At 67.9% G+C, this 42,470-nt stretch carries 40 protein-coding genes and 5 tRNA genes; 27 read left to right on the top strand and 18 right to left on the bottom strand.

The genetic code is table 11. The features are described 5' to 3' along the window. Positions 1-89: 89 nt before the first annotated feature. Complete coding sequence (locus tag ACWGCN_RS31915) at positions 90-1,385, bottom strand: salicylate synthase (protein ID WP_378990535.1); 1,296 nt, start codon at positions 1,383-1,385, stop codon at positions 90-92. Between the two features lie 249 nt (positions 1,386-1,634). On the opposite strand from ACWGCN_RS31915, the gene ACWGCN_RS31910 reads away from it, so the two are divergent. Both ACWGCN_RS31910 and ACWGCN_RS31905 read left to right on the top strand, forming a co-directional pair. Further along, positions 1,635-4,052, top strand: coding sequence for a glycerol-3-phosphate 1-O-acyltransferase (locus tag ACWGCN_RS31910; RefSeq protein ID WP_387446373.1), 2,418 nt, complete (start codon positions 1,635-1,637; stop codon positions 4,050-4,052). Further along, entirely contained in the window at positions 4,052-5,464 is a 1,413-nt protein-coding gene (locus ACWGCN_RS31905) for an HAD-IB family hydrolase (RefSeq protein WP_452450037.1), read from the top strand. Before ACWGCN_RS31910 ends, ACWGCN_RS31905 begins: the two co-directional genes overlap by 1 nt. Positions 5,465-5,503: 39 nt before the next feature. Here ACWGCN_RS31905 and ACWGCN_RS31900 read toward each other — a convergent pair whose 3' ends face one another. The 3 genes from ACWGCN_RS31900 to ACWGCN_RS31890 all read right to left on the bottom strand — a co-directional run bounded on the left by ACWGCN_RS31900 (position 5,504) and on the right by ACWGCN_RS31890 (position 7,905). Further along, positions 5,504-6,709, bottom strand: coding sequence for a Dyp-type peroxidase (locus ACWGCN_RS31900; protein WP_452529158.1), 1,206 nt, complete (start codon positions 6,707-6,709; stop codon positions 5,504-5,506). Beyond that, the gene (locus ACWGCN_RS31895; protein WP_452460485.1) at positions 6,702-7,262 is read right to left on the bottom strand and encodes a copper chaperone PCu(A)C; all 561 of its coding nucleotides are present in this window, start codon (positions 7,260-7,262) and stop codon (positions 6,702-6,704) included. The genes ACWGCN_RS31900 and ACWGCN_RS31895 overlap by 8 nt, the downstream gene beginning before the upstream one ends. A 94-nt stretch (positions 7,263-7,356) precedes the next feature. Continuing rightward, on the bottom strand, positions 7,357-7,905 hold the full coding sequence (locus tag ACWGCN_RS31890; RefSeq protein ID WP_452460484.1) for a hypothetical protein: 549 nt from the start codon (positions 7,903-7,905) through the stop codon (positions 7,357-7,359). 152 nt (positions 7,906-8,057) lie between these two features. Between ACWGCN_RS31890 and ACWGCN_RS31885 the strand changes: the two genes are divergently transcribed. Continuing rightward, positions 8,058-8,492: a DUF6069 family protein gene (locus tag ACWGCN_RS31885; protein ID WP_378631873.1), complete on the top strand. Its 435-nt coding sequence runs from the start codon at positions 8,058-8,060 to the stop codon at positions 8,490-8,492. Between the two features lie 58 nt (positions 8,493-8,550). On the opposite strand, the gene ACWGCN_RS31880 is transcribed toward ACWGCN_RS31885, so the two are convergent. Both ACWGCN_RS31880 and ACWGCN_RS31875 read right to left on the bottom strand, forming a co-directional pair. Next, entirely contained in the window at positions 8,551-9,270 is a 720-nt protein-coding gene (locus ACWGCN_RS31880) for a polyprenol monophosphomannose synthase (RefSeq protein ID WP_228536832.1), read from the bottom strand. 123 nt (positions 9,271-9,393) lie between these two features. Further along, positions 9,394-10,080: a GAP family protein gene (locus ACWGCN_RS31875; protein ID WP_378990543.1), complete on the bottom strand. Its 687-nt coding sequence runs from the start codon at positions 10,078-10,080 to the stop codon at positions 9,394-9,396. Positions 10,081-10,292: 212 nt separating this feature from the next. Here ACWGCN_RS31875 and ACWGCN_RS31870 point away from each other — a divergent pair, with 212 nt between their 5' ends. Genes ACWGCN_RS31870 through ACWGCN_RS31860 form a run of 3 tightly spaced genes read left to right on the top strand, consistent with a single transcriptional unit; the run spans position 10,293 to position 12,934 of the window. Further along, positions 10,293-10,610 (top strand): hypothetical protein, encoded by a 318-nt coding sequence (locus tag ACWGCN_RS31870; RefSeq protein ID WP_378990544.1) that lies wholly within the window; start codon positions 10,293-10,295, stop codon positions 10,608-10,610. After that, entirely contained in the window at positions 10,610-11,896 is a 1,287-nt protein-coding gene (locus ACWGCN_RS31865; RefSeq protein ID WP_387446366.1) for a hypothetical protein, read from the top strand. The genes ACWGCN_RS31870 and ACWGCN_RS31865 overlap by 1 nt, the downstream gene beginning before the upstream one ends. A gap of 9 nt (positions 11,897-11,905) precedes the next feature. Beyond that, positions 11,906-12,934: a hypothetical protein gene (locus ACWGCN_RS31860; RefSeq protein WP_449968173.1), complete on the top strand. Its 1,029-nt coding sequence runs from the start codon at positions 11,906-11,908 to the stop codon at positions 12,932-12,934. A 62-nt stretch (positions 12,935-12,996) separates the two neighbouring features. On the opposite strand, the gene ACWGCN_RS31855 is transcribed toward ACWGCN_RS31860, so the two are convergent. Beyond that, positions 12,997-13,070: transfer RNA gene (locus ACWGCN_RS31855), tRNA-Asp, on the bottom strand. 108 nt (positions 13,071-13,178) lie between these two features. Between ACWGCN_RS31855 and ACWGCN_RS31850 the strand changes: the two genes are divergently transcribed. The 8 genes from ACWGCN_RS31850 (at position 13,179) to ACWGCN_RS31815 (ending at position 22,888) form a co-directional block, all read left to right on the top strand. Then, entirely contained in the window at positions 13,179-13,844 is a 666-nt protein-coding gene (locus ACWGCN_RS31850) for a TetR/AcrR family transcriptional regulator (protein WP_452460054.1), read from the top strand. After that, positions 13,841-17,074, top strand: coding sequence for a carboxyl transferase domain-containing protein (locus ACWGCN_RS31845; protein WP_452460055.1), 3,234 nt, complete (start codon positions 13,841-13,843; stop codon positions 17,072-17,074). Before ACWGCN_RS31850 ends, ACWGCN_RS31845 begins: the two co-directional genes overlap by 4 nt. A 194-nt stretch (positions 17,075-17,268) precedes the next feature. Further along, complete coding sequence (locus tag ACWGCN_RS31840; RefSeq protein WP_378990551.1) at positions 17,269-18,090, top strand: SDR family oxidoreductase; 822 nt, start codon at positions 17,269-17,271, stop codon at positions 18,088-18,090. Positions 18,091-18,105: 15 nt separating this feature from the next. Further along, positions 18,106-19,320 (top strand): acyl-CoA dehydrogenase family protein, encoded by a 1,215-nt coding sequence (locus tag ACWGCN_RS31835; protein ID WP_378990552.1) that lies wholly within the window; start codon positions 18,106-18,108, stop codon positions 19,318-19,320. A gap of 1 nt (position 19,321) precedes the next feature. Continuing rightward, positions 19,322-20,104: an SDR family oxidoreductase gene (locus ACWGCN_RS31830; RefSeq protein WP_378990553.1), complete on the top strand. Its 783-nt coding sequence runs from the start codon at positions 19,322-19,324 to the stop codon at positions 20,102-20,104. Beyond that, on the top strand, positions 20,097-21,134 hold the full coding sequence (locus ACWGCN_RS31825; protein WP_449968157.1) for a phosphotransferase family protein: 1,038 nt from the start codon (positions 20,097-20,099) through the stop codon (positions 21,132-21,134). The genes ACWGCN_RS31830 and ACWGCN_RS31825 overlap by 8 nt, the downstream gene beginning before the upstream one ends. 70 nt (positions 21,135-21,204) lie before the next feature. Next, complete coding sequence (locus tag ACWGCN_RS31820) at positions 21,205-22,191, top strand: NADPH:quinone oxidoreductase family protein (protein WP_452460056.1); 987 nt, start codon at positions 21,205-21,207, stop codon at positions 22,189-22,191. Positions 22,192-22,198: 7 nt separating this feature from the next. After that, entirely contained in the window at positions 22,199-22,888 is a 690-nt protein-coding gene (locus tag ACWGCN_RS31815) for a TetR/AcrR family transcriptional regulator (protein ID WP_378990556.1), read from the top strand. A 58-nt stretch (positions 22,889-22,946) separates the two neighbouring features. Here the strand turns inward: ACWGCN_RS31815 and ACWGCN_RS31810 are convergent. From ACWGCN_RS31810 to ACWGCN_RS31795, 4 genes are all read right to left on the bottom strand, one after another. Continuing rightward, positions 22,947-23,020, bottom strand: a tRNA-Phe gene (locus ACWGCN_RS31810). Between the two features lie 30 nt (positions 23,021-23,050). Next, positions 23,051-23,124: transfer RNA gene (locus ACWGCN_RS31805), tRNA-Asp, on the bottom strand. A 38-nt stretch (positions 23,125-23,162) separates the two neighbouring features. Then, positions 23,163-23,235, bottom strand: a tRNA-Glu gene (locus ACWGCN_RS31800). A gap of 91 nt (positions 23,236-23,326) precedes the next feature. Next, positions 23,327-23,998 (bottom strand): TetR family transcriptional regulator, encoded by a 672-nt coding sequence (locus ACWGCN_RS31795; protein ID WP_378990557.1) that lies wholly within the window; start codon positions 23,996-23,998, stop codon positions 23,327-23,329. A gap of 732 nt (positions 23,999-24,730) precedes the next feature. Between ACWGCN_RS31795 and ACWGCN_RS31790 the strand changes: the two genes are divergently transcribed. The 3 genes from ACWGCN_RS31790 to ACWGCN_RS31780 all read left to right on the top strand — a co-directional run bounded on the left by ACWGCN_RS31790 (position 24,731) and on the right by ACWGCN_RS31780 (position 26,727). After that, a tRNA-Lys gene (locus ACWGCN_RS31790) sits at positions 24,731-24,806 on the top strand. A 137-nt stretch (positions 24,807-24,943) separates the two neighbouring features. Further along, positions 24,944-25,540 (top strand): DUF937 domain-containing protein, encoded by a 597-nt coding sequence (locus ACWGCN_RS31785; RefSeq protein ID WP_378990559.1) that lies wholly within the window; start codon positions 24,944-24,946, stop codon positions 25,538-25,540. A 230-nt stretch (positions 25,541-25,770) separates the two neighbouring features. Beyond that, the gene (locus ACWGCN_RS31780) at positions 25,771-26,727 is read left to right on the top strand and encodes an acyl-ACP desaturase (RefSeq protein WP_378990561.1); all 957 of its coding nucleotides are present in this window, start codon (positions 25,771-25,773) and stop codon (positions 26,725-26,727) included. A gap of 62 nt (positions 26,728-26,789) precedes the next feature. Here the strand turns inward: ACWGCN_RS31780 and ACWGCN_RS31775 are convergent, their stop codons facing one another. Next, positions 26,790-27,359, bottom strand: a complete 570-nt coding sequence (locus ACWGCN_RS31775; RefSeq protein ID WP_379315293.1) for a hypothetical protein — start codon at positions 27,357-27,359, stop codon at positions 26,790-26,792. A 204-nt stretch (positions 27,360-27,563) separates the two neighbouring features. Here ACWGCN_RS31775 and dusB point away from each other — a divergent pair, with 204 nt between their 5' ends. The 4 genes from dusB (at position 27,564) to ACWGCN_RS31755 (ending at position 32,192) form a co-directional block, all read left to right on the top strand. Further along, complete coding sequence (gene dusB / locus ACWGCN_RS31770) at positions 27,564-28,718, top strand: tRNA dihydrouridine synthase DusB (RefSeq protein ID WP_379315294.1); 1,155 nt, start codon at positions 27,564-27,566, stop codon at positions 28,716-28,718. 246 nt (positions 28,719-28,964) lie between these two features. After that, a complete protein-coding gene (locus ACWGCN_RS31765) occupies positions 28,965-31,052 on the top strand; it encodes an LCP family protein (protein ID WP_379315295.1) in 2,088 nt (695 codons plus the stop codon). A gap of 91 nt (positions 31,053-31,143) precedes the next feature. Then, on the top strand, positions 31,144-31,809 hold the full coding sequence (gene phoU / locus ACWGCN_RS31760; protein WP_378658005.1) for a phosphate signaling complex protein PhoU: 666 nt from the start codon (positions 31,144-31,146) through the stop codon (positions 31,807-31,809). 185 nt (positions 31,810-31,994) lie between these two features. Further along, entirely contained in the window at positions 31,995-32,192 is a 198-nt protein-coding gene (locus tag ACWGCN_RS31755) for a hypothetical protein (RefSeq protein ID WP_378990564.1), read from the top strand. Between the two features lie 98 nt (positions 32,193-32,290). On the opposite strand, the gene pstB is transcribed toward ACWGCN_RS31755, so the two are convergent. The 6 genes from pstB to ACWGCN_RS31725 form a co-directional block, all read right to left on the bottom strand. Then, positions 32,291-33,067 (bottom strand): phosphate ABC transporter ATP-binding protein PstB, encoded by a 777-nt coding sequence (gene pstB / locus ACWGCN_RS31750; protein ID WP_056818713.1) that lies wholly within the window; start codon positions 33,065-33,067, stop codon positions 32,291-32,293. Positions 33,068-33,086: 19 nt separating this feature from the next. Beyond that, complete coding sequence (gene pstA / locus ACWGCN_RS31745) at positions 33,087-33,992, bottom strand: phosphate ABC transporter permease PstA (RefSeq protein ID WP_378990565.1); 906 nt, start codon at positions 33,990-33,992, stop codon at positions 33,087-33,089. Continuing rightward, complete coding sequence (pstC, locus tag ACWGCN_RS31740) at positions 33,992-34,963, bottom strand: phosphate ABC transporter permease subunit PstC (protein ID WP_378990566.1); 972 nt, start codon at positions 34,961-34,963, stop codon at positions 33,992-33,994. Before pstC ends, pstA begins: the two co-directional genes overlap by 1 nt. A 91-nt stretch (positions 34,964-35,054) precedes the next feature. Continuing rightward, complete coding sequence (pstS, locus tag ACWGCN_RS31735; protein WP_378990567.1) at positions 35,055-36,170, bottom strand: phosphate ABC transporter substrate-binding protein PstS; 1,116 nt, start codon at positions 36,168-36,170, stop codon at positions 35,055-35,057. A 296-nt stretch (positions 36,171-36,466) separates the two neighbouring features. After that, positions 36,467-37,375, bottom strand: coding sequence for a mycothiol synthase (mshD, locus tag ACWGCN_RS31730; protein ID WP_452459651.1), 909 nt, complete (start codon positions 37,373-37,375; stop codon positions 36,467-36,469). 22 nt (positions 37,376-37,397) lie between these two features. After that, positions 37,398-38,162, bottom strand: coding sequence for a winged helix-turn-helix transcriptional regulator (locus ACWGCN_RS31725; RefSeq protein WP_101464573.1), 765 nt, complete (start codon positions 38,160-38,162; stop codon positions 37,398-37,400). A 200-nt stretch (positions 38,163-38,362) separates the two neighbouring features. On the opposite strand from ACWGCN_RS31725, the gene ACWGCN_RS31720 reads away from it, so the two are divergent. From ACWGCN_RS31720 to ACWGCN_RS31695, 6 genes are all read left to right on the top strand, one after another. Further along, positions 38,363-39,211, top strand: coding sequence for an LmeA family phospholipid-binding protein (locus tag ACWGCN_RS31720; RefSeq protein ID WP_378631811.1), 849 nt, complete (start codon positions 38,363-38,365; stop codon positions 39,209-39,211). Beyond that, a complete protein-coding gene (locus ACWGCN_RS31715) occupies positions 39,208-39,642 on the top strand; it encodes a thioredoxin family protein (RefSeq protein ID WP_378990570.1) in 435 nt (144 codons plus the stop codon). Before ACWGCN_RS31720 ends, ACWGCN_RS31715 begins: the two co-directional genes overlap by 4 nt. A gap of 273 nt (positions 39,643-39,915) precedes the next feature. Beyond that, positions 39,916-40,386 carry a DUF4395 domain-containing protein gene (locus ACWGCN_RS31710; protein ID WP_452459652.1) on the top strand — a complete coding sequence of 157 codons (471 nt, stop codon included), beginning with the start codon at positions 39,916-39,918 and terminating at the stop codon, positions 40,384-40,386. A 29-nt stretch (positions 40,387-40,415) separates the two neighbouring features. Next, positions 40,416-41,249 carry a sulfurtransferase gene (locus tag ACWGCN_RS31705; protein ID WP_379315867.1) on the top strand — a complete coding sequence of 278 codons (834 nt, stop codon included), beginning with the start codon at positions 40,416-40,418 and terminating at the stop codon, positions 41,247-41,249. Positions 41,250-41,254: 5 nt separating this feature from the next. Beyond that, positions 41,255-41,560, top strand: coding sequence for a DUF1416 domain-containing protein (locus ACWGCN_RS31700; protein ID WP_056818727.1), 306 nt, complete (start codon positions 41,255-41,257; stop codon positions 41,558-41,560). A gap of 179 nt (positions 41,561-41,739) precedes the next feature. Next, positions 41,740-42,432, top strand: a complete 693-nt coding sequence (locus ACWGCN_RS31695) for an FABP family protein (RefSeq protein WP_452459653.1) — start codon at positions 41,740-41,742, stop codon at positions 42,430-42,432. The last annotated feature ends 38 nt before the right edge of the window (positions 42,433-42,470 follow it).

Below are 42,470 nucleotides of genomic sequence, written 5' to 3'. Positions count from 1 at the left end.
CAAAAAGAAATCTCTCCTAGCCAAGCACTTCTGATAAAAAAAAAGGCGGCCCAACCCGCGAAGGGTGGGCCGCCGTTCGGCTCCGAGGATCAGGCTTTGTAAGCCTTGACCACGTAAGGCGCGACGCTGCCCAGCTTCTCGCAGGTCTCCTCGAACTCACGCTCGGGGCGCGACTGCCCCACGATTCCGGCACCGGCGCGCAACCACGCACCCTCACCGGTCTGGTAGATCGCCCGCAGTACCAGCGTCGCCTCGAGCGCGCCGGTCGGCGAAACACAGACCACCGCACCGGAATACAGCCCACGCGGGTCGTGGTCGTTGCGGAACACCGAGTCGACGCCCGCGCGCTTGGGGATACCGGAGGCGGTCACCGACGGGAACAGCACCTCGAGCGCGTCCCACGCGGTGCGGTCGGCGGCCAGGGTGCCACGCACGGTGGACGCCAGGTGCTGCACGCTGCCGCGCTCGCGCACGGCCATGAAATCGGAGACCGCCGACGTGCCCGGCACGGCCACCTCCGCGATCTCGGCGAAGGAGGTCTGCACCGAGATCGCGTGCTCCACGATCTCCTTCGGGTCCGCGAGCAGGTCGGCGCGGGCGGCATCATCGGCTTCGGCACCGAGCCCGAATGCCCGCGTACCCGCCAGCGGTTCGGTGGTGACGATGCGATCGTCGTCGACCGAGGCCACCAGCTCGGGGCTGAACCCGGCCGCTTCGAGCCCGCCCAGCCGCAGCAGGAACGAGCGGGCGGGCGTGTTGCTGGCCCGGCCGAGGCGATAGGTCGCGGGCACGTCCACCGGGAACGGCAGCTCGACCTTGCGCGACAGAATCACCTTCTGGTAGCTGCCGGAACGGATTTCGGCGACCGCCGTGGCCACGCGCTGTTCGTAGTTCGTCGAGTCGGATCGCACGTCGACCGGCGTCGGCACCGGTAGGTCCACACCCTGCGAGCCGGCGATCAGATCGTGGATGTCGCACGCCTCGCTCGGGGTGGCGCCGCTGATCCGCACGCCGGTGGCGTCGACGCGCACCTCAATTCGCGGAATCATCAGGTGCGCCAGCGAGGTGAGCGGATTGAGGTAGTGCGTCGCCGACAGCGAGTAGGCGCAGAATTCGAAGCCGATCCAGCCGTAGGCGTTGCGGCCGTCGAGCGGCAGGTCGGCCAGCGCGGTATCGATGGCGGTGGCCGGGCTGCCGGTCCAGGCGCGAGCGGTGGTCTCACCACCCCAGACAGTGCGCAGCTCACCGGCGTCGAGCTCTACGCTGCCGAGCGGATCGGCGGCAAACACCCACACACCGGGCTGTTCGTACATCACGTACTCACCGAATCGATCCGAGACGGCCAGACGTGACATCGCTGCCGCCGGGTCGGTCACATACTCCACCCGTACGGGTTGTTCCGTCGACGACAACGATCCTCCAAGGTAAAGCTGACCTAACTTTGCTTGGTTAGGTTAGCATTACCTCGCCGTTTGACCAGACCCGTGTTGGGTATTCTTCGCCACTTCCGTTCCACCGAGCAAACCGCCGGCACTGTCGCACCCCACCGGACATCCCCCGCTGTTCGCGCGTCGCGCAACGCGCTGTGGACCGAGTTCGGTGCGCCGAAGCAGATCTGCGGCTTGAATGGAGCAATGATCGACAAAGGTGGGCGGCGCGGCCCGCAGGCAGACTCGGTGGTCGCCCTGGTCGACGCGGCCTCCGGCGTCGAACGCGCGGTGATCGGCGACTGGATCGCCCAGGGCGGTCTCGGCAGGGAGATCGACTCCACGGCCCCGGTGACCCAGCTCGACCTCGACGCCAAAGCCATCACCAAACGCCTTGTCGGCAGGCACGACGACCCGCTGGTGGTGCCCGTCCGGGTGTTGTGGCTGCCGCCCGAACGCGACGGCGTGCGCCGGGTGACCTTCGCCGACCTGGCGATGCTCACCAATCCGCGCAAACCCAACCGGCTCGTCCAGCGCAGGCTGCTGCGCACCGAACCCGACCGCCACCGCGTGCTGGTCGGCGCACCCGCCCGGCTCAGCGCGCTGCGCACCAACAATCCCGAGGCCGCGGCGCTGTTGCGCGCGGGCTCGGCGGATCCGTTCGCGCGCGCGGTCGTACGCGCCGCCGTGGTCGCGCTCGAACGCGCCGAACGCACCGTCATCGGCGATCGCTACAAGGTGCCCCAGCTGGTGGCCGAGGAGATCCTCGACTCCCCCGAATTCCAGCGCAAGCTCGACTACATCGCCGACGAGATCGGCTCCGAACCCGACCAGGTGTACCGCAACGCGGAGAAGGCGCTACGCGAGCTCGTCGCCGCCCAGAGCCGGCTGGTCTCGGACCTGTTCACCCAGGCGATGCGACCGGTCCACGCCTCGACCTGGAAGGTCGACACCGATCTGCGCGGCCTCGACGCGTTGCGCAAGCTCAACCGCAAGCACCCGCTGGTGTTCCTGCCCTCGCACCGCTCCTATGTCGACGCGTTCGTCCTGGGTGACGTGCTGGCGCGCAACGACTTTCCGCCCAACCACGTGATCGGCGGCGCGAACCTCAACTTCTGGCCGATGGGACCGATCGCGCGCCGCACGGGCACGGTGTTCATCCGGCGCAGCTTCGGCGACGACGAGGTCTACAAGGCGGTCGTCGAGGAGTACTTCGCCTACCTGCTGGCCAAGCGATTCAATATGGAGTGGTACTTCGAGGGCGGGCGCACCAGGACGGGCAAGCTTCGCCCGCCGCGGTACGGACTACTCAACTACCTTGCCGCCGCGGTCCGTTCGCGGCGCGTCGACGACGTGATGCTGGTGCCGGTCTCGATCACCTACGAGCGGCTCAACGAGCTCGGGGCGATCGCGAGCGAACAGGCCGGCGGCACGAAGAAGGCCGAGGGCATCGGCTGGCTCGCGAAATATGTTCGGCTGCAGCAGCACTCGGCGGGACGGGTGTATGTGCGCTTCGGCGAGGCGCTTTCGGCACGCGAGCGTCTCGGCGTGCACGGCGACCCACTCGATCAGCGCCCGGTGACCATTCCGCTGCGCGATACCGAGACCGGTTCCGCCACCGTTCCCGATGAGAAAGCCGTGGCCGACGCCGAGCACAAAGCGGTGCAGCGCTTGGCTTTCGACATCGCGGTCGGCATCAATGAGGTCACCCCGATCACCGTCAACGCGCTGGTCACCCTGGCCTTGCTGGGCGTGCACGAACGGGCGCTCACCCTCGGGCAGGTGCGCACGGTGCTCGATCCGGTGCTCGGCTACATCACCGTGCGCGGGCTACCGAGCGGCGAATTGTCCACGCTGCGTGACGAACAGGGCCTGCGGGTGGTGCTCGAGCAACTCGCGCTCGCGGGTGTTGTCACCGTGTACCGCGGCGGGTTGGAGCCGGTGTACGCGATCGAACCCGGGGTTCACCTCGAGGCGGCGTTCTACCGCAACAGCGCGGTGCACTGGTTCGTCAACCGGGCCATCCTCGAGCTGGCCGCCCTGACCGCGGTGGAACAGCCGGGTGACGATCCGCTGCGGGCGGCGTGGAAGGCGGCCTTCGCGCTGCGCGATCTGCTCAAGTTCGAGTTCTTCTTCCCGGAACGGCAGGAGTTCGCCGAGCAGATCATCGAGGAAGTGCGCCTCATCGTGCCCGAATGGGACGAGCACACCCCCGACGACCGGCTGGATCGCCAATTCCTCGGCGCTGTCACCGAATCCGGGTTCGTGATGGCCCATCGGGTATTGCGATCGTTCTTCGACGCGCAGCTGGTGGTGGCCGAGCGTCTGGTGGCCCGCGCTGCCGACGCGACGATCGATCGCAAGGAATTCATCGACGAATGCGTGGCGGTCGGCAAGCAGATGCTGTTGCAGCAGCGGCTGCACAGCCCCGAATCGGTGTCGTCGGAACTGTTCACCAGTGCCTGGAAACTGGCCGACAACCACGGCCTCATCGCACCCGCCGCCGCGGGGGCCGAAGCCGAATTGATCGGCAAGCGCCAGGAATTCGCCGACCAGCTGCGTGATCTCGGAGAGCGCATCGCGCGGGCGGCCTCGCTCGATCCATCGAACAGGAACACGAACTGATGAGCACACTCGCCGAAGCAGTGTCCGCGATCCGGTCGGGTCCGCAGGGCGCACGGATCGCCGCGGTGTTCGATTTCGGGGGCACCGTCGTCGACGGCCTGCCGCGACGGGGACTGGCACGCAAGGTGTTCCGTCGTGGCGACGGCCGCCGGGCCACCCTGCTCGGTGGTATCCAGCGCGGTGGCAGCGATGGTGACTACGGACGCTTCCTGCAAGCCGTGGAACAGACCTGGGCGGGTGCCTCGGAGTCCGAGCTCGAGCAGCTGGGCCGCAAGGCTTTCGCCGAGCAGATCTACGGGCGACTGTTTCCCGAGGCGTGGCAGCTCGTCCGCGCGCACCAATTGGCCGGGCACACCGTGATCATGGTCAGCGAGCTCACCCGATTCCAGGTCCGGCCCGTGGCCGAGCGGCTCGGCATCGACAACGTACTGTGCACGGAACTCGCCGTCCGAGACGGCGTTCTCACGGGCCACACGGCGGGCGCACCGCTGTGGCGCACCGGAAAAGCCACGGCGGTAGCCGAATTCGCCGCAGACCTGGAGGTCGGCTATGTCTATGCCGACAGCGTGACCGACCTGTCCCTGCTCGAACTCGCCACCCGGCCGACCGTGATCGACCCGGACCCCGCGCTGGCCGCGATCGCCATCGGCAAGGACTGGCCCACCCTCACATTCCGGCTGCGCCGAGCTCCACGCCCCGTCGACTACCTGCGCACCATCGCCGGCTTCGCCGGGCTCATCGGCGGTGCGCTGATCGGCGTACTTCGCAAGTCCCACACCGGCAAACGCCAGACGATGGCCGACGCGCTCATGCACGACGCCACCACCGCCACCCTGCGCGCGATCGACGTACAGCTGCGCGTGGTCGGAGCCGAGAACGCCCGCGCACCCAGGCCCGCGGTGTTTCTGTTCAACCACCAGAGCCAGTTCGACGTGATCATCGTCCCGAAGGTGCTCGACGGGGCGGTGACCGGCATCGGCAAGAAAGAACTCGCCAACCACCCCCTGTTCGGCCCGCTGATGCGGTTCGTCGGGGTCACCTTCATCGACCGCACCGACACCGAACGCGCGAAAGCCGCACTCGCCCCGGTCGTTTCGACCCTGCGCGACGGGCTCTCGATCGCGGTCGCCCCGGAGGGAACGCGCTCGTTCACCCCCGGTGTCGGCCCGTTCAAGAAGGGCGCCTTCCATATCGCCATCCAGGCGGGCGTGCCGGTGATCCCGGTGGTGGTCCGCAATGCCGGCGAGATCGCCTGGCGGGATTCACCGATCGCCCGCCCCGGCATCGTCGACGTGGCGGTGCTGGCGCCGATCGACGTCTCCGGCTGGGACCCGGCCGACATGGACGCCGAGGTGGAAGGCGTTCGGCAGCTGTTCGAAACCACCCTGCTGAACTGGCCGGAACCCGACTGAGATCCGGCCGGGCGCGGTGGTGCGCCCGGCCGGACTCCCTCAGCTCTCGAACAACTGCTGCCCGAGATAGTTCCCGGCCGCGGGGACGCCGGGCGGGATCGCGAACACGGCCGAGCCCACCGGAGTCGTCCATTCGTTCAGCGCGTCGAACTCCGCCAGCCGCTGCTGCACAGGCAGGAACTGGGCATCGACGTCGCGCTGGTAGGCGACGAACAGCAGTCCCGAATTCGACAGCTGCCCCGGGGCGGGCGCCTCGTCGTAGTTGAAACCGCGCCGCAGGAACCGTTCACCGTCGTGCGTGTGCCTGGCGCGGGCGACATGCGACGACGGCGGGATCACCGGGATGCCGTTGCGGTCCACCGCCGTCAGATCGGGTTCGTCGTGCTCGGCGGTGCCGGTGAGCGGCGCACCGGTGCTGACCTTTCTGCCCACGGTCAGTTCCCGGCCGTCGGCGTCGAGTTCGTCCCAGCGGTCCAGATCCATGGCGATCCGGCGCAGCACCAGCGAGGTGCCACCCGTCAGCCACGGCGTCGACGCACCGTCGTCCCACACCAGACGATCGAAGTCGACCGTGCGCGGGGCGATGTTGACGGTGCCGTCGACCTGGCCCATGAGGTTGCGCATGGTCTGGCCGCGTGGTGCGTCCCGGAAGCCGCGCTGCACCCACCGCACCGTCACCAGCGACTTCACATGCTTGGACAGCACCCGCACCGCGTGCGCTACCGTCGTCGCTTCCTGAGCGCAGACCTGGAGCACCAGGTCCGCGCCGGTGTAGGCGGGCTCCAGCCGGTCGACGGGAAACGGCGGCAGCTGCCGCAGCCACCTCGGTCGTCGTGCCGTGAGACCGGTGACGGTGAACAGCTCGGGACCGAAACCGACCGTGACGGTGAGCCGGGCAGGCCGGGCCGCGAGTTCCGGTTCGGTGTCGGCCAGCGCGGGAACGCCCTGGGTGAGCCGCGCTGCGTCGTCGGTCCAGATCCGGAGCAGGCCGATGACGTCCTCGCGTCCGACCCCGGGCGCGAGGTCGAAACCGGCGAAAGCCACGTGACCGGGTGGCGTCGTCTCGATGCCGGCCTGGTGCGCGCCGTAGAACGGAACAACCTCGCGCCCGACGTCGGGTTCTCGTTCCCGATCCCGGAGACCGGCCGCGCCCCAGCCGATTCCGGCCGCGCCGACGACACCCGCTGCCGCCGCTCCCCCGCCGAGCAACCGGCGGCGGGAGAGCCCGGCATGCGGATCAGCCACCGTGCGTCGGGTTCTCGGAGCCCGGCGTGTAATTCTCCTTGCCGCCCGCGAAATCGCGCACCTGGGCGCTGACGACAGTGCTCGAGCCGTCGGAGAAGGTCAGGGTGAGCGAGGTTTCCGCACCGGTGCGCAGTGGCTGCAACAGGTCCATGAACATCAGATGCTCGGCACCGGGCTTCAGTGTCACTTCACCGTGCGCCGGGATGGTGATGCCGCCCTCCTTCGGACGCATGGTCTTGGCCCCGGTGCTGTCGGGCACGACCTCGTGGATCTCGACCCGGTCCGAGGCCGGGCTGGTCGCGGCGACCAGGGTGACCGGCACGTCCCCGGTGTTACGCAGGTTGCCGAAGGCGGCGGACATGCCGGAGTCGGCGGCCTTGATCCACTGGTCGCTCATCGTGATCCGGTCGCCCGCCGGCGCGGGGGCAGCGGGTGCGGGTTCCGAACCCGAGCAGGCGGTGGAGAAGAGGGCGAGGACAGACAGTGCGGTCGCGGCACCGAGACGGCGGGCGACGCGGGGTGAACGCAGGTGGGTACGCGTGTACGCGGACATGGGGAACTCCGATCATCGGGATGGAATGGACCCCGGACCGGCCTGTCGGCACAGCGAATCATCCACCGGGACGGCGGATTTCGACGGCGTGGAGCTACGCCGGAACGGGGGTGAGTGTGGTCGCGCCCGTTCGGGGCGGACCACGCAGCCCGATGTCCGGTCGTAGGAGGAGTTGCCGGAGCACCGCGCGCTCGTCGGCGGCGGGTCGCCGGACCGCACGCGCGAGGGGACGCACGACCCCGGCCAGCACGAGGACCAGCTGGCGCACGCTGGTGATCGCCCGGCGTACTCCGACTTCGGCGGCGCGAATCGCGATCGCCCCGACCGGGATCGCGACCAGGTGCGCGAGCACCATCGCGGCCGAAAGAGGATGGTGCTGGACATGTCCCAGCGACATCGCGGTGTGCCCGACGCCCTGGCCGACAGCCAGCACCGCCATGGTCGAGACCGGACTGTGCCCGCGTGGCAGCGCGGAGACCACGACACCGATCAGGGCGCAGGCGGCGAACAGCAGGGCCATCGACGAGCCGGCGGGAAGGGCGGTAGCGCCACCGAGGCCGTGCGCGAGCACGGCGACCGCACCGGACGCAACACCCACCGCCGCGCCGCGTAAGCGCGCGGTGTGATCCGTCGGTGAACGCACAGAGCCATGCTACGACTACGTGTCGTAGACAACGGGATCAGGGCGTATGACCGGGGTCTCATCGGTGTCGCAGCCGAATTCCGAAGAAAGACTTGACCTTAACCATTGTTTGGGTTTGATGATGGTCTCACCACCGAATGAGGGAGAACATCATGACCACCACCACCGCCCCCGCCACCTACACCGTTCCCGCACTGAACCGGCCCGTGGCCGTGCTGGGCGCCGCTGCCACCGCCGTGGTGCTGAACCTGATCGTCTGGGCCGTCGGCGCCGCCGCAGGCGGGACGTTCACCACGATCGCCGACGGCAAGGTCACCGATGCCGCACCCGGCGGCGTGATCATGATGTCGGCGGTGCCGGTGCTGATCGGGCTCACCGTCGCCGTGCTGCTGTCCTACGTGTGGACCGGCGTGCTGCGGACCGCCGCCGTGGTCGGATCGGTGCTGTCGATCGCGACCATCGGGCTGACCGTGGCCGCCGACTTCGACACCGCCTCCACCATCGCCCTGTCGGTGATGCACGTGGTGCTGGTGCCGGTCATGGTGATCGCGCTGGAAGGTGTGCGTCGCGGCATCACCGCGAAGTGACCCGAACACACAGCGAAGGCCCCGCCGAGAAACGGCGGGGCCTTTCGCGTGCCGAGTTCTAGACCGAGCGGCCGAACAGCAGCTTCCACGGCATGAGCGCCGATTCGAGCTGCACCTTCAGGCTCATCTTCGACGCGCCGACGGTGCGCTCCTCGAAGCGGATCGGCACCTCGGCGATCGTGTAGCCCTTCTTGATCGCGCGGTAGTTCATCTCGACCTGGAACGAATAGCCGTTGCTGCGGATCGACGCCACGTCGATCGCCCGCAGGGTGTCGGCCTTCCAGGCCTTGAAACCGGCGGTCGCGTCCTTCACGCCCAGGCGCAGGATCAGGTTCACGTAGAAGTTGGCCCAGGCCGACAGGGCCTTGCGGTACCACTTCCACTCCGCGGCGGTGGAACCGCCGGGCACGTAGCGCGACCCCAGCGCCACGCCGACGTCGTCGGAGCTCAGCTTCTCGAGCATCGACGGGATCACCTCGGCGGGGTGCGACAGATCGGCGTCCATCTGGATCACCACGTCGGCACCCTCGTCGAGCGCCGCGGTGATGCCCGCGATGTAGGCGCGGCCGAGACCGTCCTTCTCGGTGCGGTGCAGCACGCTCACCACATTCGGCAGCTCAGCGGCCAGTTTGTCGGCGACATCACCCGTGCCGTCGGGTGAATTGTCATCTACCACCAGCACGTGCAGATCGGACACCGGCAGAGCCGTCAGCCGCTCCACCGCCACCGGCAGATTTTCCCGCTCGTTGTAGGTCGGCACAACAACGGTAACCCTCAAGGGTCGCCCTCCCTGCTCACCTGGATAGCCCCGCGGCCCAGGATGCGGGCACGGGGCATGTCATCGATTCGTTATGACGGTACTCGATGGTCCTGACGCTTTCCTGAGTGGCCGTGCGGGCGCTCACCACAGCCGACCCGCGTGGACCAGCGCGTCGATGATCAATCCGAGGCCGAACACGACGAAAAGCACCCTGATGACCGGCGGCCCGAAGCGGGTGATGCCCCGCACGAGCAGGCGGTATACCCGCCGCGCGCGCGGTGTCCGCCGCATGGCGACAGCGAGCACGACCAGCGGCAGGATCAGGGCGATCGCGCAGTAACCGGCCACGATCACCGGCCACACCACCGGCAGCGGGCGCTGTGCGGACAGCAGGGCCAGAGCCGCGAGGTACGGCACCGAGGTCGGTACCTTCGCCAAACCCAGCGTGAAGCCGAGCACGCCCATCAGCCACGGATGCTTACGCACCGGCTCGACCCAGCGACCACCGGTGGGCGCGGTGGTGTCCACCGGCAGCACGGCGACCGCGATCAGCACCAGGCCGATCACCAGCTCGCCCCAGTACCGCAGAGCCGGGGTCAACTCGAAGTCGAGAAGCCGGACCAGGAAGTCGATGCCGAGTACGGTGCACACGCCGAAGACCACGGAGATCGCGAAAACGCCGCCGAGGAAGCTGAGCACACCCGTCATCGGCGAGCGCCGGGTCAGCCTGGCGTCGGCGACCACGGCCGTGGTGATCGCCACCAGCAGCACATCGAGCGCGTCGAGCAGAGCGAACCCGAGCAGGGCCAACAGTCGATACCCATCCATGACATGGCTGACCCTACTCGCCGGTCATATTTCGATCGCCGACCCGTTCGTCACACCAGCACCACCCGAATCCCGCGGCGAAAGTCCTTGACCTGCGCGGTCTCGAAATCGATCCTGCCATCTGGACTGGACTCCCCCGCAAACGGCGCTCGGTGGTTACGCTTTTGAGCACCGGCCGTGCCGGGATCCGCGATCGTGAAGGGGCAGACATCGTGGCAGAAATGTCTTTCGACCCGTCAGCGCTCGACGCTTATCAGCGTGCGGCAGCTCGGGTTTCCGAACTTCTTGGCACAGCGGCCACAGAGACGACGACCGCGGCCGGGGTCGACCTGTCCGGGCTCGGCGTGCTCGGGCGTGAATTCGCCGCCGCCTGGACACAGGCCGCGGGCGACCACGCGTCGACGCTGAGCACGGCGGGCAACCTGGTCACCGCCTATCAGGACATCTTGAATCGCTTCGGCGCCAGCGTGACCGGGATCGATTCCGGGCTGGCGGGCGATCTGCGAGCAGCCGAGGGAGAGGTGGCGTGATGCGTTCCAAGTCGCTGGTCACCGAGACCACGGTCAGCACGATCACCCCCGCCGAGGCCGAGGCGAAGATCGAGCCGGTGATCGCGCTGCTCGAAGTTCCGCTGCTCGAGTTGCGGAGATCGCTGGGCAGCAACACTTCCGCCGATCCCGACGCGTCCGTGGTCGCCGCGCTCACGTCGGCATCCGCCGCGACCACGGCTACCGAAGACCCGCATCGGCTCGGGCTGTACGCGCTCGAGTCGACCGAGACCGCGGCGCCGGCCACCCCCGCGCTGCGGCAGACCGCCACCGAGGTCTCGGCCGCGGCCGATCGCGGGACCAGTTTGAGCTCGCTGCTCGGGCAGGCGTATTCGACACAGTCGACCGCGGCCGCCAAGGTCGACGCGATCATCGCCGACTTCCGGGCCAAGGCGAAGAAGGCCGCGCCCGCGGTGAACGAGAACAACCTCGACGCCATCGTCGAGCTGGCCGAAGAGGCCATTTCGGAAGCGGTCGGGGTGGTGGGCAACGCCAGCACCGAGATGGATCAGTACACCCGCGACACCAAGGGGCTCACCAGCGATCTCGGCGGGACCAACGGGGTCACCGTGCCCACCGGCGCGACGGAGGTGGCGCCCGGGGTCTATGTGCTCGGCACCGGCGGGTCCGATACGTCGTCGTGGGACGACTCCTCGTGGGATGACGAGGACGACAACATCGATCCGGCGACAGCGGCGCAGATCGCGTTGCAGGAGGCCTTGATCGACGGTGGGGTGTCCTTGGGAACCGCGGCGATCGACGCCGGCGTCACCTTCGGCACGCATCTGATCGACAAGATCGCCGAAGTCGCGATGCACGGGATCGACGCGGGCTCCGAGCTGGCGACGACCGGAATCGACACTCTCGCCGCGAATGCCACCGGCACCGAGGGCGCCACCTCCACCACCCCCGCGGGCACCGCACCCACCTCACCGTCGACCAATGGTGGTGGCACCGGCACGAACACCCTGTTCGGCGGATTGGGTGGCGGCACCAGCACCGGCGGGGGCACCGGCACCGGGGCGAACAGCGACAGTGGCGCGTCGGCGAAGCCGGATACCCCCGCGCCGTCCGCGCCGTTCCAGTCCAACCAGGCGCCGAAAACCGAACAGCCCCAACAGGCTCCGAGCACACCGGCGCCCGCCCAGCAGCCGATGCAAGGCGGGGTGGTTCCGCCCGGCAGTCGTCCGCAGCAGGATCAGGAGACCGAAAAACCCTCCGCCGCACCTAAACACGGTCAACCGGGAGTCGTCCCGGCGCCGGCGTAGGACCCCCGGATGGAGAATCCGTTCGGTGCCTACTTCACGTCGCCGGATGCCACGACGCCCGGTCGCCGTCGCCCGCAGGGCAAACGGCGACGCAGGCGGCGACGCGAGGCCGAGCCGCAGACGATCGGCACGAACCCCGAGACCTGGCCGCCACCCGACCCGGAACCGTTCGACAACAACGACCCGTTCGAGCCCGCACCCGTCCAGCCGGTATATCGAAACCCCGCCGACGACGACGGGTTCACCGGCGACTGGAACGACTGGAACGACGGCGACGCGCCGGTCGAGACGCAGCGCGGCGACGATGTCGACTGGAACGACTGGGCCACCGCCACCGCCACCGAACAGAGCGGCGACCACGTGGAGATGCCGGTGTTGCCGCGCCTCAAGGACTTCGGCGGCGGCGGCCAGGTCGCGCGGCGCCCCCGCAAGAACTTCGACGACGAACGCTACGACGACAGCGGCGGCCGGGCGAAAGCCGCCGCCGCGATCAAGGGCGTGGTCGGCGCGCTCGCCTTCGTCGTCGTGCTCGGCGTGGCCGCCACCATCTTTCTCGGCCCCGCCGACAAGACGAGCACCACCACCCAGGCCGCCGTCCCCGGCTCGCGGGCGACCACCTCCACCGTGGTTCCCCCACTGCCCGCCCACGCCCTGTCCGGCTGCGAGTCCTTCCGCACTCCCTCGATCACCATCAGCGCCGAGCGCGGCGACACCGCCAGCCCCGAGGGCGCCATCCTCGGCTTCGAATACAGCTACTACGTCGACCGCGACGCCGCAAAGGCCCGCTCCTTCGTCACCGACAACGCGCATGTGGGCAATGCCTCCGCCCTGGCCGAAGGCATCGGCTCGCTGCCCCTCGACGTCAAATACTGCGTCCACATCACCAAGGCCGACGCCGCCGACGCCACCCTCTGGAATGTCACCATCCACCAGAAATGGCCGGGCGACGCCACCACCGAGAAAATCAACCAGGTCATGCGCACCACCGAGGTGGCCCCCGGCCGCCACCGCATCACCAGCATCGACCACCGCATCTGAACACGTCCTCGAACGCGAAAGTCCCCCGCACCGGGATCGGTGTGGGGGACTTTGCTGTGTTGCGACCCTGACGGGACTCGAACCCGCGACCTCCGCCGTGACAGGGCGGCGCGCTAACCAACTGCGCTACAGGGCCTTGCTTCGTTACGTCGGGGGATATTACCCGGTGGGCATCGGTTTCGGTAACCGAACAGGTCAGGCGGTGGATCGGGCGTTGACATTGACGTCAACGTCAACAACACTTGTGGCGGTGACCACCAGCGAGGCGCAGGAGCGGGCCAGGTCGGCGCGCAAGGACAGCGCCGGTCCGCGCCGCGGCGAGTTGCTGGATGCGGCAGCGCGGTGTTTCGCCGAGTGCGGGTACGACCAGACCTCGGTGGAGACGATCACCACGCGGGCGCGAGTCTCCCGGGCGACGTTCTACGCGTATTTCTCGTCCAAGGACGAGGTGTTCGGGGCGATCACCGAGCGGGTGTGCGCGCAGTTCCTGGCCGCGCAACTCGTGGTGGACGTCGAGGTCACCGCGCCCGCCGAGGTCATCGGTGCCACCACGCGAGCGTTCGCGCAAGCCGTGTTCGCCAACGGCGCGCTGGTGGCGCTGATCGAGCACCGGGCGGGGATCGATCCCGCGATCGGCGCGCAGTGGTCGCAGGTGCGCACTCGTCTGCGCAAGCGATTCACCGCGTTTCTCGAACGTACCGAGGTCCGCGGCGGGATCGATCCGTGCGCCCCGCCGTCGCGGATCGTCGAGACTCTCGCCGACGCACTGCTGATCGGCGCCTCCCGGCTCGCCGGAGCCGACCGCGACCGGCGCGAACAGTTCATCACCGACCACATCGCCATCGCCGAACGACTGATCGGCTTCACCGGCCCGACCCGCGCCACCACCGAATCCGAGGACATCCCGTGAAGCTGCTCATCGCCAACCGCGGCGAGATCGCCCTGCGCGTCCTGCGCACCGCCGCCGAGCTCGGCATCGACACCGTGGCGGTGTACGCCGAGGACGACGCCGACAATCCCGATGTGCTCGCGGCGGGCGAGGCGATCCGGTTGGCGGGCACCGGCGCGACGGCCTACCTCGACCACGCCGCGATCCTCGCCGCCGCCAAGGAATCCGGCGCCGACTACTTGCATCCCGGCTACGGATTCCTCAGCGAGAACGCCGAATTCGCCCGCGCGTGCGCGGCCGACGGCGTCACGTTCGTCGGCCCCGATCCCTCGGCGCTCGACCTGTTCGGCGACAAGTCCTCGGCCCGCGCGACCGCCGTGGCCGCCGGCGTCCCCGTCTTGCCCGCGACCGAGGGACCGACCACCGTCGAACAGGTTCACACGTTCTTCGGCACGCGCCCCGGCGCGATCATGATCAAGGCGCTGGCCGGTGGCGGCGGCCGTGGCATGCGGGTGGTGCGGAGCGCGCAGGAGATCGACGACGCGTACCGGCAGTGTGCCGCGGAAGCGCGGCTCGGTTTCGGCGATCCGGCGGTCTTCGCCGAGACGCTGTTCGAGAACGCCCGGCACATCGAAGTGCAGATCGTCGCCACCGGCGGCACAGCGCTGGCACTGGGCGATCGCGATTGCAGTGTGCAGCGCAGGCACCAGAAACTGCTCGAAATCGCTCCCGCGCAGGGACTTTCGGACACCCGGCGCAGAGAGCTCCACGCGGCGGCGGCCCGGCTGTGTGCCCACGTCGACTATCGCGGGCTGGCCACCGTCGAATTCCTGGTCTCCGACGCCGAATTCGTGTTCCTCGAGGTGAATCCGCGAATCCAAGTGGAGCACACCGTGACCGAGGAGGTCACCGGCGTGGATCTGGTCGCCGTGCAGCTGGCGATCGCCCAGGGCACACCCTTCGACGAACTGGGGTTGCCGAGCGGAATCGTCTCCACTGGAACAGGATCCACCGGCGAACCCGCCGCCGCCGACGGTATCGCGATCCAGGCGAGGGTCAACATGGAAACGATGACGGCCGACGGTTCGGCGGTGCCGGCCGCGGGCACCCTGATCACCTTCGCACCGCCGACCGGCCCCGGCGTGCGGGTCGACACCTTCGGTCGCGCCGGGCTGACTCCGAGCCCGCGCTACGACTCGCTGCTGGCCAAGGTGATCACCCGCACTCGCGGACAGTCCTTCCCCGCCGCCGCCCGCAAGGCCGCGACCGCACTCGCCGAGTTCACCGTGACCGGCATCGACACGAACCTCTCGTTCCTGCGGGAGATCCTCGCCGACAGCACCTTCCAGTCGGGTCTCGCCACCACCAGCTTTCTCACCGAGCGGCTGATCGAACTGGTCGCGGCGGCACAGACCGGTCAGCCCGAGGCCACGGTCACCGCGGTCGAGCTGTATCCAGGGCAGGAGGCCGTGCGCGCTCAGCTCGCGGGCACGGTGGTCGAGGTAGCCGACGAGGGTGTCGACGTCGGCGCGGGCGGTCAGCTCGCCGTGCTCGAGGCGATGAAGATGCAGCATGTGGCCAGCGCGCCCGATGCCGCCAGGACCGCCCGGGTGCTGGTCCGCCCCGGCCAGGTCGTCGCGCCGGGCGATCCGCTGGTCATCATCACCCGCACCGGCGCGGACGAATCCGGCGGCGCGCACACCGAGCTGGATCCCGACCGCGTTCGCGCCGATGTCGACGAGATCCGCGCCAGGCACCTCGTGACGCTGGACGAGTCCCGCCCGGCGGCCGTGGCCAAACGGCACCGGCTCGGTCGCCGCACCGCCAGGGAGAACATCGCGGACCTGGTCGACGAGGGCAGCTTCGTCGAATACGGCGCACTCGCGCTCGCCGCACAACGCAGCAGACGCGCCGAAGCGGACCTGATCGCCAACACCCCCGCCGACGGCCTGGTCACCGGCTTGGCGACCATCGGCGCCGACCGCTTCGACAACGCCGAGGCGGTGGTGGTCTCCTACGACTACACCGTGCTCGCCGGCACCCAGGGCAAGAACAACCACGCCAAGACCGACCGCGCCTTCGAACTCGCCGAACGCAAGCGGATTCCGGTGGTGCTGTTCGCCGAGGGCGGCGGCGGCAGGCCGGGCGACACCGACGGGACCGGCATGGGCCTGGACGTGACGACCTTCCGCGCGCTCGGCGCGCTCCGCGGCAAGGTGCCGCTGGTGACGATCGTGTCGGGCCGCTGCTTCGCGGGCAACGCCGCCCTGGCCGGTGTCTGCGACGTGATCATCGCGACGCCGGACGCCAATATCGGCATGGGCGGACCGGCGATGATCGAGGGCGGCGGGCTCGGCGCCTGCCGCCCCGAGGACATCGGTCCGATCGAGGTGCAGCGACGCAACGGTGTCGTCGACCTGGTCGCCCGCGACGAAGCGCACGCGGTGGCACTGGCCAAGCAGTATCTCGGCTACTTCCAGGGCCGGGTCGAAGAATTCGAGGCACCGGATCCGCGGCTGGCCCGGCACGTGGTGCCGGAGAACCGGTTGCGCGCCTACGACATCCATCGCGCCATCGACGCGATCGTCGATGTGGGCTCGGCGCTCGAGCTGCGGGCGGACTACGGGGTCGGCGTCGTCACCGCGCTGGTGCGGGTGCACGGCGAACCGTTCGGCTTGATCGCCAACAGCAGCCACCATCTGGGCGGCGCGATCGATGCCGAGGCCGCCGACAAGATGGGCGAGTTCCTCACGCTGTGCCAATCGTTCGGCCTGCCGGTCGTCTCCCTGTGTGACACACCGGGTTTCATGGTCGGACCGGAGGCGGAGAAGACCGCGACGGTGCGACGGTTCAGCAAGCTGTTCGTGCTCGGCGCGCAACTGAGCGTGCCGTTCGGCACCATCATCCTGCGCAAGGGATACGGACTCGGCGCGATGGCGATGGCGGCGGGCCACTTCCACGCGCCGCGGTTCACCGTCGCCTGGCCCACCGGCGAGATCGGGCCCATGGGGCTGGAGGGCGCCGTTCGCCTCGGCTTCAGCAAAGAGCTCGCCGCCGTGACGGATCCGGACGAGCGCGAGACGCTGTTCCAGCAATTGCTCGCGATGGGCTACCAGGCGGGCAAGGCGCTCACCGCTGCCACGGGTTTCGAGCTCGACGATGTGATCGACCCCGCCGACACCCGCACCTGGATCGCCACCCTCGCCGGCAGCCGGGCGCGCGGAGGGTCGTGCGGCAGCTCGGCCACTTGATACCGCCTTCGCTCCCTGTGTGATTTACAACATATTTCCAGCCGGTCGCACCGCGCACGCGTTCAGACTTGAAGTTGACGTCAACTTTCAATAGATTCAGACCTACGGATCACCGAGCAGCCATCGCTGATCGAACCCGGCCGGCGAGCAGGTCTGCGAACCCAGCCGGTACGGAACGAACGGAAGGAATTCTCGTGAGAGTTGCCGACAAAGTGGCCATCGTGACCGGTGGCGGCGCGGGCATCGGCGCCGCGCTGGCCGCCGCACTCGCCGCGGCGGGCGCGAAGGTGGTGGTGGCCGACCTCGACGAGCCCGCCGCGCTGGCGGTGTCGGAGCAGATCAACGCCGATCACCCCGGCACAACCGTCGGAGTCGGCGCCGACGCCGCCGTCACCGAGGAGATCCGCGGTCTGATCGCGGTGGCGCAGCAGCACTTCGGGCCCGTCGATCTGTACTTCGCCAATGCGGGCATCGTCGGCGCCGCCGGACTCGACGTCACCGACGACGAGTGGGACCGCTCGCTGGACGTGAACCTGCGCGCCCACATCCGTGCCGCGCGGCTGCTGGTGCCCGAGTGGGTCGAACGCGGTGCGGGCTACTTCGTCAGCACCGCATCGGCCGCGGGACTGCTCACCCAGATCGGTTCGGCCACCTACTCGGTGAGCAAGCACGCCGCGGTCGGGTTCGCCGAGTGGCTCAGTGTCACCTACGGCGACCAGGGCGTGCGCGTCAGTTGCCTGTGCCCGATGGGCGTCAACACGAAACTGCTGTACGAGGGCCAGAATTCGGGCGAGGAGCTCGGCGCCACAGCGACCCGCGCCGTCGTCGCGGCGGGCGAGGTCCTCGAACCCGCCGACGTGGCCGACATCGTGCTCACGGCCGTCGACGCCGAGGACTTCCTGATCCTGCCGCATCCACAGGTGCTGGACATGTACCGCCACAAAGGCGCCGACTACGACCGCTGGCTGCGCGGCATGCGCCGCTACCAGTCGTCGCTGCTGGCCGAAACCCACTGAGCGAGAGACAGAGCCATGTCACTGTTCGATCTGAGCGATCGCGCGAAGAAGTATTCCGAAGACCTGCTCGACTTCATGGACGCGCACGTCTACCCGGCTGAGGCCGTCTACGAGGCGCAGATGCGCGAATCCGGCGACCCCCATTTCCAGCCGCCCGTCCTCGAGGAGCTCAAAGCCGAGGCCAAACGGCGCGGCCTGTGGAACCTCTTCCACCCGCACCCCGGGCGCGGCCCCGGCCTCACCAACCTCGAGTACGCGCCGCTGGCCGAGATCATGGGCCGCAGCCACCTCGCCGCCGAGGCCTGCAACTGCAACGCCCCCGACACCGGCAACATGGAAGTGCTCGAGCTGTTCGGCACCGAGGAGCACAAAGAGAAGTACCTGAAGCCACTGCTCGACGGCACCATGGCGTCGGCGTTCGCGATGACCGAACCGCGGGTGGCCAGCTCCGACGCCACCAATATCGAACTGTCGATGGTGCGCGACGGTGACGACTACCTGCTCAACGGCCGAAAGTGGTTCGCCACCAACGCCTTGCACAAGAACTGTCGTGTGATGATCGTGATGGGCAAGACCGATCCCACCGCGGCGCCGCACCGTCAGCAGACCATGATGGTGGTCCCGATCGACGCACCGGGCGTCACGATCCTGCGCGGGCTGCCGGTCTTCGGCTACCAGGAACGCGAAGGCCACGCCGAGATCGACTTCGCCGACGTGCGCGTGCCCGCCACCGACGTGCTCAAAGGCGAGGGCGAGGGTTTCGCGATCAGCCAGGCCCGGCTCGGACCCGGCCGCATCCACCACTGCATGCGCAGCATCGGGATGGCCGAACGCGCGCTGGAGATGATGTGCAAGCGCGCGCAGGCGCGGGTCACCTTCGGCGCGCCCATCGCCGACAACGCCAACATCGGGGACTGGATCGCCGAGTCGCGCATCGAGATCGAGATGATCCGGCTGCTCACGCTCAAGGCCGCGCATCTGATGGACACCGTCGGCAACAAGGCCGCGCGCACCGAGATCGCCGCCATCAAGGTGGCCGCGCCGAACATCGCGCTGAAGGTCGTCGACCGGGCCATTCAGGTACACGGTGCCGGCGGTGTCACCGACGACTTCCCGCTCGCGGCCGCCTGGGCGCACCTGCGCACACTGCGGCTCGCCGACGGCCCCGACGAAGTGCACAAGCGTGCCATCGCACGGCAGGAACTGCGCAAGTACAAGGAGAGCAACTGATATGACCGGACTGGATCTCACCGGCCGCACCGCCATCGTCACCGGCGCCTCCCGCGGCATCGGACTGGCGATCGCCCAGTCGCTGGCCACCGCGGGCGCGAACGTCGTGCTGACCGCGCGCACACAGGAATCCGCGGACGCGGCCGCGGCCCAGATCGTCGGCACCGCGATCGGGGTCGGCGCGCACGTCGTCGACGAAGACGCCGCACGGCGCTGCGTCGAGCTGACCGTCGAGCGGTTCGGCAGCGTCGACATCCTGGTCAACAACGCGGGCACCAACCCGGCGTTCGGCCCGACGATCGACCAGGATCACGCCCGCTTCGCGAAGATCTTCGACGTGAATCTGTGGGCTCCCGTGCTGTGGACGCAGCTGGTCACCCGCGCGTGGATGGGCGAGCACGGCGGCGCCGTGGTCAACACCACCTCGATCGGCGGCCTGAGTCTCGAGCCCAACATCGGGCTGTACAACGCGTCCAAGGCGGCGCTGATCCACCTGACCAAGCAGTTGGCGATGGAACTGTCGCCGAAGGTGCGCGTCAACGCGATCGCGCCGGGCGTGGTGCGGACCAAGCTGGCCGAAGCGCTGTGGCAGGAGCAGGAGCGCGAGCTCTCGGCCTCGACCGCACTGGACCGGATCGGCGAGCCCGACGACGTCGCCGCCGCGGTGGCCTTCCTGGTCTCCGACGCGGCGAGCTGGATCACCGGCGAAACCATGGTGATCGACGGCGGCCAGCGGCTCGGCGACGTCGCCCCGTTCCGGAGCGGAGCCTCGGTCGGTGCCTGACGCGCACGAGGTGGTCGGCGTCGACCCGGTCGCCATCGGAAGATGGTTCGCCGCGGTCGGCGTCGAGCACACCGCGCCACTGCGTTTCGACCGGATCGGCCTCGGCCAATCGAACCTGACCTATCTGGTGCGCGACGACGCGGACCGCCGGTGGGTGCTGCGCAGGCCGCCGCTGGGGCACCTGCTCGCCTCCGCGCACGATGTGGTGCGCGAGGCCAGGATCATGGCGGCGCTCGAATCCACCGATGTCCCGGCGCCGCGGATTCTCGGTGTCGTCGACGATCCGGCGGTGTCGGAGGTACCGATGGTGCTGATGGAATTCGTCGACGGGCAGGTGGTCGACACCATGGCGATCGTGGAATCGCTGACCCCACAGCGTCGTCGGGCCATCGCCGAATCGCTTCCGCGCACGCTGGCGAAGATCCACGCGGTCGACCTGGCCGCCGTCGGCCTCGCCGATCTGGCGAGTCACCGGCCCTACGCCGTCCGCCAGCTCAAACGGTGGGGCGGGCAATGGGAGCAATCCAAGACCCGGGAGTTGCCGGAGCTCGACGAGCTCACCCGCAGGCTCACCGCCGACATCCCGGAGCAGCGGGAGGTGACCCTCGTGCACGGCGACTTCCACCTGCGCAACGTGATCACCGCGCACGACACCGGCGAAGTCGTGGCCGCGCTGGACTGGGAACTGTCCACCCTCGGCGACCCGCTGGCCGATATGGGCAGCCTGCTCGCCTACTGGACGGAACCGGGCGAGAACACCGGCGGCGACTTTCCCGCGTCGGCACTGCCCGGTTTCCCGGACCGCGCGCAGATGTCGGCGGCCTACCTCGCGCTGACCGGGCGCGACCCGGCCGCCCTGCGCTACTGGCACGCCTTCGGGCTGTGGAAGCTCGCTGTCATCGCCGAGGGCGTGCTGCGCCGAGCGCGGGACACGCCGCAGAACAGGGCCGCCGCGGGCACCCCGACCGTCGAACGCATCGACGCGATCGTGCACAAGGCACTCGATCTCACCGAACACATCCAGACATGACTCGCACCGCAACCGAGACCGCCGCCGGCCAGGTCACTACCTCGCCGGCGGACCGAAGGACTGATCGACGATGAAAGCATGGCAGGTAACCGAACTCGGCGAACCGCGGGAAGTACTGCAGTTCAACGACATCGACGATCCGGTGGCCGGTCCGGGGCAGGTGCTGGTGCGTGTCCTCGCGGCGCCGGCCAACTTCCCCGACGTGCTGCTGTGTCGTGGGCAGTACCAGGTCAAGCCGCCGCTGCCGTTCACGCCCGGCGTCGAACTGTGCGGTGAGGTGGTGGCGGTCGGCGACGGCGCCGATTTCGCGGTCGGTGACCGGATCGTCGGCACCACGAACCTGCCCGGTGGCGCGTTCGCCGAGCTGGCCGTGCTCGATGCCGACAGCGCGTTTCCCGCACCGGACTCCCTCGACGACGCCGAGGCCGCCGCACTGGTCATCGGCTATCAGACGAGTTGGTTCGCCCTGCACCGGCGCACTCGGGTGCAACCCGGCGAGACGCTGTTGGTGCACGCCGCCGCCGGTGGCGTGGGCAGTTCCGCCGTGCAGCTGGGCAAGGCGGCGGGCGCGCGGGTGATCGGTGTCGTCGGCGGCCCGGAGAAGGCCGACTACTGCCGCCGCCTCGGCGCCGATCTCGTGATCGATCGGCGCACAGAGGATTTCGTGCCGATCGTCAAAGAGTTCACCGGCGGCCGTGGCGCCGACGTGATCTACGACCCGGTCGGCGGCGACGCCTACGCCAAGTCCACCAAATGCATCGCCTTCGAAGGTCGCATCCTGGTGATCGGCTTCGCGGGCGGCACGATCCCCCAGCCCGCGCTCAATCACGCGCTGATCAAGAACTATTCGATCATCGGCCTGCACTGGGGGCTCTACAAGCAGTACAACCAGCAGGCGATCGCCGACTGCCACGCCGAGCTGTCGCGGCTGGCCGCGGCGGGTGAGGTGAGACCACTGATCAGCGAACGCCTTTCGCTCGGCGACGTCCCCGACGGCCTCGGCCGCCTCGGCGACGGCGACACCGTCGGCAGGCTCGTGTTCCACCCCCGGCTATAAATAGGGCATGGAACGACGTGCGGAGACCGCAGGCGACAGCGCGCCACCCTCGATGGCGCGCACCTCGCTGCTGCGCGAGCTGCCCGCCACGCCGCGCGGGCTGCGCACCAGGACAGCGCTGATCGACGCGGGACGGAAGGTGTTCGAGCGCACGGGGTATCTCGATACCCGGCTCGTGGACATCACCCAGGAGGCCAAATGCTCCTCGGGCACCTTCTACACCTATTTCGCCGGCAAAGAGGAGATCTTCGCGGCGATCCTGGAGCACGCCCAGGAAGACATGATGCATCCCGGGATGGAGCACGTGACGGGTGACGACGATCCCGTGTCGATCATCGAGGCCAGCAATCTGGCGTACTTCGAGGCCTACAAGCGCAACGCGAAGTTGATGGGGCTGCTCGAACAGGTCGCCAATATCGATCCCGAGTTCAGCAAGCTCCGCCAGGAACGGGCCGACGCATTCATCCGCCGCAACGCCCGCAGCATCGCCGATCTCCAGCGGCGCGGTCTCGCCGATCCCGAGCTGGATCCGATGCTGTCTTCACGGGCGCTGTCGGGGATGGTCAGCAGGCTGGCCTTCAACTATTTCGTCACCGGCGACGGTCTCCTCGACGGCAAGCCGCTCCCGATCGAGGAGCTCGTCTACACGGTGACCCGGCTCTGGGCGAACGCGCTGCGGATGCCGCTGAAGAACTGACCGGCGCGGTCGAACGAAAAAATCCCCTCACCGAGTTGTCTGGTGAGGGGATCGAAGGTGGCCAGAGCCGGGATCGAACCGGCGACCTACCGCTTTTCAGGCGGTCGCTCGTACCAACTGAGCTACCTGGCCGGAAGTACCGGATTGCTCTGGTACTACGTGCGACCCTGACGGGACTCGAACCCGCGACCTCCGCCGTGACAGGGCGGCGCGCTAACCAACTGCGCTACAGGGCCATGCTTCTGCAGTACTGCTAGACACAGTCCGAAGACTGTACCCCCTACGGGATTCGAACCCGCGCTACCGCCTTGAAAGGGCGGCGTCCTAGGCCGCTAGACGAAGGGGGCTCGTTCCGAATCTCTCCGGGGCGGCTTCAACGTTTCCGTTGGGAGCTCGCATAGCTTATGACAGGTGTGCGCAGAGTTCCAAATCGCCTGGTCAGGCGCCCAAACCGAGGTCATCCAGGCGTGCCTGCTCGCGCCAGCCCTCGGTGCGGAAGTTCTGGATCCACAGCGGGGTGGCCATCGCCTCCACGATAACCTCCAGCACCTCGGCGAAGCGGGCGCGCAGGTCGGCGGCGGAACCGTTGGAGATCGGGTCGACCAGATAGCGCTGGCCCGCCAGCGCCGCGGACAGGGTCCGGGTGAAGCGGTCGGGGTCGGCGTCGGCGCGCAGGTGACCGTCGTCGATGGCGCGCACCGCGAGCACGCGGGTGGCGCGGCCGACGATCCGTCCGCCGCCGTTGCCGTTGTCGCGATGGAAGTCGGGTTCGATCACGAGGCGGTACTCGGCTTGCACGATGGTGTCGTGTTCCAGGCGAAGGGCGATCTCGTCGACCATGCCGTGCAGCACATCGAGCGGACCGAGGTCGGCGCGTGCGAGCCAGCGCTCCGCGCAGATCCGGTACCGCTCGACCGCGGTATCGAGCACCGCGCGCGCCAGGTCTTCCTTGGAGTCGAAGTGGAAGTACATCGCCCCCTTGGTGGCGCGCGAACCTTCCAGAATGCGGTTGAGCGATGCCGCGGCATATCCGCTCTTCCCGAACTCGACGGCCGCGGACTTGATTATCGCCGCGCGTGTCCGGCGCGCCCGCTCTTGCTGCCGTGCCATGCTCGAAACGCCTCCGAACCTTCTCGACGCCGACGGTCGAATACAGACCGTTGGTGCGAATTGTGGTTTTAATTCAAACTTTCGGTATGAAAGACTCGCGGTGCCTCGCACAGCGGCCCCGCCACCAGTGAGAACCGCCTCCTCCTGCGGTAACGACTACCCCTTTGCCGGGAGTTCGCGCACCCATCGCGATCACCTCGGCCTGCGATCCGCCGGTGAATTCCCGAAACGCCACACCCTGCACCGGAGCCACGGAAAACGCGGTACCGGTGATTGTTTCGAAATTCACCAGGCGATCACCGTACCCGCATTCGCGAGTCGACACGCGGCGATTGGAGTACCCATCCGAACATCCGATCCGGTTATCCAAACCAGCAAACGGGGCGCAACCGGAATGGTTACTTCGGGTACGAATTCCATAGGCGCGCAGCCCGGTTGACCACCGCGCCGGCACCGCCGACGTTCGCCGAACGGTCGCGAGACCGGCGCCCACCTTGGACCTCTCCATCGCTGCTGCACCCCTGCTTGTCGAAAGATGTTGCGATACAACAGTATTCGATGACCATACGCAACTCGTAACGCGAACACCGCTGGGGCACCGGGTGTTTACCGGAAATCGTCGCGCACGTCCACGTCGTTACCGGCCGCCACCAGCGGCGATCAGCCGCCCGCGACTCGACCCGGGGGGACTGTTCGGTCCTTCGGCACAGCGTCCGCTAGACTCCGCTGCGCGCCCCTTTAGCTCAGTTGGTAGAGCTGGTGACTTTTAATCACTAGGTCGTAGGTTCGAGTCCTACAGGGGGCACCACGACTACTACCGTGACCATCGTCACGTGGCGACGCGCCAACCACAGACGCCGCCGAAACCAGGGGTTCGGTGCGCGGATTCACCTACCCTGAGCGCGACCCGGGCTCCCGGGCGCCCACGACCTCAGGCGGAGTGAGATGACTTCCTTCGACGATTTGCTCTCCCAAGTACCCATCGCCCAGATCGCCGACCAGCTCGGCGTCGACCAGGCGACCGCCACCACGGCCGTGCAGGCCGCGCTGCCGACGCTGCTCGGCGGCCTCCAGGCCAACGCCGCCCAGCCACAAGGCGCGGCCTCACTGCTCGGCGCGCTCGACAACCACGGCGGCCTCGTCGACGGCGAAGGCGCGGTGGATCTGCAGCAGGTGGACGTCGGCGACGGCGAGAAGATCGTCGACAACGTCTTCGGTGACGAGAAGAACACCGTCATCAGCGCGCTCGGCGCGGGCGGCGGCACCGGCGGCAACGACCTGATCGGCAAGCTGCTGCCGATTCTCGCCCCGATCGTGCTCGCCTACGTGGCCAAACAGCTCACCGGCGGTGGCGGCGCCGCGGCTCCGGCACCGCAGCAGACGCAGGCCTCCGGTGGCGGTCTCGGTGATCTGCTGGGCGGCCTGCTCGGCGGCAGCAGCAACACCGGCGGGCTCGGCGGCATGATCGGCGACGCCCTGTCGAAGAACGCGGGAGGTGCGCTGGGCAGCGTGCTCGGCGGACTGCTCGGCGGCAAGCGCTGAGATGTTCATCTACCTGTAGTTAACGTCGCGAGGCCCGCAGCGATAGTCCCTATGCTGCGGGCCGAGCACCTAGACTCGTCAGCACGACCATCGGATCTACTGACGAGTTGTGGCGTTGCTCAACATCGTCGGAAAACCGCTCTGTTGCGTTTCGCATCACACCTACGGTGCCGTAAGGTATGGCCGCATCGCGACGTTCGACCGCAAGCACGACAGCGAAGGGTTTTTACATGGCAAGGGATCTGACTCAACTCGAACTGCTCACGGAGTTGGAGCCGGTTGCCGAGGAAAACGTCAACCGGCACATGTCGCTGGCCAAGGAGTGGCACCCCCACGACTATGTCCCGTGGGACGAGGGCCGCAACTTCGCCGCCATGGGCGGCATCGACTGGGATCCTGAGCAGTCCAAGCTCAGCGAGGTCGCCAAGGCGGCCATGATCACCAACCTGCTCACCGAGGACAATCTGCCGTCCTACCACCGTGAGATCGCCGAGAACTTCTCCCAGGACGGCGCCTGGGGCACCTGGGTGGGTCGCTGGACCGCCGAGGAGAACCGGCACGGCATCGTGATGCGCGATTACCTGGTCGTCACCCGCGGCGTGGACCCGGTCGCCCTCGAAGAGGCGCGGATGATCCACATGACCAACGGCTTCGCCTCCCCCACCGAGGTCGACGCGGGCTTCCTGCACTCGGTCGCCTACGTGACCTTCCAGGAACTGGCCACCCGCGTGAGCCACCGCAACACCGGCAAGGTCTGTGACGACCCGATCGCCGACCGCATGCTGCAGCGCGTCGCCGCCGACGAGAACCTGCACATGATCTTCTACCGCAACCTCTGCGGCGCGGCGATGGACCTGAGCCCCGACCAGACCATCGAGGCCATCTCGATGATCGTCGAGAACTTCCAGATGCCCGGCGCGGGCATGCCGAACTTCCGTCGCAACGGCGTGCTGATGGCCAAGCACGGCATCTACGACCTGCGCCAGCACCTCGAAGAGGTCGTGCAGCCGGTGCTCAAGAAGTGGAACGTCTTCGACCGCACCGACTTCACCGCGCGTGGCGAGGCCACCCGTGAGCGGCTGGCAGGCTTCCTGGAGAAGCTGGGCCAGGACGTGCTGAAGTTCGAGGAGCAGCGCGACAAGATGCTCGCTCGCGAAGCCAAGCGCCGCGAAATGGTGAGCGTCTAACACCTTCCTACGAAAAGCGCCGCCCACCTCGATCGAAGGTGGGCGGCGCTTTTGTGTGGGGACTACTTCATCGGGAGGGCGCCGTCGGCGCTGCCGACGTCGGTGATCTTCCAGTCCTTGCCCGCGTCGACGGTGATGTTGTAGGTGACCGTGTTGCGCAGGCCGTCGGGGTTCTGCGCGTTGGTGGTGCTCACGTCCACGAACGCCGCGACCTTGTAGACCTCGCCCTCGTGCGAGAGCACCTTGGCGGTGATCGGCGTGGCGGTGGAGGTCCACTTCAGCGGGATGATGATCTGCTCGAGCTTCGCGCCGGTGGCGTCGAACTTCTTCGACAGCTCGGGTGAGGTTCCGGCCTTCAGCTTGGCGACCCAGGCGTTGACGTCCTGGTAGTTCAGGGTCGCCGAGCCGACGGAGTAGTCGAGGGCGATCTGTTCGGCCTTCGCGTCGTCGGCGGCCTGGTCCTTCATGTCGGAGATCTCGGAACGGGCCGAGCCGAGCAGCACGCCGAGCACCAGCGCGAGAATCGCCAGGACGGCGATCACGGCGCCGCCCACCAGCGACGAGACGCGCACGGCGACCGTGCCCTTGTCGGGCGTGGCAGGGGTTTTCGTCAGGTCGGTGGCGTCTTCCATGGGGGTCTTCTCCGATTACGTGGGGACAGCGCACCGCCGGAGGCGACGATGCCAGCAGAGTAAGGCTACTGACGTCGCGGACCTGTTCCGGACACGGCGTAGCAGGTAAACGGTGTCATCTCGGTCGCAGTGGCGGCGATGACCCGCGGATAAGCATCAGGACGCGAGATCGATCACATCGGGGCGGATGAGACAATCGTGTGCGTGACTACCACGCTGCCCCAGGCGCCCACCGCGCTGCGGATCGGGCCCTACCCGGTCGATCCGCCGGTTGTGCTCGCGCCGATGGCGGGCATCACCAACCGTGCCTTCCGCAGGCTGTGCCGGGAGTTCGGTAGCGCGACCTCGATCTACGTGTGCGAGATGATCACCGCCCGCGCAGTGGTCGAGCGCAACGAGAAGACGCTGCACATGATGTCGTTCGACGCCGACGAACATCCGCGCTCGATGCAGCTCTACGGCGTGGATCCCAAGACGCTCGGCGAGGCCGTGCGGATCATCGTCGGCGAGGGCTGGGCCGACCACATCGACCTCAATCTGGGCTGCCCCGTCCGCAAGGTGACCAAGCTCGGCGGCGGGTCGGCGCTGCCGTACAAGCGCAGGCTCTTCGCCAATATCGTCCGTGAGATGGTGGCCGCGGCCGAACCGGCCGGTGTTCCGGTGACCTTCAAGTTCCGCATCGGCATCGACGACGACCACCACACCTACCTCGACACCGGCCGCATCGCCGAGGCCGAGGGCGCCGCCGCCGTAGCACTGCACGCGCGCACCGCGGCCCAGCTCTACTCGGGCGCGGCCGACTGGTCGGCCATCGCCCGGCTCAAGGAAGCCGTCACCTCCATCCCAGTCCTCGGCAACGGCGACATCTTCACCGCCGACGACGCCCTGCGGATGATGAACGAGACCGGCTGCGACGGCGTGGTCGTCGGCCGCGGCTGCCTCGGCCGGCCGTGGCTGTTCGCCGAACTCAGCGCGGCCCTGCGCGGCGAACCGATCCCGGAAGGGCCGACGCTCGGCCGCGTCGGAGAGATCCTGGTGCGCCACGCCACCCTGCTCACCGAGCACGACGGTGAGGACAAGGCCATGCGCGATATCCGCAAGCACATGGCCTGGTACCTGATGGGTTTCCCGGTCGGCTCGCAGCTGCGGCGCAGTTTCGCCACCGTGTCGAAGCTGTCGCAGATCGAGGACCTGGTCGGACAGCTCGACCCGGCCGTGCCGTTCCCCACCGACGCGCTCGGACCGCGCGGACGGCAGGGTTCGCCGCAGACCAAGGTGGTGCTTCCAGAGGGTTGGCTCGACGATCCGGAGGACGACACCGTCCCGGCCGCGGCCGATGTGATGCACAGCGGCGGCTGACCAGCCACCGATAACGGGTCGACATCAATTCGTAAGCCGCTGCGGTTTCCTCCGATCACACCGTCTCGAGCAGGGCTTTTCGTCGGCGATTCGAGCTTCGTCATCACATCGTCAGCGATTCCCGTGTGCACTGGAGTGGCCACTCGTGGCGGAATCGTTATCATTGCGGGATCGTTCGACTCTGGTTCGAATCGGAGCCGGGCGGTGACGCGCAGGCTGCGCCAGATAGAGAAGTGAGGTTCGTTGGTGGGTGACGATCGGCGCGGGCGTACGCCCCGGCCCGGAAATCGCGCCCCCTGGGAGCGATACCCGACGGCCGAACCCACCGAGCAACCGGAAAACGGCTCGCGACGTTCGCGTCACGCCGACGCGACGCAGGACGCCGGTTCCGCACCGCTGACGGTGGCCGACCTGGTGAACCGGGTCGACAGCGAACGCACCAGGCGCGGCAGACGCGTTCCGCCCGCGGAGAGCGCCGAGCCCGCCTCGCGCGCGGGCCGCCGCGCCCGCGAACAGGCACCGCGCCCCACCCCACGTCCCGACATCGCCCCCCGCACCGACGGCTCCCCCGTCGTCGACGACATCGCGGGCACCCCACCCCATCGCGCCGAATCCCCCGCCGACCGCACCGCGACCACCGCGCTGCCCGCCCAGTCGAAGGAGCCGGTCCGCACCGCCGTCCCGGCACGGCGGGTGGGCGGTCCGGTCGATCCGCCCACCGACATCCTGCCCACGGTGAACCCCGCCGCCGAGCCCGAGCGCGCCCGGCCGGTCAAAACCGCGTCCGCGGCACCGCCACGTCGCCCGGACGGCCGTGCGGGCACAGGAGAGCGCCGGAACAAGCAGGCACGGATGGCAGGGCGCGTCACGCTCACCTTCGTCGCGGTGCTCACACTGGTGATCACCGGCGGCGGCTGGAGCTACCTCCAAGCCACCAACAGCAGCTTCACCCAGGTCGACGCACTCGGCGGCGGCGCCACCGGCGACGTGCTCGACGGTGATATGCAGCTCGGCGACGAGAACTACCTCATCGTCGGCACCGACACCAGAGCGGGCGTCAACGCCGACATGGGCGCGGGCTCCGCCGCCGACACCGAGGGCGCCCGCGCCGACACGGCGATGCTGGTGCACATCCCGAAGAACCGCTCGCGCGTGGTGGTCGTGTCGTTCCCCCGCGACCTGGACGTCTCCCGTCCGGTGTGCTCGGAATGGGACAACGACACGGCCACCTATACCGACCAGAAACTCCCGTCGGCCATGAGCGACAAGCTCAACGCCGTCTACGCCCGCGGCGGGCCCAAGTGCCTGGTCGACGTGATTCGCAAGATGTCAGGCCTGACCATCGGCCACTTCATCGGCATCGACTTCGCCGGTTTCGAGGCCATGGTCGACCAGATCGGTGGCGTCGAGGTGTGCTCGACCAAGCCGATCATCGACGGCGTCCTCGGTCCGGTGCTCGAGACCTCGGGCAAGCAGCGGGTCAACGGCGAGACCGCGCTCAACTACGTGCGCGCCAGGCACGTGGTCGGTGAGGAACGCAGCGACTACGACCGGATCAACCGCCAGCAGCGCTTCCTCGCGTCGCTGTTACGTGGGGCGTTATCGAGCAAGGTGCTCTTCGATCCGGGCAAGCTCAACGGGTTCATCCAGGCCTTCACCGCCCACACCTTCGTGGACAAGGTGACACCGCAGGACCTCCTGCTGCTCGGCCGTTCCCTGCAGAAGATGGACGCGGGCGCGGTGACGTTCCTGACCATCCCCACGGCGGGCACCACCTCCTACGGCAACGAGATTCCGCGCGAATCCGACATCAAGGCCATCTTCCGCGCCGTCATCGACGACCAGCCGCTGCCGGGTGAGACCAAGGCACCTGAGGTGCAGAGTTCGGCGCCGTCGCCGGCCCCGGCCGCGCCCAAGCAGTACGCGGTGGCCCCGAGCACGATGTCGCTGCTGGTGTCCAACGGTTCGGGCACGGTGGGCGCGGCCAAGACGGTCGCCTCCAAGCTCAGCTACCAGGGCTTCGGGATCTACAACACCGGCAACTACTCCGGCGGTACCGCGTCGACCTCGACGATCCGCTACGCCGCGGGTCTGGAAGCCGAGGCCGCCACCGTGGCGAGCGCGATCCCCGGCGCGGTCCTGGAGCAGGCCAACGAGCTGGGCAGCATCATCGAAGTAGTGGTCGGCACTGATTTCGCGGGCACGGTCCGCACGGCGACACCGGTCGGCACGGAACTGCCGACGGTGCCGATGGGCCAGCCGCACAGCGCGGCCCCGGTCGCGCTGCCCTCCGACCTCGAGCACATGAACGCCGCCGACGACACGTGCAAGTAGGGCACAGCCGCTGACCTGCCACGACACTGCCATGTGGCATTAACCCGGCGTTGGGTGACAGGGATCCGGGTACCCACTAGGGTCTGCAATCATGCGTGTCATCTACAACGAGCAAATGGCCGACCTCGCCAACCTCCTCGGCGAGATGGCCGGTCTCGCTGGCCAGGCCATGGAACAGGCCACCCAATCACTGCTGCAGGCCGACCTGGGTCTGGCCGAGCAGGTCATCGGTGAGCAGGATCGGATCTCGGTGATGATCACCGAGGCCGAGGAGAAGGCCTTCGCGCTGCTCGCACTGCAGGCTCCCGTCGCGGGCGACCTGCGCCAGGTCGTCAGCGCGATCCAGATCGTGGGCGACGTCAACCGGATGGGCGCGCTCGCGCTGCACGTCGCCAAGGTGACCCGCCGCCGCCACCCCGCCCACGCCCTGCCCGAGTCGGTCAACGGCTACTTCGCCGAGATGGGCCGCATCGCGGTCAACATGGGCGCGGGCGCCAAAGAGGTACTCGAGTCCCGCGACCCCGAGCGCGCCGCCCAGCTCAACCAGGACGACGAAGCGATGGACGACCTCCACCGCCACCTGTTCACCCTCCTGATGGACCGCGACTGGAAGTACGGCGTAGCCGCCGCGGTGGACGTCACCCTGCTGGGCCGCTACTACGAGCGCTTCGCCGACCACGCCGTGGAGATCGGCCGTCGCGTGATCTTCCTGGTAACGGGTGTCCTGCCCGGCGACGAGGACCTCGAAACCAGCTGAGAATCAGGAGTCGGCCCCCGCTCACCGCGGGGGCTTTCTTCTTGGCCGGATTCTGTTGCTGCCCTGAGCATTTCGATGGTCGACAGCCATTGTTTCCGCCAACACAGTTCGGTAGCCTACGTAACAAGGGGGGTTCGAATAGCGCAACCTCTGTGGGGATCTACTGAAATGAAAGAGGTTTCGCAATGGCAAAACGATTGCTCTCCGGTGCATTGGTCGGCGCCGCCACGATCTTGACCGCGGTGTTGCTCGCCCCGCAAGCTGCGGCTGCGCCGACAGCGCCGTGCGATGCGTATCACGTCGGCGACGTTCAGTACGAGGGCGCGACGAAGTGGCTGTGCTATTCATACGGCCAGGGCTCGTACGGATGGATCATCGCCTGATAGCGCCGGCGGCTGTACAGCAGCGCTAGTTCCGTGCCGCTGTAACGAGAAAGCCCCGCACTCCTTTCAGAAGGAGTGCGGGGCTTTTCTCTGTGCTCTTACCCGAAGCGGCCGGAGATGTAGTCCTCCGTGGCGCGCTGGGTGGGGTTGGAGAAGATCTTCTCGGTGTCGTCGATCTCGATCAGGCGACCGGGCTTGCCCTGGGCCTCGAGGTTGAAGAAACCGGTCTGGTCACTCACCCGCGCGGCCTGCTGCATGTTGTGGGTGACGATGACGATCGTGAACTCTTTCTTGAGTTCGGTGATCAGGTCCTCGATCGCCAGGGTGGAGATCGGGTCCAGCGCCGAACACGGCTCGTCCATCAGCAGGACGTCGGGCGAGACCGCGATGGCGCGGGCGATGCACAGACGCTGCTGCTGACCACCGGAGAGGCTGCCGCCGGGCTTGTCGAGCCGGTCCTTGACCTCGTTCCAGAGGTTGGCGCCCTTGAGCGAGCGCTCGGCGACCTCGTCGAGCTCCTTCTTGTTGCGCACGCCCTGCAGCTTGAGCCCGGCCACCACGTTGTCGCGAATCGACATGGTGGGGAACGGGTTCGGACGCTGGAACACCATGCCGATGGTGCGCCGCACGCCGACCGGGTCGATCGAGGAGCTGTAGATGTCCTCGCCGTCGAGCAGCACGGCACCTTCGACGCGGGCGTTCGGGGTCACCTCGTGCATGCGGTTGAGCGAGCGCAGCACGGTGGACTTGCCACAGCCGGAGGGACCGATGAAGGCGGTGACGCTGCGCGGCAGCACGGTCAGTTCCACATTCGCCACGGCGTGGAAGCTGCCGTAATAGATGTTGAGATCTTTGACGTCGATCCGCTTGGCCATCTGAGTATTCCGTTCGCTTCTATCGGTTCCGGGTGAGCAGCTTGTTGACGCCGGCGGCAGCCAGGTACAGCACCGCGATCATCAGGATCAGCGTGAGTGCCGCACCCCAAACACGTTCGCGGCCCGCGGCCTCCGGGTTGGCCAGCTCTTGGTAGATCAACAGCGGCAGCGAGGCCATGTTGCCGTCGAAGATGTTCTGGTTGATCGACTTCGAGTATCCGACCAGCACGAGCACCGGTGCGGTCTCGCCCATCACGCGAGCGAGCGAGAGCAGGATGCCGCTGATCATGCCGGGAGCCGCGGTGGGAACGACGATCCGCAGGATGGTCTTCCACTTCGGCACGCCGAGCGCGTAGGACGCCTCGCGCAGCTCATCGGGGACGAGCTTCAACATCTCCTCGGTGCTGCGCACGACCACCGGCAGCATCAGCAACACCAGCGCCAGCGAGACGGCGAAGGAACTCTGCGGCATGCCGAAGGTGGCGATCCACAGCGCGAAGATGAACAGCGCGGCGACGATCGAGGGCACACCGGCCAGGATGTCGACCATGAAGGTGGTGACCTTGGCGAGCCGGCCGCGACCGTATTCGACCAGGTAGACCGCGGCCATGATGCCGAGCGGTACCGCGATGACAGAGGCGACCGCCGCCTGCACGATGGTGCCGTAGATAGCGTGGTAGACACCGCCACCGGTCTGGTCGGGCAGGATGCCCTTCTGCGAGTTGAACCACCAGTCCGACGAGATGATCGCGGTGAAGCCCTTGCTCACCACCAGTCCGAGCACCCACACCAGCGGGATCAGAGCGATGACGAAGCAGAGCGTGACCAGGCCGGTCGCGATGTTGTTCTTGATCCGCCTGCCGGTACTGACATGCCGGAAGGTGGGCGCCTTGAGCGGCTTGTCGAGGGTCGTCGTGGTGGTCATCAGCCGTTCACCTTTCCGCCGGAAGCCAGGCGGGCCAGCGCGTTGACGATGAAGGTCAGCGCGAAGAGAACGAAGCCGGCGGCGATGTAGGCGCCGGTGGGCAGCGGTGAACTGAACTCCGAGGCCGCCGAGGCGATCTTGGAGGCGAAGGTGTAGCCGCCGTCGAACAGCGACCAGCTACCCGCGTTGCTCGCGGTACGCAGCACGACGAGCACCGCGATCGTCTCACCGAGCGCGCGGCCGAGACCGAGCATGGAGCCCGCGATCACACCGCTGCGGCCGTAGGGCAGCACGGTCATCCGCACGACTTCCCACTTGGTGGCGCCGAGTGCCTGCGCGGCTTCGATGTGGGCGCGCGGGGTGAGTGCGAACACTTCGCGAGCCACCGAGGTGATGATCGGCAGGATCATCACGGCGAGCACGACACCGGCGGTGAAGATAGTGCCACCGCCCGCGATCGAGACATTGCCGTCGGAGAACAGGAACAACCAGCTCAGGTTCTTGTTGAGGAATTCCTGCACCGGCGCGATCTGCGGCGCCAGCACGAGGAAGCCCCACAGACCGAACACGATGGACGGCACCGCGGCGAGCAGGTCGATCAGCATCGTGAACGGCCTGCCCAGCCGCGACGGCGCGTAGTGCGTCAGGAACAGCGCGATACCGACACCGATCGGCACCGCGACGATGAGCGCGAACACCGAGCTCAGCACCGTGACCATGAACAGGTCGCGGATACCGAAGCGCAGGTTGTTCGCGTCACCGGTCGAGAATTCGGTACTGGTGAAGAAGTTGACCTCGTCAGCCCTGATCGAGGGGACCGCGCGGATCAGCAGGAACAGCGCGATCAACGCGATGGCCGCGACGATCGTCGCGCCGGCCGCGGTGGCCGTCCACCGGAAGATCGTCTCGGCGTTCAGGCGGCCGGTACGACCCCCGTCAGGGGCCTTGTCGATTTTCGGTTCGGTCGGCATATTCGCAGTATCTCCGGCCGCCCGTGGGCTCGTCGAATTCGACGAGCCCACTGCGGTCACCTCGGGGTGCATGGTCATGGCCAGGAAGCGATCAGGAGATGGCGTTGATCGCGGTGGTCAGCTTGGTCTTGAACGCGTCGGGCAGCGGCACGTAGCCCGCCTCGGTCAGACCGGTCTGGCCGTTGGTGACGGCCGAGGTCAGGAAGGCCTTGACGGCCTTGCTGGTCTCGGCGTCGGCGTACTTGGAGCACACGATCTCGTAGGTGGCCATGACGATCGGGTACGAGCCGGCGGCGGTCGGCTTGTAGAACGAGCTGGTGTCGAGGACGAGGTCGTTGCCCTCACCCTTGATCTTCACGCCGTCGATGGCCTTGGCGGCCGACTCGGCCGACAGCTTGACCGGGTCCTTGCTCGCGGAGGTGATGATCTGCGAGATGGACAGGTTCTGCGCCTTGGCGAAGGACCACTCGTTGTAGGTGATCGAGTTCTTGGTGTTCTTGATGGCGGCCGAGGTGCCCTCGTTGCCCTTGGCGCCTTCACCGACGCCACCGTTGAAGGTCTTGCCGCCGCCCTTGCCCCACGCGCCGTCGGAGGCCGCGTCGAGGTAGAGCTGGAAGTTGTCGGTGGTGCCCGACTCGTCGGAGCGGAAGATCACGGCGATCTTCTCCGAGGGGAGCTTGGCGTTGGGGTTGAGCGCCTTGATCTCGGGGGCATCCCAGGTGGCGACGGAGCCGTTGAACACCTTGGCGGCGGTCGGGCCGTCGAGCACCAGGTCGGTGACGCCGTCGACGTTGTAGGTGATGGCGATCGGGCCGAAGACGGTCGGCAGGTTCCACGCGGGGGCGCCACAACGCTCCGCGGCCTTGGCCGGCTCTTCCTTCTTGGAGCTCAGCGCCGAGTCGGAGCCACCGAAATCGGTCTGGGCGCCGAGGAACTCGTTGACGCCGGCGCCCGAGCCACTCGAGGTGTAGTTCAGGGTGTAGCCGTCGCAGTTGTTCTCGTAGGCCGCGACGAAACGCTCCATGGCGTTCTTCTGCGAGGAGGCACCGGACGCCTTGAGCGCCTTCTTGCCACCACAGGCAACGCTGGTGTTGGCGGCATTGCTGGCATCGCCACCGGTGGCGTTGTCGTCACTGCCACAGGCCGCCAGGGTCATGGCGCCCACGGCGAAGACGCCGACCAGGGCACTGGTGCGCTTGAAGTTCACTTTTCCTCCGACAATGCTGGGTGTCTCACTCGGTCCCTCACCGGCCCGAGCGAGGCTGGCCGGTGCTCGCTATCCCCGAGGAATGCGCGCACCAGGCGACGACTGTGCCGCCCAGAAGTAACCTAAGGTCGTCCGGTTGACAGTTGGCCCGATGTGGGTTAACGGAGAATGAACAGCCCGGCGCGATCAATGCCGCGAATGTGACGTTAGCCCCAGTTTTACTCGCGCTTGCCCGGTCATCCGCGCAATATTCTCCTCGCGCACCAGAATTCACCTCGAATGTGAGGTGACTCGCATCAGGGCAGGGAGTACGCGACGTCGATGTGGGCGGGCGCGAATCCGAGCTTGGTGTAGGTGTTCACGGCGGCGGTGTTGTCGGCTTCGGTGTAGAGCAGGACTTCCGTGGAGCCGGCCGCGCGCAGGTGTCGCAGACCGGCCAGAGTGAGCAGTCTGCCCAGGCCACGCCCCTGCGCGGACGGGTCGACCCCGACCACGTACACCTCACCGGCGGGAGCGGCGTCGGGATGCTGTTTGGTCCAGTGGAAACCGAGCAGGCGGTCCGGGTCGGCGACGTCGAACGCCAGAAACAGACCGGCCGGTTCGAACCACGATTCCGCGCGGCGAGCGGCGATGTCACGCTCGGTCCAGCCGCCCTGCTCGGGATGCCAGGCGAAAGCCGCGTTGTTCACCCGCAGGATCTCGAGGTCGTCGACGGGGCCCGCGTAGGTGCGGAGGATGAGGTCTTCCGGAAGCTCGAGTTCCGGTAGCTCCGGGGTTGCCAGCGAGCGGCGCATCTGCCACAGCTCGCGAGCCGTGACCAACCCGAGGCCGGTCGCCAGTGCCTTGGCGGCGGGTAGGTCACCGTGCGCCCACACCCTGGTGCCCGTGCCACCCTCGGCCAGTGCGGCACGGACCAGGTCCGTGCCGATACCGGCGCCACGGGCGGCGGGGTCGACGGCGACCTCGGCCATCGCGGGGTGATCGTCATGTGCCGCAACAAGATTCGCGTAACCCACCAACTCGCCCCCGCGTAGCGCCAGCACGTGCCGGGTCGACGGATCGGCTTCGGCGAGCGACAGCACCGCCTGCTCCGAGACCGGAGCGACACCGTCGATGTCGGCCGCGCGTTCGAGCAGGGACCGCACCGTGTTCGCGGTGCCGGGCTCGATCTGAGCAGCCCAGGTCAAGGTTGCTGTATCCGGCATCGCCATCCTCCTGGGTGCGCTGCTACTGCGCGGTGCCGTTGAGCGGGGCGAAGGAGTCGTCGCCGTCGATGTCCTCGTCGACGAAGGTCACCGCGGGTTCACCCTTGGCTGTGGCCGTCCGGGCCGGGCGCACCGCCTTGTAGCCGACGTTGCGCACGGTCCCGATCAGCGACTCGTACTCGGTGCCGAGCTTGGCGCGCAGGCGCCGCACGTGCACGTCGACGGTGCGGGTGCCACCGAAGAAGTCGTAGCCCCAGACCTCCTGCAGCAGCTGGGCGCGGGTGAACACCCGGCCCGCGTGCTGCGCGAGGTACTTGAGCAGCTCGAATTCCTTGTAGGTGAGGTCGAGCGGGCGGCCACGCAGGCGCGCGGTGTAGGTGCCCTCGTCGATCACCAGCTCACCCAGGGTGATCTTGCCGGTGTTCTCCGGGCTGGCGACCCCGCCGTTGCGGCCGACCAGCAGTCGCAGGCGCGCGTCGAGCTCGGCGGGGCCGGTCCCGGGCAGCAGGATGTCGTCCAGGCCCCAGTCCGCGTTGACGGCCACCAGGCCGCCCTCGGTCAGGACCGCGACCACCGGAACAGAAGACCCCGTGCTGCCCAGCAGTCGGCACAGACCGCGCGCGGCGGCCAGGTCGGTTCTGGCGTCGACCAGCGCGACATCGGCGCTACTCGCCTCCAGCAAGGACGACACCTCGGTCGGCGCGGGCCGGACGTTGTGCGCCAGGAGCGTCAACGACGGCAGGACCGCGTCGGGGTTGGGGTCGGAGGTCAGTAGGAGCAGCTCCATGGGGCTCTCCTCCTATCTCGTTGCTCCGCGGACGACAGCAGCCGCGTAGCTACGTCGCCGAAACACAGGTTAAGTCGTGTGCAACATTAGCGCCTCTACAGCCACTACCTCGCAACACGGCGTCCGTTTTGTGTTCTTCGCCCTCGCCTCGGAGGGACCAGGGGCCCGCGACCCGCGGCGCCAGCCGCTAGTGTCACAGCATGCGCAAGCTGATCATCGGGCTTCTCTGCCTGGCCGGTTTGGCGGTGGTCATCGATTTCGGCGCCGCCGCCTATTCGGAGTACCACGTCTCCCGTCAACTGCGGGCGGGCGCGGATCTGTCCGCCGACCCGGAGGTCACGTTCCACGGATTCCCGTTCGCCGCGCAGGCGATGAGCGGCCGCTACGACGACGTGACGATCCGCGCCCGCGCCGTGCGGCCCGACATCCCCGGCGAGGTCGGCATCGAGGCCAAGTTGCAGGGCTTGCACGCCACGGCCAGCGAGTTGCTCGACGGCGCGGCGCGCACGGCGCAGGTCGACCGGATCGACGCGTTGATGCGTTTCGAGCCCACCGAACTCGGCAAACTCTTCGGCATCCCGGACCTGCAGGTCCACACCCCGCCGGCCGACAAGTCCGACGGCACAGGGGGCTCCGGCGGGTCCGGAATGACCACCGCGGGCGTCCTCGTCCTCAAGGGCACCCTGCCCACCGCAGCGAACGGCCGCGTCCTGCCCGCCGGTGTCACCCCGTCCAGTTCCGCGACCCGGGTGCCGGTGCAGATCCAGGCCGACCTGCTGCTCGAGGGCGACAAGGTCCGGATCCAGGCGACCGGTTTCTACACCGACACCACCAGCACGGTCGACACCACCGCCGCGGTCAAGACCGATTCGAAGATCCCCGAGACCGATCACGCCGCAGTGCTCGCCCGCTTCAGCCGTACGATCGATATCAAGGAGTTGCCGTTCGGTGTCGCACCGACCGAGGTGTCGGCGCTCGGCGGCCAGATCGTCGTCGAGGGTGTCGGCCGCAACGTCACCATCGACCTGGACCGATTGCAGCAACCATGATCGAGATCGTCATTCTGGCCGCCGTCATCGCGGCCGCCGTCGCGGTCGGGTTCTACCTGTCGCGCAGGCAGGGGCAGGTTCGTCCCGCCACCCTCGACCCCGAGACCCATCAGCGCGCCCGCCTGCTCGACGCCGCCGGCGTGACCGGTGCGGCCCCCGCGGTGCTGCACTTCTCCGCCGACTGGTGCGGCCCGTGTGACGCGGTCCGCCGGGTCGTCGCCGGCGTCACCGCCGACCTGTCGGAGTCCCCGAATGCCCCGCGCGACATCGAGATCGACATCGACGCCGATCCCGCGCTGGCCCGCGAGCTCAATGTCCTCTCGCTGCCGACGACCTTCGTCTTCGACGCCGAGGGCAAGGAGCGCTTCCGCATCTCCGGCGTTCCCAAGGCGGGCGACCTGCGCACCGCCCTCGAACCCCTGACGGTGTGATCTAGCCCCATATCCAGGGGGGCCGAGACATTCTCCGGTGAGACCGGGTAAACTACTTCTCGTGCAAACCGACCACGAGCTGATGCTCACCCGACGCCGCACAGTTGATCTGTGTCGCCTCGGTGGTTGTTGCTGCCTGTGCTGCTGACCGATCGGCTTTTTCTCTCCCGAGATTTCTGACGTCGATCTATGCCCGCCGTGCGAGTGATCCTCTGGATCCCCCGGTGACCAGGCAGATCCCCCTGACTTACACAAAGCCCAGGAGTTCGCACAATGACCCGTTCCTCTGAATCTCCCCCTCACGTCGATGTCCGCGGGCCGCGTTTCGTGGCCTGGATCACCACCGGCGTGCTGGTTCTCGTGCTTCTCGTCGCCGCCTTGTCGACCGCCGCGGCCGCGATCCTGATCGGCCTGCAGGCCGTCGTCTTCGCGATCGGCGCGATCAGCGGCCCCGCCAAGCACCCTTACGGCCGGATCTACGCCGCGTTCGTCGCGCCGCGCAACGGTCCGCCCACCGAGACCGAGCCCGTGCCGCCGCTGCGTTTCGCGCAAGCGCTCGGCTTCGTGTTCGCCGGTCTCTCCCTGCTGGGCTTCGCGCTCGGCTCCTCGATCGTCGGCGCGGTGTTCGCCGGCTTCGCCCTGTTCGCGGCGTTCTTGAACGCGGCGTTCGGGGTCTGCCTGGGTTGCCAGATCTATCCGCTGGTAGCTCGCTTCCGCCGGTCACCAGCCCCGGCACCGAACTGACCCCCTTGCACGTCTCTGAAAGGAACAACATGGCTCGCTCCGATGTCCTGGTCTCCGTTGACTGGGCCGAAGAGAACCTCAACGCCCCCGGCGTCGTCTTCGTCGAGGTCGACGAGGACACCTCCGCCTACGAGGGTGGCCACATCGAAGGCGCCATCCGCCTTGACTGGAAGACCGACCTGCAGGATCAGGTCCGTCGCGACTTCGTGAACCAGGAGCAGTTCTCCGACCTGCTCTCGGCGCGTGGCATCGGCAACGACGACACCGTGGTGCTCTACGGCGGCAACAACAACTGGTTCGCGGCCTACGCCTACTGGTACTTCAAGCTCTACGGCCACAACGACGTCAAGCTGCTCGACGGCGGCCGCAAGAAGTGGGAGCTCGACGGTCGTCCGCTCTCGCGTGACGCGGTTGCGCGCCCGGCCACCCAGTACAAGGCCGCCGCTCCCGACCTGAGCATCCGCGCGTTCCGTGACGAGGTCATCGCGGCCATCGGCACCAAGAACCTGGTCGACGTGCGCAGCCCCGACGAGTTCTCGGGCAAGATCCTCGCGCCCGCGCACCTGCCGCAGGAGCAGAGCCAGCGTCCCGGCCACATCCCGGGCGCGATCAACGTGCCGTGGAGCAAGGCCGCGAACGAGGACGGCACCTTCCGCAGCGACGCCGACCTGGCCGAGCTGTACAAGGACGCGGGCCTGGACGGCGAGAAGGAGACCATCGCCTACTGCCGCATCGGCGAGCGTTCCTCGCACACCTGGTTCGTGCTGCAGGAGCTGCTCGGCCACCAGAACGTCAAGAACTACGACGGCAGCTGGACCGAATACGGTTCCCTCGTCGGAGCGCCTATCGAGTTGGGAGCGTAATCAATATGTGTGCAGCACCTACCCAGGGACAGGCCATTCCGGCCGGCGTCGATGTGGAGAAGGAAACGGTCATCACCGGCCGTGTCCTGAGCACCGACGGCCAGCCCGTCGGCGGCGCGTTCGTGCGTCTGCTCGACGGCAACGGTGACTTCACCGCCGAGGTCGTGGCCTCCGGCACCGGTGATTTCCGCTTCTTCGCCGCGCCGGGTTCGTGGACCCTGCGCGCGCTGAGCTCGTCGGGCAACGGCTCCGCCGAGATCAGCCCCGAGGGCGCCGGCATTCACGCCGTCGACGTCGCGGTCGCCAAGTAAGAAGCTCACAACGGCCCTGGTAGTTCCTGTGCGGGAACTACCAGGGCCGTTTTCGTATCTGTTACGAGGACTGGCTAGACTCCGATTGTGGTCATCTTCTTCGAGGTACTCCTTGTCGCCGTGTCGATTCTCATCGGCTGGTTCGGCCTGTACGTCTTCTACCGGCTCTTCACCGAGTCATGAGCGGGCTCGCTGGCGAAGGTAACGAACAGGCCGAGCGAGCGAGCACAGAGCAAGACGCTCCGGCCGAGCGTCGTAGCGGCGACGAAGCAGTCAACGTCGCCGCCGAACGGGCGAAGGAAACCGGCGCCCGAAACATTTCGGTGCTGCCCGGCCTCCCCCTGCCCGAGGACACGGCCAATCTGCGCCTCGGCCCGGATCTGAACCACGCCATGCTGGCCCTGCTGCCGCTGGTCGGCGTGTGGCGCGGCGAGGGCGAAGGCCACCACCCCGCCGAGGGCGACTACCGCTTCGGCCAGCAGATCATCGTCTCCCACGACGGCGGCGACTACCTGGCCTGGGAATCGCAGACCTGGAAGCTCGACGCGGACGGCAAGTACACCGGCCCGGACCTGCGCGAGAGCGGCTACTGGCGGGTCGGCGGTGAGGGCACCGACGAGCTGCTCGAACTCCTGCTCACCCACAGCAACGGCGTCATCGAGCTGTACTACGGCAAGGCCCGCAACCAGGCCTCCTGGGAGCTCGCGACCGACGTCTCCATCCGCAGCACCTCCGGCGCGGTGGTGGGCGGCGCCAAACGCCTCTACGGCATCGTCGACAACGGCGACCTCGCCTACGTGGAAGAACGCGTGGACCCCGACGGCGCGCTCGTCCCCCGCCTGTCGGCGCGGCTGGTCCGCTACATCGGCTGAGATTCTTCGAGAACGGCCCGCCCAGATCTGATCTGGGC

This window comes from Nocardia sp. NPDC055050, assembly GCF_053608345.1.
Note: the sequence above shows the minus strand (reverse complement) of the source record. Positions and strands in the feature narration are given on the sequence as shown.

Bases quoted from the DNA above. Each gene is read 5' to 3' on its own strand.
- ACWGCN_RS31910 (WP_387446373.1), top strand. From the start codon at position 1,635: ATGATCGACAAAGGTGGGCGGCGCGGCCCGCAGGCAGACTCGGTGGTC.
- ACWGCN_RS31905 (WP_452450037.1), top strand. From the start codon at position 4,052: ATGAGCACACTCGCCGAAGCAGTGTCCGCGATCCGGTCGGGTCCGCAG.
- ACWGCN_RS31895 (WP_452460485.1), bottom strand. From the start codon at position 7,262: ATGTCCGCGTACACGCGTACCCACCTGCGTTCACCCCGCGTCGCCCGC.
- ACWGCN_RS31885 (WP_378631873.1), top strand. From the start codon at position 8,058: ATGACCACCACCACCGCCCCCGCCACCTACACCGTTCCCGCACTGAAC.
- ACWGCN_RS31875 (WP_378990543.1), bottom strand. From the start codon at position 10,080: ATGGATGGGTATCGACTGTTGGCCCTGCTCGGGTTCGCTCTGCTCGAC.
- ACWGCN_RS31865 (WP_387446366.1), top strand. From the start codon at position 10,610: ATGCGTTCCAAGTCGCTGGTCACCGAGACCACGGTCAGCACGATCACC.
- ACWGCN_RS31860 (WP_449968173.1), top strand. From the start codon at position 11,906: ATGGAGAATCCGTTCGGTGCCTACTTCACGTCGCCGGATGCCACGACG.
- ACWGCN_RS31835 (WP_378990552.1), top strand. From the start codon at position 18,106: ATGTCACTGTTCGATCTGAGCGATCGCGCGAAGAAGTATTCCGAAGAC.
- ACWGCN_RS31830 (WP_378990553.1), top strand. From the start codon at position 19,322: ATGACCGGACTGGATCTCACCGGCCGCACCGCCATCGTCACCGGCGCC.
- ACWGCN_RS31820 (WP_452460056.1), top strand. From the start codon at position 21,205: ATGAAAGCATGGCAGGTAACCGAACTCGGCGAACCGCGGGAAGTACTG.
- ACWGCN_RS31815 (WP_378990556.1), top strand. From the start codon at position 22,199: ATGGAACGACGTGCGGAGACCGCAGGCGACAGCGCGCCACCCTCGATG.
- ACWGCN_RS31795 (WP_378990557.1), bottom strand. From the start codon at position 23,998: ATGGCACGGCAGCAAGAGCGGGCGCGCCGGACACGCGCGGCGATAATC.
- ACWGCN_RS31785 (WP_378990559.1), top strand. From the start codon at position 24,944: ATGACTTCCTTCGACGATTTGCTCTCCCAAGTACCCATCGCCCAGATC.
- ACWGCN_RS31780 (WP_378990561.1), top strand. From the start codon at position 25,771: ATGGCAAGGGATCTGACTCAACTCGAACTGCTCACGGAGTTGGAGCCG.
- ACWGCN_RS31775 (WP_379315293.1), bottom strand. From the start codon at position 27,359: ATGGAAGACGCCACCGACCTGACGAAAACCCCTGCCACGCCCGACAAG.
- phoU (WP_378658005.1), top strand. From the start codon at position 31,144: ATGCGTGTCATCTACAACGAGCAAATGGCCGACCTCGCCAACCTCCTC.
- ACWGCN_RS31755 (WP_378990564.1), top strand. From the start codon at position 31,995: ATGGCAAAACGATTGCTCTCCGGTGCATTGGTCGGCGCCGCCACGATC.
- pstB (WP_056818713.1), bottom strand. From the start codon at position 33,067: ATGGCCAAGCGGATCGACGTCAAAGATCTCAACATCTATTACGGCAGC.
- pstA (WP_378990565.1), bottom strand. From the start codon at position 33,992: ATGACCACCACGACGACCCTCGACAAGCCGCTCAAGGCGCCCACCTTC.
- pstC (WP_378990566.1), bottom strand. From the start codon at position 34,963: ATGCCGACCGAACCGAAAATCGACAAGGCCCCTGACGGGGGTCGTACC.
- mshD (WP_452459651.1), bottom strand. From the start codon at position 37,375: ATGCCGGATACAGCAACCTTGACCTGGGCTGCTCAGATCGAGCCCGGC.
- ACWGCN_RS31725 (WP_101464573.1), bottom strand. From the start codon at position 38,162: ATGGAGCTGCTCCTACTGACCTCCGACCCCAACCCCGACGCGGTCCTG.
- ACWGCN_RS31720 (WP_378631811.1), top strand. From the start codon at position 38,363: ATGCGCAAGCTGATCATCGGGCTTCTCTGCCTGGCCGGTTTGGCGGTG.
- ACWGCN_RS31715 (WP_378990570.1), top strand. From the start codon at position 39,208: ATGATCGAGATCGTCATTCTGGCCGCCGTCATCGCGGCCGCCGTCGCG.
- ACWGCN_RS31710 (WP_452459652.1), top strand. From the start codon at position 39,916: ATGACCCGTTCCTCTGAATCTCCCCCTCACGTCGATGTCCGCGGGCCG.
- ACWGCN_RS31705 (WP_379315867.1), top strand. From the start codon at position 40,416: ATGGCTCGCTCCGATGTCCTGGTCTCCGTTGACTGGGCCGAAGAGAAC.
- ACWGCN_RS31700 (WP_056818727.1), top strand. From the start codon at position 41,255: ATGTGTGCAGCACCTACCCAGGGACAGGCCATTCCGGCCGGCGTCGAT.
- ACWGCN_RS31695 (WP_452459653.1), top strand. From the start codon at position 41,740: ATGAGCGGGCTCGCTGGCGAAGGTAACGAACAGGCCGAGCGAGCGAGC.